This window comes from uncultured Algibacter sp. (assembly GCF_963976535.1).
Taxonomy (GTDB): domain Bacteria; phylum Bacteroidota; class Bacteroidia; order Flavobacteriales; family Flavobacteriaceae; genus Algibacter_B.
The window spans coordinates 1-57446 of sequence record NZ_CAXBLF010000016.1; the positions used below are offsets into that span (position 1 = coordinate 1).

Consider the following 57446-nt stretch of genomic DNA (forward strand, 5'->3'; position numbering starts at 1 on the left):
AACCTCTGTGTAAAACTTAGTGTCCTTTGTGGTTAAGGACACTGAAATAATGAAGTATTAATAGATGTAACCACAGAGAGCACAAAGTAGCCACAAATACACTATGGAAAACAGAATGACAGAAAATGAGATAGCAACGAAAATTATTGGATGTGCCATTGATGTTCACAAAGTTTTGGGTCCAGGGTTGTTAGAAAGGGCCTATCAAGAATGTCTATATTATAAACTCAAAAAAGTTGGATTAAAAGTTGAAAAAGAAAAACCCATGCCATTAGTGTTTGAAGAAGTAAAATTGGAATGCGGATATAGAATAGACTTACTTGTAGAGAATAAAGTAGTCATTGAATTAAAAAGTGTTGAAGCATTAAATGATGTTCATTTGGCTCAAACCCTTACTTATATGAAATTAGGTAAATACAAATTAGGCTTGTTGATTAATTTCAATGTAACCCTATTAAAACAAGGGATAAAGCGAGTAATCAATGGAACTCTGTGAAAAAATTGATAAACTCTGAGGTGAAAAAATAACCACGGAGTTCACAAAGAATACACAGAGTACACAAGCCTAAATTGGTGTAACATTATTAAAAATAAAATATATAAACCCTGCGGCCTCTGTGTAAAACTTTGTGCCCTCTGTGGTTAAAGAAAATAAATTATGAATCTAAGTTATATCATATTAATCCCGTTAATTCCTTTCGCAGTATTCTTACTGTTAGGAATTTTTAATAAGAAAATTAAACCTAGTATTTCTGGATATATTGGTGTTTTAGGATTAACTACTTCGGCAATACTATCATTCTATACAGCATATAAATACTTTTTTGAAGTTGGAAAAGTAGATGGCGTTTATCAAATATTAGTTGAAAAAACAACTTGGATGAATTTTACAGATACCCTAAGTATTGATATGGGAATTCTAATTGATCCAATTTCTGTGATGATGCTTGTTGTGGTATCTATTGTGTCGCTCATGGTTCATATTTACAGCAGAGGTTATATGAAAGGGGATGATGGTTACACCAAATTTTTCGCTTTCTTGTCACTGTTCTCCTTCTCCATGTTTGGATTGGTGTTGGCAACAAACCTATTTCAGATTTATATTTTTTGGGAATTGGTTGGGGTGTCATCTTATTTATTAATAGGCTATTATTATAAAAAGCCATCAGCTGTATCAGCTGCAAAAAAAGCTTTTATTGTCACTCGTTTTGCCGATTTGGGTTTTTTAATTGGCATTCTCATTATTGGTTATTACACAGGGACTTATGATTTTGAAACCCTAAATAATCCTGAAGGGAGTGCAATCTTAAATTGGGCATCGACGTCCTTTATGGGTTTATCGGTTTTAACTTGGGCACTCATATTAATTTTTATTGGTGGTGCTGGTAAATCTGCTATGTTTCCATTACATATATGGTTACCAGACGCTATGGAGGGACCAACACCTGTTTCAGCTTTGATTCATGCTGCAACAATGGTAGTTGCTGGAGTGTATTTGGTGGCAAGGTTATTCCCCATGTTCTATTTTGTCGAACACGGATTTGTGCTCAATATTGTAGCCTACGTAGGTGCATTTTCAGCATTGTTTGCCGCCATTATTGCCATCACTCAAACTGATATAAAACGTGTATTGGCATTTTCTACCATGTCACAAATTGGCTATATGATGTTGGCACTGGGTGTTTCAGGTTATGATGGGCATCATGGCGTTGGTTATATGGCATCTATGTTTCATTTATTTACGCACGCTATGTTTAAAGCCTTATTATTTCTTGGAGCTGGTTCTGTAATACATGCGGTTCATAGCAATTATTTGAAAGATATGGGCGGTTTACGTAAGTATATGCCTATTACTAATATTACCTTTTTAGTTGCAGCACTGGCGATTTCAGGAGTCCCGCCATTTTCAGGATTTTTTAGTAAAGATGAAATTTTGGTTGCCGCTTTTGAGCATAATAGATTAATTTATTACGTAGGTGTTTTGGTTGCCGGACTTACTGCCTTCTATATTTTCAGAATTTATTTTGGCATATTTTGGGGCAAGGACAAAACCTACCAGCATAAACCTAAAGAGTCGCCTTTATCGATGACCGTTCCACTGTTGTTTTTGGCATTGATGAGCATTTTTGGTGGATTTATTCCATTTAGTGAGTTTATCACTCCCGATAAAATCGGTTTTGAATCGCAGATAGATTATCCTTTGGCAGCTATTGCAGTTACCGTTGGATTAATTGGGGTATTTCTGGCCTGGATATTCTATAAAAAAGAAAATAGTCTATCTGATACTTATGCAAAGGCCTTTGGTCCTTTTTATAAGTGGGCAAGTGATAAGTTTTACCTTGATGAAATTTACCTTTTTGTCACTAAAAAAATATTAATTAAACGAATATCTGCACCAATAGCAAAATTTGATAAGAAGTATGTTGATGGCACCATGGAAGGTATTGGAAACAAAACAGTATCAGCATCAGAAAAAATTAAAGGCATGCAATCGGGTAAAGTACAAGATTACGCATTTGCATTTATTGCAGGCGTAGTTGTAATAGCCTTGGTGTTTATTTATTTATGGAAGTAAAAATGAAATATATTAAAACAATACACTTTGTGCCTTCTCTGTGAACTCTGTGGTTTTTTAACCACAAAGAACACAAAATTTTTCACAGAGAACATAACGAAATCTAAGCACTTTGGTTTTTGTTATTTAAAAATTGGAATTTAAAAAGATATGGATATTTTAACACTTTTTATAACGGTACCAATACTGACCATTTTGGTTTTAGTTTTCACTAAAGGCTTAAAACAGGCACGTATTGTTTCAATGGTTGGGAGTATCATTCAATTTGGAATGGCCATAAACCTGGTTTTCGCTTATTTTGAAGAAAGGGCTATCAATAGTGATGTGATGGTATTTACCAAAGATGTAGTTTGGTACAAGGAGTTCAATATTCATTACAATATAGGTGTTGATGGCATTTCGGTGGCATTATTACTACTTACGTCAATAGTTGTATTGGCGGGCGTTTTTATATCCTGGAAAATGAAAGAGTTGCCTAAAGAATTTTTTATCGCCCTTATAGTACTTTCCATAGGTGTTTACGGGTTCTTTATTTCTTTGGATTTGTTTACCTTATTTGTGTTTTTTGAAATTGCCGTAATACCAATGTATCTGTTGATTGGCATTTGGGGTTCCGGCCCAAAAGAATATTCGGCCATGAAATTAACCTTGATGTTAATGGGAGCATCCGCTGTTTTATTGGTTGGGATTTTAGGAATTTACTTCCACTCAAATGCAGATGGTGGTGCCTTGACGTTTAATATATTGGAAATCGCCAAAGTGAATATCCCTCTCGAAGCACAAAAACTGTTTTTCCCGTTAACCTTTATTGGTTTTGCGGTTATAGGCGCATTGTTCCCTTTTCATACCTGGTCGCCTGATGGTCATGCATCAGCACCAACGGCAGTATCTATGTTACATGCTGGTGTATTAATGAAATTAGGAATTTACGGCATATTTAGGGTCGCCATGTTTTTATTGCCCGAAGGCGCTCTACATTGGTCTTGGTTCTTTATTATACTTGCTGCTGTGGGTGTTATTTATGGTGCTTTTGCCGCCATAAAGCAAACCGATTTAAAATATATCAACGCATACTCGTCTGTTAGCCACATGGGTATGGCGTTATTTGCCCTTTTAATGTTAAATAAAACCGCATGGAACGGTGCCATTTTACAATCGCTTTCCCACGGATTTATGACAGCCCTATTCTTTGCGTTGATAGGTATGATTTACGGCAGGACGCATACTAGGGATATTTACAAATTGGGTGGTCTGTTAAAAGTGATTCCGTTTATTTCGGCCATTTATGTTATTGCCGGTTTATCGTCATTGGGCTTACCCGGATTTAGTGGTTTTATTGCCGAAATGAACATTTTTGTAGGGGCTTTTCAGCATGAAGACCTATTCTATAGAATTGCAACAATTATTGTTGTTTCTGCCATTGTAGTTACTGCGGTTTATATTTTAAGAGCTGCTGGAATAATGCTAATGGGACCTGTGAAAAACAATGATTATTTAAGCTTGGAAAAGGCAACTTGGTACGAGAAAACAGGTGTTTTATTATTGTTGGTTCCTATTGTGGGAATGGGTGTTGCACCGCTTTGGTTGAGCGATATGATTTGGGAAAGTTTACAACCTTTTATGCAAGGTGTTTTATAAGCCCCTTAATTCACAAATAGGAAATAAAAGCAAAGAAGAAACGGAAATAATGAAAAAAATAACCACAGAGTTCACAAAGGTTTTACACAAAGTTTCACAGAGGCAATGCTTTGTGCGCTTTGTGCCTTCTCCGTGAACTCCGTGGTTAAAAAATAAATAGAAAATAATGAATTTTAGTAATTTTTTATTGATGAAACAAGAAATTTTGCTTTTAGCAATTATACTGATATTGCTAATAAGTGAAATTTTTATTCATAAAGACAAGAAAAGTAGTATTATACATTTGGCAATATTTCTTTTTGGAATTCATACAGCAATTGGCTTTTTTGCAATAGAAGAAAGCAGTTTGTTTGGAGGCATGTTCAGAACAAATAATATGATTCATTTCTTTAAAAATATTTTGAATGTTGGGGTCTTAATTTTATTATTACAATCGGCTGATTGGCTCAAAGAAAAAATATTCAATGAAAACAGAGGTAGTGAATTCTTTATACTATTATTCTCTTCATTATTAGGAATGTATTTTATGATTTCATCAGGTGATTTTTTAATGTTTTATTTAGGATTAGAATTATCTACACTTCCTGTTGCGGCTTTAGCAGCGTTTGAAACCACAAAAAGAATCTCAAGCGAAGCAGGTATTAAACTCATATTGTCTGCTGCATTAGCGTCTGGAGTATCATTATTTGGTATTTCTATGTTGTATGCAACCTCTAGCTCTATTTATTTTTCTAACATAGCCGAAGTTATCACATCAAATAATTTAACCATATTTGGAATGCTACTATTCTTTGCTGGATTAGCGTTTAAAATATCATTAGTCCCTTTCCATTTCTGGACTGCTGATGTGTATGAAGGCGCTCCAATAAGTGTGGCTTCTTATTTGTCAGTCATTTCTAAAGGAGCAGCTGTTTTTATATTAATGATTTTATTATTTACAATTTTCAAACCCTTAATGCACATTTGGGAAAATGTTGTGTATATCATTGCTATTGCAACCATGTTTATGGGTAATTTATTTGCTTTAAGACAGCAGAACATGAAACGCTTTTTAGCGTTTTCATCCATCGCGCAAGCAGGATTTATTCTGTTAGGTTTAATGACGGGGAATCAATTGGGTGTAGCTACAATTGTATATTTTGTATTAGTGTATGTGTTTTCAAATTTAGCAGCTTTTGGAGTAGTACAGGCTATTTCATTACAAACAGGAAAAGAAAATATGGATGATTATGAGGGTTTATACCGAACCAATCCAAAGTTAAGCATGGTTATGATGTTGGCCTTATTTTCTTTAGCAGGAATTCCACCAGTTGCAGGGTTTTTTGGTAAGTTTTTCTTATTTACTGCAGCAGCAAGTAAAGGCTATTATCTATTGGTGTTTTTAGCTGTTGTAAACGTTACTATTTCATTATACTACTATCTCTTAGTAATTAGAGCTATGTTCTTGCGTAAAAGCGATACCGCTATTCCTTATTTTAAAAATAAACTGTATATGCGTTTAGGATTAATAATAACGGTAGTTGGTATTTTAGTGATAGGATTATACAGTCCGTTGTATGATTATATTTATGAACTAAGTAGTGTATTTGAATAAACACCAAAAATCAAATAACCTAGAAGTTTCGGGGCCAAATAACAAGTGCATAAGTAGGTAATCCACCGAATTGGAATTTAGGATTTGTAAATTGGAATTTATTTTTTAAGAAAAAATTATGGCTTTATCAGGAAAACATACATTTGGAAGTATAGGAGAAACAAGAGTCACTTTTGTAGAAAAAGGTGTAGATGAGAATAGGTGCGATTTTCTTAAAAGATTATTAGAGCATAATGGTCTTGAGGTTATTATTGATGAAGATAAAAGGAAAACCGAAGAAGAACCACAATTATACACAGTAGCAGTTACTAGTATGGTTTTTAATCCAACCATTTGGGTGTTTGAACGTAAGTTAAAAACTTTTGATGGGCATAAGGTTACCCAAGATTATTGGAATCAAAAAACCGAGAAAACACATCCTCAATATTGGAATAACGGAAAAAAATAACACTGTTATTGTAAGTCGATAGTTCAAGAATCAAGACCATTTTCAAAACAAAGAATATCTCAATCCTCTAAATCTTAGATATTATGAACGGCTTTTTTGTTGATTTCAAGGAGCTTACCTTATAACCCCACTAAGTCTATAAAATTTATAGGAATTAAAATATGCCATTCTAAAATTTAATTATATTTTTGCCATTCTTTTTTTAGAATTAAAAAAGTATAAAAAATTTAGATTAAAAATGGTTGATATTAATATTAAGATAACGGACAGAGAGGGTACACAGCATAACATACTCGCGCCAACAGATATGGCAATGAATCTAATGGAAGTTGTTAGATCTTATGAATTAGCACCAGAAGGCACCATTGGTGTTTGTGGAGGTATGGTTATGTGTGCGTCTTGCCAGTGTTATGTATTAAGTAATATCGATTTGCCAGAAATGAGTGACGATGAAGAGGCGATGCTATCTGAAGCCTTTGATGTAAAAGGTAATAGTCGTTTAGGTTGCCAAATACAAATGACGCCTCAAATGGAAGGACTTGCGGTAGAATTGGCTCCAGAAAGTTAAAATATACCTAAAATGCATTTACTTGTCACACTGAGCGCAGTCGAAGTGTCCTTTTAAAATTTATGTTTGGGCGTTACCTCGCTCATACCTACAAGGTTTCCAAAACCTTGCAGGATCGCTTAGGTCGGGCTTTCACTACTCGCTTCCTCCTACGTCGGCGAGCTCAAACATCCCGATAGCTATCGGGACGTTCAATCCCTAACGCGGGCATATTTGCTAGCTTTTGTAGTTACCACCAAACCAAAAACACTTTTTTCAATTCACCGTTTTTTAATTTTACCCAGCACAACGTCGAAAATTGCTGCTCAAAATAGTCTTGTACAATCGCTTTAAAATCAGTAAAATTTAGCCAATTTATATTGGTGTGCGGAAATACCAACCAATCTTTCTTCTGTGGGATGAAAAACTTACAGTCACTAAAATTATTTAACTCGTTTTCATTAACGTAAAAGCCAACAATACAAGCTGTATTTAGTGTTTTAAGTTGCATATTTTGTTTTAAAAAAGGCATAAACAATTGTGCTTTAAAATACACTTGCTGAGAAATGTCTTCCGATAGTAAGTTAAGTTCGTTTAAAAAGTTTTTGCATTCCGTGGAATGCAAAAGTGGTAGTTGCTTATCTTTAAGTTTAGTGAGTTTTTCTTTTAAAGAATCTTTTCTATTGGGACCAATAAAATGCTCAATTTCGGTTTCGCCAACCGAAGCATCGTATAAGTAGAATTTATAAATAATCTCTAAATGAATGGGTTTATTGCTTTTGAGAAGTAAACAATCTAGTTCGCCTAAAGTAATTTTGCCATCTTGAATTTGAATGTTTTCAGCTAAAATGGAAATGTTTTCTTGTTGTTCTAACTCAAACGAAACAAAACGTTCAACATATTTACCTAAACGTAATTTTTTATCAATAATAACATCAATTTTATCAGATTTTGAAATGATTTCAAATTGAGATAAATTAGAAACCGTATCACCTTTCCATAAACAAGGTGTGTTTAAAAAACCTTCATATCTTTTTTGGAGCATTTAATTTTTAAGAGTATTGCATTTTTATTCAGTCTTATAATCTACCAACTTAACAGGGCCTTCAAGTAAAGCCTTTACAATTTGTAGCGTGCCATCATCTTTAGTAGCAATTTGCCATTTTATCAATGAAATTTCTCCATTTTCAATTTCAATACCTGTAATACTTCGCGGGTGTACACAGCTTCCATCATTAAAAAAAGCAATATCGCCAGGTTCTGGAAAACGCGGTCGGTGGGTGTGCCCTACAATAGTTAGTAAGTTATTGTTTTCGGTAATCCACTTTTTGGTTCTTCGTTCAATTTTAATAAGTTCTTTGTAGTTTTTTGCAGGACTAGTAGGATCCGCAATTCCCATAACATTTAGCGGTTTCCATAAAACTCGAACCATAAATCGACTCCATTTCCAAAATAAATAATTCCACCAATCGGCTTGATGACCATGAGTTAAAAATAGTTCTTGACCAGTTTTAGAATGTTTCAAAACTACAGCTTCATGATATTTAAGATTACAAAACAACTCAACATTTTCGCCAATTTTTGGATCAAAATAAGTTGATAAATACTTTTCTACATATTTTGGATCGCGATACACCATATCATGATTTCCCCAAATCATATGTAAACGTTCCTGTTTATGAAATAGTTTCATAAGCATATACACATTTTTATGTGCATTTAAAATGGAATCAAACGAAAGGTTTTCCCATAATTCATCACCATCACCAAGTTCACAATAACTAAAGCCTCCATCATAATAATGCTTTAAGGCATGAAAATAAATATTTCGGTTATTGGCAAAGTCATCAGCGAAACTATTATCACCTCTATGACAATCACTAAATAGAACAAGCTTACTAGAGTCGTCAAAATTGACAATCTTAGCATTCTTGTAAGCGCGATCTAATCTGGTTTTTGAAGACATGAATAAACTTTCAACTAAAATAAGCAGAAATTAATCAATGTGATAATTGTCATTCAATTTTTTCAATAGCTATTCAAAGACCACATAGAATCATAAAAAAAATGCATGTCAAAGGAGAAACATTTTCTTAAATTTGTATAAATTATTTTATCCAGAACAATTCCGTCCGAATGCAATAACAAAATGAGGCTTAGCCACTTTAGAGACTATTTGAATGCGTTAAGACCAGTGACATCTAAGCCTGTTATTAGTAAATGGATATCATGAGTGCCTTCATAAGTAACAACACTTTCTAGGTTCATCATATGTCTCATGATAGAATATTCACCGCTAATTCCCATTCCGCCCAACATTTGTCTTGCGTCACGAGCAATTTTTAAAGCCATATCAACATTGTTACGCTTTGCCATAGAAATTTGTGCAGAAGTAGCTGTTCCATTTTCACGCATAACTCCTAAACGCCATGCTAGTAATTGTGCTTTTGTGATTTCAGTAATCATTTCAGCTAATTTCTTTTGCTGTAATTGAAACTGACCAATGGGTTTGCCGAATTGCATACGTTCTTTACTATATCTTAGAGCGGTATCATAACAATCCATAGCAGCTCCTATAGCGCCCCAAGCAATACCATAGCGTGCAGAATCTAAACACCCAAGTGGTGCACCTAAACCTGATTTATTAGGTAATAAGTTTTCTTTAGGGATTTTTACATTATCAAAAATAAGTTCGCCAGTAGCGGAAGCACGAAGAGACCATTTATTATGTGTTTCAGGGGTGGTAAAGCCTTCCATTCCACGTTCTGCAATAAGTCCATGAATACGTCCGCTTTCATCTTTAGCCCAAACTACAGCCACTTGAGCAAAAGGGGCATTGCTTATCCACATTTTAGCGCCGTTTAGTAAATAGTGGTCGCCTTTATCCTTAAAATTAGTAACCATGCCACTTGGGTTGCTACCGTGGTCTGGTTCTGTTAAACCAAAACAACCAATCCACTCACCACTTGCTAATTTTGGTAAATATTTTTGGCGTTGCTCCTCGTTTCCATATTTCCAAATGGGATACATAACCAAAGATGATTGAACCGAAGCTGTTGAGCGCACTCCAGAATCACCACGTTCAATCTCTTGCATAATTAAACCATAAGAAATTTGATCTAAGCCAGCACCGCCATATTCCATTGGTATATAAGGACCAAAAGCACCTATTTCTGCCAAACCACCAATAATTTGTTTTGGAAATTCTGCCTTTTGAGCATACTCTTCAATAATTGGAGAAATATCGCGTTTTACCCATTCGCGGGCAGCATCTCTAACTAATTTATGTTCTTCGGTGAGCAGTTCATCTAAGTTGTAATAATCTGGAGATTCGAATAAGTCAGGTTTCATAAAGATTAGGTTTTGATATGTTTTAAAACAAAATTATTAATAAAAACATTGTTTTTTTAATAATTCAATATTTTAATTGCTCAAATTTAATTAAAGCAACTGAATCATTCAGCATTTTAAAGGAGAAATTTATAGATTTAGAAATCTTGCAAGCAAACTATGAAAATGATGGACACCTTGTTCTCTAGTTGGAGAATATCGACCGGATTTATAGAATGACGAATTAACTCCCTTTTGAACATTTTCAACAATATCTTCGTCTTCTTTTTCTACCTTCTCCAAACCACTGCCTGCACCTTGTTCTAGTTTAGAAGCATCAAGAACATATGTTATAAATGAGACTTTAGTTTTGTTGAGCGCTATTGGTTGAACAATATTTAAAGATAAGCCCCAAGGATAAAAATTAAACATCATATTAGGAAATACCCAATAATAATAAGCTGCAACATTTTTGTCATAGTCTATATGGTTTTTTGGTAAATTAAAAGTATTAGTTGATTCGTCAGAGTATCCAATTTGAAGATTACAATATTGGTATGTTTCTGTTTTGTAACTACCATAATCTAATACAGCATCTAAATCGTTATGTACAAATGGCACATGAAATCCTTCTAAGTAATTATCACAATATAGAGCCCAATGCGCATTCACAATAAAGTCTTTATTTAAGCTTTCTGATAGCACAAAATTATCAAATGGAAGAAACCCTATGCGTTCATTCATTTTATCAATTACTTGTTGAAAATTGAACAATGGATTTAGCCCAACAAATAATAAGCTTCCCCATTTTAATAAAGGAAACTCATATAAATTATCACACGGTTTTGGGAAATCAAGTACCTCTTTAAACTCTGGCATAAATTCAAATTCGCCTTTTAGGTTGAATCTTCTGCCATGATAACCACAAGTTAGTTTTTTTTGCTTTCCAGATTTTAAGATTACTAAGTTACCACGATGTGTACAAACATTGGATAGGCAATTAATATTTTCACTTTCATCTTTGGTTAGTAATAATGGTTCAGAAAGATAGTTTTCTAATAAAGTAAAAGGGTATACAGATTGAGTTTCATTTAATAAACTTTCATCACCAATAAACTGCCATGATTTAAGAAATACATCGTCTTTTAAAGCTTCAAAAGTGCTTTCGTCTTTATAAAAAATAGCAGGAAGTGTTTCTGCTTTTCTAATATCTGAATCAATACTGTAAATCTTTGGCATAATTAATATAATTGTACATTCGCTTTTCGTCCCTAATTTACTCAATTAAAATTTACTACTTTTAAAACAACCTAATGAATCAAAAGCCACAGAAAATTGGATTAATAACAACAACGTCACTTGTTGTTGGAAATATGATAGGCGTAGGTATTTTTGTGCTTCCAGCTGCTTTAGCTAAGTATGGAAGTATTAGCCTTTTAGGGTGGGTGTTTACTGCTATTGGAGCAATAATACTTGCTAAAATATTTAGTAATTTTAGTAAAATAATTGTTAGTAAAAGTGGTGGTCCATATGCCTATTCTAGAGCTGGCTTTGGAGATTTCATAGGGTTTTTAATGGCTTGGGGATATTGGGTTGCGTGTTGGGTTGGTAATGGAGGAATTGCAATAGCAATAGTTGGCGCCTTAAGCTTCTTTTTTCCAGTTTTAGAAACACATTCTCTGTATCAAGTAAGTATTGGGTTAGCATTAATATGGCTTTTTACGTGGATAAATTCAAGAGGGATTAAAGAATCTGGTAAAGTACAAGTTGTTACAACAGTTTTAAAATTATTGCCTTTAGCATTTGTAATTATAGTAGGCTTGTTCTTTTTTAATATTGATAATTTTCCAGCTTTTAACTTAACAGGAGCAAGTGATTTAGCTACATTCCCTATCGTTGCTGCGTTAACGTTATATGCTTTTTTAGGTATTGAGTGCGCTACTATTCCTGCTGCCAACGTTGAAAATCCAGAGATAACAGTACCTAAAGCGACAATGATCGGTACAATTTTAACAGCCACAGTTTATATATTAGGGACTATTGTTTTATTTGGAATATTGCCAATGGATACATTACAAAATTCTGCAGCTCCTTTTGCTGAAGCTGCTCAACTAATAGCTGGAGATTTTGGAGGATATTTTGTTGCTGTTGGTGTTATAATATCTGGCCTTGGAGTTTTAAATGGGTGGGTTTTAGTTACTGGGCAATTGCCTATGGCTACGGCCAAGGATAATTTATTCCCTAAGTTTTTTAAAAAGGAAAATAAAAATGGAGCACCTATAATAAGTTTAGTTATAGGCAGTGTATTATCTTCTCTAGTAATGCTTATGAATTTTACTGAAGGGTTGGTAGATCAGTTTCAAATAATCGTGGAGATTGTTGTATTTGTTGCTTTAATACCCTATTTGTTTACAGCTGCCGCTTATATTTTGGTAATTATTGATAAAAACCTTCATGCAAATAGCTGGGTGAAGACATTAGTTTTAGGAAGTTTAGGTATGGCATTTTCTATTTGGGCTATTTATGGTACAGGTTCAGAAACCGTGTTTTATGGATTTTTATTATTAATGTCTGGGCTTCCGTTTTATATTTTAATGCAATGGAACAAAAGAGAAAAATAAATGAAAACGACACATCACTCTGAATTTTTAAAACTACAAACTGTTTTTATAAAACCAGCAAAAAATGCTTTCGTTTCCGATAATGAGTTGATAGCGCAATGGCAGGAACTTAATTACTTATCTCGTCCAGATTTTAATAGTTCGTTGGCAGAATATAAAATATTTCAAGAGTATTTTGCAAATAAAAACATAGAAATACATTCTTTTCCATTTGATGAGCATGTAAAAATAGATTCCATCTATTGTAGAGATGCTTCAATTGCTACCGATTTTGGAATGATAATTTGTAACATGGGAAAGGGAGGGCGAATTAATGAACCTCAATCGCATTTGGAAGTATATAAACTAAATAATATTCCTGTTTTAGGAACTATAGAAGCTCCTGGGACTCTTGAAGGTGGCGATGTTGCTTGGTTAGATGAAACAACTTTAGCAGTTGGATATACTTATCGAACCAATCCGGAAGGTATTGCTCAACTTAAGACATTATTAGAACCTAAAGGTATAGAGGTTATTGTAGTTGAGTTACCACATTATAAGGGAAAAAGTGATGTGTTTCATTTAATGAGTATTTTAAGTCCTGTAGATAAAGATTTGGCTGTAGCTTACTCGCCTTTAATGCCAATTAAATTCAGAAACGAATTACTAGATAGAGGGTTTGAGTTAATTGAAGTTCCTGAAGAGGAATTCGAATCTATGGGCTGTAATGTTTTAGCTGTTGCGCCAAGACAATGTGTTATGGTAGCTGGTAACCCAATAACGAAAAAATTATTAGAAATTGCCGGATGTGAAGTTACTTCCTATAAAGGAGATGAAATTAGTGTAAAAGGAGGTGGTGGACCAACGTGTTTAACACGACCGATGCAACGGTTACTTTAATTACAATTTTAAGTAAAAATCTTTAGTTAAACTTTTATATGCTTCTGTGTATTGGTGTCTTGCAATTTCAATAATTAATTCATCAATTTTAATAGCGCTTTCCTGCCTGCCGGCAGGCACGGCGCGGAAAGAGAATTCAACTAAACTTCGTTTGATATTAGAAGTAGGATTGCCTTTTACATGCAATATATTATTCGGGTAAATATTGAAATTTGATGCCAAACTAATAAGTCCAGTTTCTTCTTTATAAGGAATGACTACAGAAAAAATTCCATTTTCAGAAAGTAACTTTGAAACGCTTTTAAGTAAATGCTCAAAGGGCATTGCATCTTGAAAGCGTGCTAAATCTCGTTGATCACTTTTAGTTTTATAATCTTCAGAATAGAAAGGTGGGTTGCAGATTATTAAATCATATTTATCTTCTATTTCTTCTATAAATTCTTCCAATGATGCATGGTAGCAAAATAGTCTATCACCCCAGGGGGATTGTTCAAAATTATCAACGCATTGTTCGAATGCATTGTCATCAATTTCAATAGCATCAATAAGTTCTGCACAACAGCGTTGTGCTAACATTAATGATAAAACACCTGTGCCAGCTCCAATATCTAAAACAGAAAGAGGTATTTTTTCAATAGACGCCCATGCTCCTAACAAAACACTATCAGTGCCAATTTTCATAGCACACTGGTCTTGATTAATTGTGAATTCTTTAAACTTAAAGGGTTTTGTCAAAATAAATTCCAAATTTTAAATTCTAAAATCCAAAAGGTTTTAGGACTTGTTGATTATTGCAGATAAAACTTTACGTAATTATTCAGCTTCATTTATAAGTTCAGTTAATTCAGAGTCAGATTTTGAGTTTAAATCTAATAAAAGCTTTAACCATAAAACAGATTCTTTAGCCTCTTTTCTAGCAATTTTTAATCTGAAATCTTTATCCCCTAATTTTTCATTTGCTTCAATATAATTAGCAGCAACAGAACCAGAAGAGCGTACTACTTGTTTCCCATCTTCAATGTTAGAAATTGTTTTTGGAAGTTTTTGAATTAATAATCTAACATTCTTTGCAAATACATAAGTCCTTTCTTCTAAATCATATATTTTCTTATTTGCCATTGATGATTGGAATTTGGATTTTAGTTTTTGGAATTTCCTTAAAGATATAAATCAATCAATCCTTCAGGAGTTTCAACAAGAATGGATTTATTAGCTCTATCGACCTTGACTATAAATTCATCATTCATCGGAATTAGAATTTCAATACCATCTCTATCAATTTCAAAAAGCGATTGAGCGGTTGAGTCATTTATAGTTTTTAAAATCCCAACTTTCCCAAAATTAACATCTTCAATAGTAAATCCCATAACTTCGTGAAAGTAGAATTTATTACCTTCAAGTTTAGGCAGTAGGTCTAGTGGCAGATATAATCCACTTTTCATAATGGCATCAGCATCAGCTTCTACATCAACATCTTCAAATTTTATTCGAAGCAATTCAGACTTATGTAATTGTGAACTTTCAACAAAAAAGGGCACAAGATTGTTTCTTAATTCTAAAAATATAGCGTCTAAGTTTTCGTAAATTTCAGGTTGATCGGTGTCCAATTTAGCTAGAACTTCCCCTTTAAAACTGTACTTTTTTACAATTTTACCTAAGTAAAAACAATCTTCTTTTTTCATAGAAAGCTAATTTTTTTAATTCTCGCGAATCCCGATAACTATCGGGAGGGAATCTATTTTAAATTTATCTAAAAGTTAATGAGATTCCCATCTTCATGGGAATTATTTAATCAAACTTTTTAGAAGTTTGATTAAATAAAAAACTCCGATAAGTTATATCGGAGTTTAAAAGTATAAAAAATTAATTTTTCTATTCTTCTTCTTTTGAAGCTTTTGCTTCTTTAGCAGCTGGAGCCGTTTCTTTTGCAGCAGGAGTTTCCTCAGCTACAACTTCAGTTGTTTTTCCAACAACGTCCTCTACAGTTTCAGTTACTTCTTCTGAAGTGGTTTCAGCCTCTTCAACTACAATTGCTGTTTCTTCAACAACCTCTTCTTCAGCAACAGGAGCAGCAGCAGCAATTCTTGCTTCGTTAACAGCTTTTTCAGCAGCTAGAGCATCAGCTTTAGCTTTTGCTTCAACATCAGATAAACCATCAGCTTTAGCTTGAACTTTACCTTCTTTTTCTTCTAACCAAGCAGTAAATTTAGCTTCAGCTTGCTCTTCAGTTAAAGCCCCTTTTCTAACACCACCTGCAAGATGATTTTTTAATAAAGCACCTTTGTAAGACAATAAAGTCTTAGCCGTATCAGTTGGTTGTGCACCATTCTGTAACCATGTTACAGCACTATCAACGTTTAATTCAACAGTTGCTGGATTTGTGTTTGGATTGTAAGCACCTAATTTTTCTAAGTATTTACCATCTCTTTTTGAACGTGCATCAGCTGCAACGATCCAATAGTAAGGTTTCCCTTTTTTACCGTGTCTTTGTAATCTAATTTTTACTGGCATAATTATTAATTATTTGAGGTTCTCGACCTCGGTTATTAATGAGGGCGCAAATATACTATAAATATTTAATTTTCAGTGGTTTATTTTTGATGAATTTTAGAATAATAGGCAAACAGGTTCAGGTGCTTTAACCTCGTGTAAAAAGGAGAGTTTACCAGAAGTATTGTCGATACTAAAAACAGCAATATTATTACTCTTTTTATTAGCTACTAATAGAAATTTACCCGCAGGGTCTAGGGCGAAGTTTCGTGGCCAATCACCATGAACAGACATGTTTTGTATTTTTTCAATTTTACCAGTATTAATAACTCTTTTAAATACAGCAATTGAATTTTCACCTCGATTAGAGCCGTATAAAAAGCGCTCATCTTTTGATAAATGAATATCGGCGCACGAATTGTTTCCTTTGTAGCTATCATTTAAAGTTGAATCATGGTCTATTTTCTCAAATCCATCGGCTGTTTTTTTTACTGAAGTTATTGAGCTTCCATATTCATTGATAATATAAATAAACTCACCGTTATTGGTTATTGAAAAATGTCTCGGTCCCGGATTGCCTTCCGTTTTAACTATAGCCGGAGACTTAAGTTTGTAATTGTTATTTTTTAATTTATATTGATATACGGCATTTCTTCCTAAGTCTGAAACAAACAAATCATCTTTAAAAAATTGAGCAGAATGTACATGCGATTTTTCATTTTCAGTATTATGATTAAAAACTTGGGACACCTCGCTTAAGCTACCATTTGTGTTCACTGGATAAATAGAAACCGTGCCTCCGCCATAATTAGAAACAGCAACTTTAGTTCCGTCTTCATTAATTGATATATGACAGGGGCCTTTTCCCTGGCTGCTAACACGGGTTAAAAGTGCCAAACTACCGTCGTCATTTATTTTATATGAAGATAAAAAACCGTTATCCGTTTCGTTTGTTGAATATAGATATTTTCTATCTGCTGAATATGTTAAAAATGAAGGGTTGTCTATGTTTATAGCAAGTTTTTGGTTGCTTAATTCCCCAGTTTCTGTATTGAATTGGAGTTGGTAAATACCTTCGCTGTCTCCATTAGTGTATGTGCCAACATAAAGTGGGACGATTTGTGCTATGCAACTATAATTGATAAGAATCGTAAAAACCCCTACATACAGTAATTTAAATTTCATATTAAATTTTTTTAGTAGGCTCTAAAGTAGTATAATTTAGAGAATTTAGGAAAAGAATTGTGGTAAAAGCAACAAAAAATTATAGCGCTTTGTAGTGTTTGTTTATTACAAGTTGTTAATAAAAAATGAAGCTTCTTTAGATATTATTTTATTTAATTCATTTTCAGGAATTAATGCTAATGTTTCTGTTTGATGGATTAATTTTTTCATGACTTGATTAGTAACCAATTTAATTTGAGAGCCTTCAACATTAGATTGATAATGTTTGGTAACCACGTTATTTATAGAGATTTTTAACTTTGCCAAAAGCGCTCTTAATGGCGCTTCATTAAGCCACTCGTTGTAAGATGCAAGTTCTTCTATAATAATATTAATAACGTCGCTTTTGGAAGCTATACGTAACTCTTTATTTTCTTCAAGTTCTTTTGAAATAGAATCTAAATCATGAAATATGACATTATTCTGATACATCAGATTTTTGTCAATATTACACGGTACAGCTAAATCAAGAAGTCGTACTTTAAGATTTGAAAATGGGATATTATGTATTAGATTTGAGCAATTACTTACGGCGCTTATAACAACTTCAAAATCATCAAAATTATTTGCTAGAACGTTCGCCCAAGGATATGTTTTACACCTATTGTTTTGGGCCAATATAACGGCTTTTTCTTCACTGCGGTTACTAATGTAAATATTGCTGTAATTAAATTTTGAATTATATTTAAACAATTGTTTAACAATATCGCCAGCTCCAATGAAAAGTATTTTTTTTGATGTTGAGCTGGCCTTTTTAAAATTAGTTTGAATGACTTTTAAAGCTTTATAAGCAACAGACGTTGTTCCATCTCTAAAATTAGTTTCATTACTAATTCGCTTATGACTTTTAAAGACGCTTTGGAGTGCGCGTTCCAATAAAGACCCTTGTAATTTGTGGGTCATTGAAAATTGATACGATTTTTTAATTTGATGTATAATCTCTGAATCGCCCAGAACTGAAGATTCTAATCCTGATGCTACTTCCAAAAGGTGTCTTACAGTGGCTTCAGTAGTATCGCTAAGCTCAAATAATTTTTTGTCTATTAAACTGCTTTTAGGCGATTTTAAATCTATTAAAAAATTGCGAATACTTGTTGCCGAATGCGTTGTGGTTTCAAAATATATTTCAGTCCTGTTGCAAGTTGTTAAAAATAGTAAACCGTCAATATCTGGAAAAGTATTACATATAAGTTGCACATAATCACTTTTCTTTTCCAAAGGAATATGGAATACTTCCCTTTGTTTAGTCGAAGCTGTTTTATGTGAAATACTAATATAGCGTAATGACGGGTTCATTTTATGGTTGTTTAAATTGCTTAATAAATTAATAATGCAATTTTATTCCTTAGGTTATTCCGCTAAGGTTCTCATATAATTTACAATAAGCCATCTGTCTTCGTCATCAGGCATTTTTTTTGTGTATTCTGGCATATCGTCTCTTCCAAAAGTAGATTTGTAAAATATGGCACCATCGGTTTGGGTTTGAAATTCTTCAGAAGAGAAATCTCCCAAATCGCCTTCTTGCTCATCTGCCTTTGGGCCGTCACCATAACCTTCTTTGCCATGGCAGGATTTGCAGTGTTTACTGTAGAGTGATTTTCCTATATCTAAATCTTCACTAGGATTTGTTGGGTTTTTCATATTGATGTATTTTTCAGGCACTATCCATTCTTCCTGAATGAAAGTTGTGAATGAATAAAAAACAAATAGGACAATTCCGATGCCAACTAAATTTTTTAGTGTTTTCATAGTGTTACGTTTTTGCATTATTAATTTTAAATAAATTAGTTATTAAATATATGACTGGTATCCAAATACCCAGTATCAATAAATTGGCGAACACAAGGATGAACAATGGTGTTTTGTTCCTTGGTGACCATAATGTTCTATCATCAAATGTTGATTCGTGCACAACAGGTATTCCTAAAGGCGCATTGATCAAGGCTTTAACGGTCCCGTAATCGTCATGGTCATTTAAAACGATTTCAAAGGTTAAATTGCCATCAACACCAGGTAATTCTTCTTCAAATGGGACAACTATAGTGCCATTTTCATCGGTATTATTGAATTCTTCTCCAATTCTTAAAGATTTAAATAGGCGTTGTACCAGTACACCAAGAGATTCATCTGCAATTGGGTTTTTTGTGTTTGGATCTGATAGCGTTGCCGTTATATAATTAATGCCATGTATTGTAATTACTTTTGCGTCAACAATATCAACATCTTTAAAACTAAAGCTTTTTGAGGCTTTTTTAAACTGGTCATTCCCTTTAAAAGAAAACAATAAATTATAAGTATTTGTAGAATCGGGTTTTATGTCATTTATACTTTTTAATGTATATCTGCTTTGGCCTTTTACATCGGTAGTAATTGTTCCTAGTTTAATTTTTTCATCTTCAATTTCATTATAAACAAGGATATCGACATGTGAGACATCGACATTTTCCTTTTCCACTTTTGATGTTGCCCTAATATCGAAATAACTTTCGCCATCCATTATTTTTACATAGTTGGTTTTTATTCTAACCCTGTTCTTTTTAGTGTTTTGGGCATATAGATTTTGAAAACCAGATGTTAGTAAAACCACATTTAGTAATGCAAGCAAAATAAAACGAAAGTGTAATTGATTTATTCTTGAAAGTTTCATGTCTCAATGGTTTTATCCGTTTTTAATAATTCCTGTTCTTCATAAGTTCTTTGAATAGGGATGACAGGTAAATAGCGTACTAAAATGGTAATAATTAATAATGCCATGGCCAAAGTTGCAATTGTTATTAACCATTCGTGCAAGCTCGGGAAATAGTGCCTCCAAGATTCGGGAACACCTTGTATAGGTAAAAAAGGGTGTAATAGTGTAGGGGTAACGATAACAAAACGTTTCCACCAAGAGCCAATTACCACAATAAGCCCAATGAAAAACATGGGATATGGTTTTCTTCCCTTTTTAAACAATAACACTATAATAGGGATTATAAGTCCAACAATGGTAACAAACCAGAATAATGTCGCATAAGACCCTGTAAAAAGTGTATTTAAATGAACCGATTCATCTTTTTTAGCTGTAAATGAAGGGATTAAATATTCATTGATATTAAAATAAAAATATAATAATAAAGCTAACACCAGTAATTTACCCAACTTATCAAAATGATAATCTGTAATATAATGTTCAAGTTTTTTAACACGTCTTACTACATAAATAACAGTAACAAGCGCTCCAATTCCGGCAACAAAAGCTCCAGATATAAAGTAAGGGGCAAAATTTGTACTGTCCCAACCAGTTCTGTAGGTTGTTGAGAATAGCCACGCATCAATAGTCTGTAATAAAATACCAACTGGAATAATCATTATTGCAATGATTTTAATGGATTTTGTCTGAATGGTTTTTTGCGCCACGCTTCCCTTCCAGTTTAAAGACAGTTTACCGTACCACTTGCTTAATTTTGGCTTTGTTTTTTTAAAGTGTTTCTTGAGAATGGCAAAATCAGGCAGTAGAGGGAAATATAATAATAACAAGCTAATAACAATATAGGTGGGTATTATTACCACATCCCAGGTAATGGGTGATTGTAATCTGGCGTGGATGAAAAGATTTAATAATCTATCGGGCCTTGCCATATCAATCATAATGGTGATGCCTGCCATAATAATGGCCGCTACAGAAATAATTTCGGCAATTCTAACCAATGGTGTTCGCCACGAATTATTGGTTAATCGTAATATGGCAACAGTAACAGTTCCTACAAAACTTGTGGCCACGAAAAACACAAAATTGGAAATGTAGATTCCCCAAAGCGCATAATCGCGCATATTGGTTACTTCTTGGCCTTTTATTAATTGATCTATATAAGCCACGATTCCGGCAATTATAATTACAACGAGGAACAGTGTCCAGATAACGCCACGTTTTCCAAATTTCCTTGGAGCTAAATCATAGATAAGTGTTTTATGGTTTTCCATGGCTACTCAGGCTTTTCAACAGATTCAAATTCTTTATAATTCTTTAAAGCTTCTTCAAAATCTACCATCCTGTCTTTAGGCGGCAAATAATATACACTGGGCTCTGTACCTAAACCTTCCATTAAACGATAACCTGCCCTTTCTTCCAATAATTCGCTCAAGCGTACTATTTCATCACTATTAGACACGGTGTCTTCATATTTATCACCAAAATAAAATACATTATTAGGGCAAACTTCTACACATTTTGGCAATTCATTATTCTTTACAAAATGCGGACAGAAATCACATTTATCAACCGTACCTTTTAGGCTTGGCATGCCGGCGTACTCCGGTGATAAATATTCGTGTTGATACATATCCATGTTTAATGTAATTTCGCCTTGGTCCGGTTCACTCCAGTTAAATACCCTTGTTGAATAAGGACAAGCTGCCATACAGAACCGGCAACCAATGCAACGTTCATTATCAATTAGCACTAAGCCATCCCTTCTCTTAAAAGTGGCATCAACAGGGCAAACAGTAACACATGGCGGATGATCACAATGTTGACAAGTCGTTGGCATAAAGTAAGGTGCGGTATCTTTTGATTCCTGCATTTTGTATATTTTTATCCATGCATTATCACCTGTAATATAATGGTGTTTGTTGCATGCGCTCTGACATTTTAAGGCGTTTTTACAGCGTGCCAAATCGACAACCATTACAAATTTGCGGTTGGGCATCCCTTCCCTTACATTGTATTTTTTATCATTATCGGCTGGGTGTTCAATTTCTAAAACCTCAGAAGAATCAACTTGGATTAATGTCCCGTCGGTAGTCATTAATTCCATTTTCTCTCCAGAACTATCATCGTTAGTTGCATTTAATTTGGAGGTGATTTTAGACAAGCCAAGTCCGCCAATTGCGCTAACAATTCCCAGTTTTAAACCTTTGTCAAGAAATTTACGTCTTGAGCTTTTGTTCTTATCTTCCATGATTATATTGAGTTAAAGGAAATTATAGTTAATTATAGTTTTTTACTAAGCCAGTTTCTGAATGATTTATTTGATATGTTTTTCTTTACAATTTTCGATTTATTTAGGGTGCTAGTTCTAACTTTTACCGTAGTACCGTCTGCTTTTAAGAGTGTTTTGTACTCTTCTTCATCTTCGGGAATAATATTATTATTGATAGCTGGGTTACTAAAACCTAGAAAAGGAATTAGTAAACTACCTCCTAAAAGTGGCAACATGCCACGACGAGAGATTTTTGCTCCTTTTCTAGATTTATTTTTCATAATGTTTAAAAATTATAGTTTCTAGTGATATTAAATCCAATAAGGTATTGTCCTTTATTACCTTCAAGTCCTGTGGTTTTATTATTAAACATGTAGTTTTCCTGAGGAACAATACCCCAATAATTTGTTACAAATAATTGGAAGGTATGTGCTGATGTTCCAAATTCAACTCCTAAACTAATTCCTGGAGGTGGATTATCTAACCTCATTTTGGTAAGTGGTTGACTATAATCTGCTATTACAGATGTTTGGTCACTAATTTTATAGCGGCCTCCAAATGCAATGGCAACCATGTCATTTCTCATTGTAGTAGCAACTGTATTATAATGAGAAACACTTGGAGCAACTTGTAAAGAAAGTTTTGGGTTAAATCGGCGAGCTATAATTAATTGATTAAAAAACGAGTATCTATCTGAGGTCTCTCGAAAAAGACCTTGGTCTTTGCTTCTTGCATCTATGGCAAAATTCCCATAATAGCTCACGCTTATTGGCATTTTATCTGAACGTGTTTGTCTTAATATTGCGGCTTTCCAGTTAAAGTCCTGATAGTTCTTGTTTTTAGTAGTACCGAACCCTATGGTTAATCTTTCGTGAATTCCATATGTTAATCCAATTCTAATATTGGCTGAACCATAAAAACCGGCTAAATCGTTTTTGTCGTCATTAAGTTCTCCAAATCTATGAGACATTTGTACCTCTAAAGTGTTTTTACTAAATAAAACATTTGTTGGGTTGTCTATTAAAAAAGAACTTTCAAAGGCTGGGCGTTCTAGTTTATCTTTTACAATTGTATCATTAACCTGTTCTTGAGAAAAGACTGATAGAGGTAAGACCAAAACGGCTAAAAGTAATATTTTATATATTTTCATGTCTGTTTTCTTAAAGGTTGATTATTCTATAGCGCCTTGGTCTATCCAGGTTCTAACTAATTCTAGTCTACTCGCTGGTAAATTTTGGTGACCATCTTTTAATTTAATATATAGTGGGCTTCCTTCTGCATCATTAGCCGTAACGTAAGTTGGAACTAGTGAATTATATGCATTTCCATCTCGTAAATCAGGGTTTAGACTTCCATCATGACAATTACTACAGAATCCAAAAATTGGTGCTATATCATTACTAAAAGTAACATCTTCTATGGTACTTCCATCATCATCATCAGCTATAGGCTCATAAATAGAATCATAATAACATGAGTCTAGAGATAAACTAATACCTATGATTACTAATATTTGAAATAGTTTTTTCATATCATACATTTTTATCAAGTATACTTATTATCAAATAGTGCAGACACAATATAGCCTGCACTATTTGATGGTAAGATTAATTTTCAATTTTCATTGATAGGAAGTTAGTTTGACCATGCGCAATTGCAGCATTATTAAATATTGCTAAACCAAAAGGTAAGGTTTCCCCAATCTTAAACTCAGCATCTGTAGGGTCGCCAGTATATAGTAACCTTCTAATTTCTAATTGCCATCCAGAACCAGTATGTATAGCTTTCACTTGTACTTCAGATCTACCATCATTTCCTTGTCCACCTGGGTTAATTATTACGCTTGGCATTCTTTTGTTACCAAACCCTTGAGAATAAGCAGGGTCTCCATTAGGGTCAATAGTTCCTCCATCATAAGTTAAAACACCGTTGGCAGCCACATCTGTAACAGCTTTTGCGGTTCCGTTATCTATTTCTGTTTGTGTAATCCAATAGTAATTTTCTCTAGTTGGAATTACGTATTTAGGACCGCTTAAATCGTTGTCAGGATCTGTAAATTTCATACCCGTACTATATGGAGAAATTCCATCATCATTTTTTCTTCCATTTGCAGATGCTTTATCAAAATCATCTTCCCATTGTACGAAACCATCATCAGCAGCTTCAGCTAAAGCATGTCTGTCGCGTTTCCAATGCCAAAAATCAGCCAATTCACCTTCATTTTTCATGTAGTGTCTTGTAACTTTATGTCCGTCTGCCAAAGAATTAGGTAATAATTCTAAATTACTATGACAAGTAACTGTACATGTACCTTCGTTAAATCCAGCAGGATTGGCTATTGGGAACATAAAACCAAATTTATCTTCATAAAATTTATCATTTTTATGATTTGCGTATTTGTTCTCTTGTTTCCATTCACCTGAAACACCTGAATTAGGGTCAAAATACCAAGACTGTCTGTCTCGGCTATCAGTATCGTCTTCCCATTCAAACAATAGGTATAAGTATTCACCGTCATGACCACCTCTTAAAGAGTAGCTGTAGCTTTCACCAGTGTAGGGATCCATTAAATCTGTAGGTTCTAATGATAAATCCCCACCACTTGATCCATTTAATGTGATTTGTCTATCACCTGCACCAGAAACAGTAGCCTTATTTATTAAAGGTCTGGCTTCACTCCAAACATCATCAATATTTCCATCAAAAAGAGGAGCTGTAGAGAATTTTTTTACTAGTAATTCATCAGAGCTTTCACCAATACCAACGTCACCTGTTCCAGTAATTGGAACATAATCGTCGTGGGTGCAACCTAAAACAAATGTTACTGTAATAATTAACGCGGTAATTAATTTGAAAATTTTCATAATAATATATTTAGTTTTATATTGATTTTAAAATTCTATATAAAAGTATGTAACAATTGCTACAATAATTATGACTTATATCATAAAAAGCAGAGGATTTTACGAGACTAAGTCATTGGTGATTAGACTTTTATAATGAATTAACACTAGTGGTGCGATTGATTTAATGAAAACTAATAGTTTGTAATTTATTACGAGTTATTTAACATGTTTACTACCAATTATTTTTTTTAAAAACTATGGCTTTTTTAAGTGATTCTTTTCTGTTTTTAACTTCTACAGCTGAGTACATGACAAAAATTGATAATATATCGGATGTCAATCTGAGCGCAGTCGAAGACATTGGAAATATCGTATTCAAAAGCATTTCGACTGCGCTCAATCTGACACTTTTATATTTTTGTCATGTACTAAACTTCTACAGAGATATGTCAAATGGAGATGTGTTTTTAAACACCTCGTTTCCTTTTGTAAATGAGATTAACTAAAGCTATAAAAAGGTTTAGCAATTCTAAACGCTTATATTTAGGAACGGTTAAACCTTTTTATAGGTGAGTTAAAATCTTTATTCTAATGCTTTAATTGAGTTGTTAAGTAATGCTCTGGCATAAGCTGGGTTGTGCACGCCCTGACTATGGTCGTAATATACAAATCTGTAGTTCCAGTATGCATCTGCAACATCTTTGGGATATTCAACATCATATACTAAATTACCCTCTGCATCAAGAATTCCTTTGTCGGCGAACAGTACTTCAAGCTCACCCATTAGCCCAGTAATTTCCGTTTGTAAATTGTTCATTAAAGACTCGGCGTCTGTGTGGCAAGTAGCGCAAGCTGTAAATGTACGTGACATAGTATGCAATCCGTCTTCACCAGTATTATTAGGTTCTCCCATGTGGCAGCTTACACAGGATGCGCCATTTCTATGTGTAGAAGAAATGGCTGCGGGATATTCAATATCTCCAGCAATTTCGGCACCATAAACGCCTTCAAGCATTATGGATTGTGCGCCATAGTGTGGGCCATAACGGTTAGGAACTTCAATCATACCGTCTTCATCAGCATCAAGTCTAGGTATTGTTCTGGGTTGGTGACATGTAATGCAGTTATTGCTTTTATCACCATAATCAATTACATAATCAAGATTGACTTTTCTTAAAGGAACAGGGTCAAAATTTCTCAAGGCATAATCGTAGCCATCATTTTCAAAGTCAAATGTGCCATGTTTATCATGACAGGTTGTACATGATATAGCCGTTGGATTTGCAAATTCAGCAGCAACAAAACCAGTTTCTTGATACTCTACATACCCTTCATTTGTATGGCATTCGGCACAAAAAGTCCTATTTGTATATTCTGCCAAAGTTTGACCTGTGTACATCATAGTTTGATTTGCATGACCAGACAGAGCATAAGACCCTTCAATAGGCGCTCTATGTTCGTTGGAGTGACATGAAATACAAGATTCTGCACCAACACCATTAGCCCCATCAACCCCATCAATGCCATCAATTCCATCTATACCATCAGTTCCTGCTGGTCCAGTAATATATTCTGTGTCATTGGTACATCCAAGTATCAATAAACTTGACATTAGAATGATTAAGTAACTTGTTTTGTTCAAGAGTTTCATAATATTATAATTTTTTAGTTACAGAAATTTTTAAATACCGAATAAAAGTATGTAACAATTATTACATGAAATATGATTTTTGTCATAAAAACTGGCTTTTAGATAGGTTTTTTTACCTGTTTACAACTGTTTACAACTGTTTATAACTTCACTTTAAAAACCTATCATTTCTATGTATTTTTATAGGCTCGTTACTGTTCTATACAAAACGCATATTTACTAATAAATAGAAATAAATCCCTCCCATTTTAGGAGGTTAGCAGGAGAATGTACTTAATTTTCGATACAGAAACTACCGGATTACCAAAACGCTGGAACGCACCCATTACAGATACCAATAACTGGCCAAGGTGTATTCAAATTGCATGGCAATTGCACGATGGTATGGGTAATTGTATTGAAAGTCAGGATTATTTGGTGAAACCAGAAGGTTTTAATATTCCTTATGATGCTGAGAAAATTCATGGTATTTCTACAGAGTTAGCTCAAGAACAAGGGATTCCATTAGCTGAGGTTTTAGAAAAATTTAATGAAGCTTTAAGTAAGACCAAATTTGTTGTTGGACAAAACGTCAAGTTCGATTTGAATATTATGGGTGCCGAATTTGTGCGTGGTGCTGTTGAAAACCCTTTACAAGAACTCCCCCTTTTAGATACCTGTACAGAACATACAGCAAGCTTATGTCAGCTTCCTGGAGGGCGTTATGGAAAATTCAAACTACCAACACTTACTGAACTACACGAATTTTTATTTAATCAACCATTTGCTGATGCGCATAATGCCACAGCTGATGTTGAAGCTACAACACGTTGTTTTTTAGAGTTAATTCGTTTGGGTGAATACAGCAAAGAACAATTGGATGTTCAGCCTGATTATTTTGAGAATTTCAAAAAAGAAAATCCCGATACTATCCAGCTAATTGGTTTAAAGCATGTCAACCTTAAAAAGGAAAGTGCTAAAATAAACGAGCGCATTAAAAAAGTTCAAGAAAGAGATGTTCCGGCTGAAGATATCAATCAAAATATATCAGAGTTAGCAGATGTAGATTTTGTGCATTTGCATAATCATTCGCAATTTTCGGTATTACAATCTACCATGAGTGTTGCTGATATTGTTTCGGCGGCAGCCAAATATAACATGCCATCAGTGGCGTTGACGGATCATGCAAATATGATGGGCGCGTTTCACTTTGTGAATGCTGTAAACAAACATAATAGTGGTGTTAAAGCTAAAATTGCTGAGGCAGAAGAAAAGGGAGAAACTACAGATGCAAAGCCTATAAAACCCATTATTGGTTGTGAGTTTTTTGTGTGTGAAAATCATCAAGATAAAACCAGAAAAGATAACGGTTACCAAATCGTGTTGTTGGCTAAAAACAAAAATGGCTACCATAATCTAGCAAAACTATCATCGCATGCGTATGTAGATGGGTTTTACTATCTACCAAGAATTGATAAAAAACTGATTCAGCAATATAAAGAAGACATTATAGTACTTACTGGGAATTTATATGGTGAAGTGCCAAGTAAAGTATTAAATGTTGGTGAAAATCAAGCTGAAGAAGCCTTGCTTTGGTGGAAGAACGAATTTGGAGACGATCTGTATGTAGAGCTCATGCGCCATAATCAAGAAGACGAAGATCGTGTTAACCCAACCCTAATTAAACTAGCCAAAAAACATGATGTGAAGTTAATAGCATCAAACAATACCTATTATCAAAATCAAGAAGATGCAAATGCGCACGATATTTTATTGTGTGTAAAAGATGGCGAAAAACAAGCGACTCCAATTGGACGGGGACGTGGTTATCGTTACGGATTACCAAATCAGGAGTATTATTTTAAATCGCCTGAAGCCATGAAGCAACTTTTTAAAGATGTTCCTGAGGCGATTTCTAATGTGCAAGAAGTAGTCGATAAGATTGAAGGATTTCAATTAGCTCGGGATGTTTTATTACCTGCTTTTGATATTCCAGAGGAGTTTAAACATGAAAACGACATAGCAGATGGCGGTAAACGCGGAGAAAATGCTTATTTAAAACATTTGGTATTCGAAGGTGCCAAAAAACGTTATGGCGAAACACTTTCTGAAGAAGTCCAAGAACGACTTGATTTTGAACTTAGTGTTATTGAAAACACTGGTTATCCTGGGTATTTCTTAATTGTTGAAGATTTTATTCGAGAAGCTAGAAATATGGATGTTTCGGTAGGTCCAGGGCGTGGTTCTGCAGCAGGTTCTGTGGCAGCGTATTGTCTTTGGATTACAAATATAGATCCATTAAAATACGATTTACTTTTTGAGCGTTTCTTAAATCCAGATCGTATTAGTATGCCAGATATTGATATCGATTTTGATGATGAAGGCAGAAGTCGTGTGATGGATTATGTGATTGAAAAATATGGATCAAGTCAAGTGGCACAGATTATTACTTATGGTACTATGGCTGCAAAATCATCCATTCGAGATACGGCGCGTGTTTTAGATTTACCATTATTTGATGCCGATAGAATTGCGAAGTTAATTCCGACGATGTCTAAACTCGGAAAGATTTTTGGATTAGATGAAAAGGAATTAGGAAAAAAGTTTAGAGCAGAAGATTTAGAAAAAGTTAATGAACTTTTAAATATAGCTGATGGTAATGATTTGCAAGCAGAAACTGTAAATCTTGCTAGAACGCTTGAAGGTTCTGTCCGTAATACAGGGATTCATGCCTGTGGTGTGATTATTACGCCTGATGATATTACAAAATTCGTTCCCGTAGCGCTTGCTAAAGACTCTGATTTGTATGTCACGCAGTTTGATAACTCGGTGGTGGAAGATGCTGGTTTACTAAAAATGGATTTCTTAGGATTAAAGACGCTGACTTTAATTAAAGACACCGTTAAAATAGTCAAAGCAAAACACGATATTTTACTCGATCCTGATACGTTTCCTTTAGATGATGAAAAGACTTATGAGTTGTTCCAAAGAGGAGAAACTGTTGGTGTATTTCAGTATGAATCACCTGGGATGCAAAAGCATCTTAAAGATTTAAAACCCACTGTTTTTGAAGACTTAATTGCCATGAATGCCTTGTACCGTCCGGGACCCATGGAATATATCCCAAGTTTCGTTAGAAGAAAACATGGTGATGAAGATATTGAGTACGATTTACCAGCGATGGAAGAGTACTTAAAGGAAACTTATGGTATTACGGTATATCAGGAGCAAGTGATGTTGTTATCTCAAAGTCTAGCAGGTTTTACAAAAGGTGAAGCCGATGTTTTACGTAAAGCGATGGGTAAAAAGCAAATTGCGGTTCTCGATAAAATGAAGCCTAAGTTTATTGAGCAAGCCAGTGCTAACGGGCATGATGCTAAAATTTTAGAGAAAGTTTGGAAAGATTGGGAAGCCTTTGCGAGTTATGCCTTTAATAAATCTCACTCCACATGTTACGCGTGGATTGCTTACCAAACGGCTTATTTAAAAGCCCATTATCCTGCGGAATATATGGCAGCTGTTTTGTCTAATAATATGAACGACATTAAGCAGGTGACGTTCTTTATGGATGAATGTAAACGCATGAAACTGGATGTACTTGGTCCGGATATAAACGAATCGTTTTATAAGTTTTCAGTAAATAAAGATTATGCAGTACGCTTTGGAATGGGCGCTATAAAAGGTGTTGGTCATGGTGCAGTAATGACGATTGTTGAGCATAGAAAAAAGGATGGACCTTATAAATCCATTTTCGATTTTGCGAAGCGAATCGATCTACGTGCAGCCAATAAAAAGGCATTTGAAAATTTAGCTTTGGCAGGAGGTTTTGATGGTTTAGATGATACGCACAGAGCACAATATTTTCATGATGATGGCAATGGGATTACCTTTTTAGAAAAGGCCATTAAGTATGCTCATAAACATCAAGAAAACGAAAATTCTGCTCAAGTAAGTTTGTTTGGCGAAGCTAGTGATGTGCAAATAGCAGAACCCGAAGTGCCGCCATGTGAAGAGTGGGGAACCATGGAGAAATTGAGCAAAGAGCGCGAAGTTGTTGGCGTTTATATTTCTGGGCATCCGTTGGATGATTTTAAAACAGAAATGAAAACCTTTTGTAATGCTACTGTTGGCATGTTTAATACTTTAGAACCTTATGTTAATCGTGAATTGGTGTTTGGTGGTGTGGTTACCGATGTACAACATCGCGTTAGCAAACAAGGGAAAGGATGGGCATTATTTACTATTGAAGATTATACCGATAGTTATGAATTTAGAATTTTTGGAGAAGAGTATTTAAAGTTCAGACACTTCTTGCTGAAGAATAGTTTTGTGTTTGTAAAATCATTTATTCGTGAAGGTTGGGTAAATAAGGATACCGGTAAGAAAAGTGATCCGCGATTGCAGTTTAATAATTTCCAGTTGTTGCATGATGTGATGGAACAATATGCAAAAAAACTATCTATTCAAGTTGATATAAAGGATTTGGATGAGCAAAAAATAATGGCTTTAAAAGAGTTGCTACATATGCACCCAGGCAACCAAGCGCTTAACTTTTTAGTTTATGATATTAAGGAAAAAATGAAGTTAAGTATGCCAAGTAGAAGGCAAAAAGTAAAAGTAAGTCAAGAGCTTTTAAGTGAGTTGGAGGCGCAGGATGTCCAGTTTAAGTTGAATTGATATTAATCGAACTGTCATTCTGAGCTTTTTCAATGGAAAAAAAGAGTGGGAATCTGTTTGTTGATTTCTTCGAGCTTATAGTTTCCTTTCAACAGATTGTTACGTTATCCGATAATTATCGGAACTCCTCACAATGACGAATTAATGAATGTTTTAATCTTTTTATGCAATAATCTTATGCCTATATTATAACCAACAAAAATAATACAGTTTTATACCCCGTGCTACCCCCGTGCTACCGCTAAGCTCTGCTTAGTGGTAACAACAATGAATTCTGAAAGCTTTCTGGAAATAAATGGAGGTTCAGTTTTCTTATTCTTACCGCCACTAAGCAGAGCTTAGCGGTAGCGTAGGTATTATGCTTGAATCGCCTAAATTTAAAAGTTTTGAGATTGATCGATTTTAAAAATCACATACAAATACACTAAATAATTAATTTTCTTTGCAATTATCAACATTATTTTAAACTTGAGCCTAAATTTATTGATGCAAAAGTAAAACGATTTTAGGGTTTAAATATTACTATTTTTTATAAAGCGTGAGATAATTGCATGAATGTTATAGCCAAAATCTTTCATTTTACGGGAAACCCACAGTAAGAATATTGAAAATGACTAAAATTTGCAAAAAAACACAACTTTATGTTGTAAGAATAATTTTTTTTTTTTTCATATTTGAGAGGTATTACATGAGGTTTATGTCTTAAAATACAAATATGAAATATTTTATGTTTAAGTTATAAAAACCTCTAATAGTATGTTAATAAAATATAAATATTCCGAGTATTAACTTTAAAACAAATGCCTATGAAATAGAACAAAAGTCACACCATTAGAGGATTTAAATTATTTTTGGCAAGAAACGCCTCTCCCGCTTTAATAAAAAGATTTTCAAGACTGACAAAAATATAAATTTAAAAAGTAAAAGAATGAAAATAAGTAACATATCTTTATTATTAATCTTTGTTTTGGGGTCATTATCTCAAAGTTGCAGTAATGAAAACTTTAAAAGTGATAATTATGAAACACAAAATGAAATTAATAATGAAGAGTCTAAAACAATTGAAAGTTTAGATTTGAAAGAAGCTGACAAATTTAAATTAAAATTTGGACGAGCTATGGCTCTTGCTATTAAGGAAAGTCCAGAACTTAGAAGGTTTATTAAAACAGAAGCGTTAAAAAAATTTAACAAAGATTATGATGTTTTGTACCATGCCGTAAAAGACAAACCTGTAAATTACAGACTTAAAACAAATGCGAAAAATAGTTCTGTGGCAACATTAAGCGGACTTGTGGAGAGTTATTTTAAAGATAAAAATGAGTTAGCGCAAATTGAACAACAATTGCCATTATTAACAATATTTGTTCCAGAACTGCCAGAAAATTCTTTTTCCGCAGAAACTTGGGATCCTAATGATGATGAACAGATTCCAGTAGTTGCTATAAGATTAGAAACTACTAACGAAGTCCCTATGATTGATGCTGTAAACAGTTATGAATATGTGTTAGAACAAGATTTAGTTCCTGGATATCCAGTAATTGTAATTAAAAATAACGAAAGATTAGCTGTGAATAATGGTAACAATAATTTTGGAAGATCAACAGAGATTTTAAACACGAGTGGCGGGCAAAGCTATCGATTTTTAGATGATAATATGAATGCTGAACTATCAATATTTGAACCAATTGACATAGACGACGGTAACGGCGGCGGTGGTGGCGGTGGTGGCAGCGGGTCGTGTAACCCTCCTGCTACAATCATCTCTGGTCGTCAAAATAATGTGGAACAATTTCTTAAAACGGCTTATAATGTATTTGATGGTAATGTATCACAACCTTGGCATCGGGATAATATTTACTATCAATTAACTCCAACACAAACTACGAATACTTATGTGGGCGGAAAATATTTAGAGGCTATTACATATTTTAAATTACAGGGAGATGCAGAATTAGTATTTAATAGAATGGCAAATCAAACTAATGGTTCTAATCTAGACCCTCAACGTGCAAACCAAAACTGGGAAAGAGAACGTCGTGTGCCATGGACAGACGGTAATTTTGAGATTGGAATATCTATTACCGATAATGCTAAAAATAGACCAAATATAAATTTCACGTTAGCTTTTAATGCTAGGCCTGATGATTTATTTACATATACGCATGAATCTGTTGTACGCCGCAGAGGCGCATGGCCAGTTAGATGGAAAAGAACTTATTGGAGACCAGTAATAAGTGATTTTAAAGGTCTTGATTTTACATCCGCAGATATAAACGCTACAGTATTGCATATACATGCTTGGGATTTAACAGAATATTCTAATATTTGGAACTTAGAAATTAAAGAAATAGATTTTACAACAGAGATAAGTACAAAAACATCTAACGTTAAAAAGTATAATACAAATGTAAATGTAGATACAAGTATTCCTTTAGGTGATAAAATTAAAGTAGGACTTAAATTTGGTGCTTCAACGGAAGAAACAAATAGTAGTGAAAGAACTCAAAAATGGGTTGAAGGAAGCGATATTTTAGGTAGAATGGAAATTCCATTTTCAGATCAAGTATTAATTAAAAATCCTTGTGATAATCAATTATATCCAAGGATATATAGAAATTCAAGTTCAATGCTAGAAATGCGACCAGTTCAGGTGCAATTTTAATAATTAATAAGAGTAGGCAGCAATTTTATTGCTGCCTACTTTAAAAATTAGGCCATGAAAATAATAGTAACAATATTAAGTATCTCTCTACTAGTTTCTTGTAATAAAGAAGATACACCAGTACCCCACCCCAATCTAGGTAATTATGAATTAATAAGTTTAACCTCTGATACTGCTTTAGATTTAAATTATGATAACATAAAATCTGAAAATTTTAAAGAAGAGCTAAGTGTTTATTATACTGGATTTAGAAAGCCTATGGACGATTTAATCTTTACTGAATCAACTTACGGTGCAAACAAATGGTATTTTAGGTTGTCCCTACCAAGAGATTTCTACTATCCTGAACTAGGAATTATAGACCTGAGATATAGCGACGGAGATTATTCTAAGATAGTTTTTTTAAAAGATGGTAAAATTGATAGAATAGCACATTATTATTATGATGGCTTAGAAGTAGACGCAGATTTTTTTATTAATGAACACTACCCATATCCTTACGATTTAACTTTAAATAGTGTTACTATGGTTACTGTAAAGGTAAAACAAATGTTTTTCGATTTAGAGCAAGACTTATGGGTTTTAGTAAATTTAGAGGCTGTGTTTGAGAAGGTGGTAGAGTAAGGTTTTAGTATTTTATTTCTCCCCGTGCTACCGCTAAGCTCTGCTTAGTGGCAACAACAATGAATTCTGAAAGCTTTCTGGAAATAAATGGAGGTTTAGTTTTCTTATTCTTACCGCCACTAAGCAGAGCTTAGCGGTAGCGTAGGGAAGTTAATTCTCAAGAAAGAAACGAGAAATGGGTTGAAGGAAGCGATATTTTAGGTAGAATGGAAATTCCATTTTCAGATCAAGTATTAATTAAAAATCCTTGTGATAATCAATTATATCCAAGGATATATAGAAATTCAAGTTCAATGCTAGAAATGCGACCAGTTCAGGTGCAATTTTAATAATTAATAAGAGTAGGCAGCAATTTTATTGCTGCCTACTTTAAAAATTAGGCCATGAAAATAATAGTAACAATATTAAGTATCTCTCTACTAGTTTCTTGTAATAAAGAAGATACACCAGTACCCCACCCCAATCTAGGTAATTATGAATTAATAAGTTTAACCTCTGATACTGCTTTAGATTTAAATTATGATAACATAAAATCTGAAAATTTTAAAGAAGAGCTAAGTGTTTATTATACTGGATTTAGAAAGCCTATGGACGATTTAATCTTTACTGAATCAACTTACGGTGCAAACAAATGGTATTTTAGGTTGTCCCTACCAAGAGATTTCTACTATCCTGAACTAGGAATTATAGACCTGAGATATAGCGACGGAGATTATTCTAAGATAGTTTTTTTAAAAGATGGTAAAATTGATAGAATAGCACATTATTATTATGATGGCTTAGAAGTAGACGCAGATTTTTTTATTAATGAACACTACCCATATCCTTACGATTTAACTTTAAATAGTGTTACTATGGTTACTGTAAAGGTAAAACAAATGTTTTTCGATTTAGAGCAAGACTTATGGGTTTTAGTAAATTTAGAGGCTGTGTTTGAGAAGGTGGTAGAGTAAGGTTTTAGTATTTTATTTCTCCCCGTGCTACCGCTAAGCTCTGCTTAGTGGCAACAACAATGAATTCTGAAAGCTTTCTGGAAATAAATGGAGGTTCAGTTTTCTTATTCTTACCGCCACTAAGCAGAGCTTAGCGGTAGCGTAGGAATCAAGCGCTTTACTTTTTAGTTTATGATATTAAGGAAAAAATGAAGTTAAGTATGCCAAGTAGAAGGCAAAAAGTAAAAGTAAGTCAAGAGCTTTTAAGTGAGTTGGAGGCGCAGGATGTCCAGTTTAAGTTGAATTGATATTAATCGAACTGTCATTCTGAGCTTTTTCAATGGAAAAAAAGCGTGGGAATCTGTTTGTCGGTAACTTCGATTTTTCAGCTTTCTATCAACAGATTGTTACGTCACACACTCCTCACAATGACGATATTGATTAAGCTTTTCCATCCAAATAATCCCCTAAATTACTCAATTTATCATCCCAGAATTGCTCATAGAATTTCATCCACTTATTCACTTCTTGAAGTTCTTTTGGGTTGGCGTTACAAAAGCGTTCGCGTCCTTGAGCATCAATAAATACCAAACCTGCTTCTTCAAGTGTTTTAATATGTTTGGTAACACCTTGTCTTGTCATTTCAAACTGATTTGAAATTTGAGTGATAGACAATGCTGAGGTTGCAATAACCAAGGCGTGAAAAATATCACGCCTAGTTGGATCTGCAATGGCCTTAAATAGTTTGGTGATTTTATCCTGCATTAACCGTTTCTTTTAAATAGCTAGTTAAACCAGAAATACAATTATCCCAGCCACCATTAAAACTTTCGAACATGGCTACGGCTGTTTCGCCAGCATAATTTGAAATTCCTGAGTGTTCTAAAAAGAGCTTTGTGCCGTTTGGTGTAGAAGTTAGTTCCCATTTTACGGTAGTTTCTGTTTTTGTATCGCCAACTATCCATGTATATATTAATAGGTACGGACTTGCGTTTTTTACTTCGCCACTAATAACAGTGCAACCTTTCTCGTTTGGAGGTGAAGTAAATGTGTACTTATATCCTTTTTCTGCTTTAAAATCAGCAGGGATAAACCAGGTAGATATTTCTTCGGCTTTTGAAATGGCGTTCCATACTTGGTCTATGGCGTGATTAAATACGATTTCTTTTTTGATTGAATCTTTCATTTTATTCGTTTTTTGATTAATATGCAACTTTGTGGTTGCTAAATTAAAGCAAGAATTCGATATACGCAACTTTTTAGTTGCTTAATTGTGATTTTGTTTTGGGAACGCCTATGCGCAAGGGATAGTAGAGGAAAGCCCACAGCGACCTTTTGGGAGCGAGGACTTGTAACGGATAGCCCGACCCTTGTGGTTGCGCCCAAAAAATTGAAATAAACCTAGCTAATGCTATCATAGGCAAAACAAATTGTTGGTTTGTAAGCTTTCGAGTTTTTTTTGACTAATTTTGTATGATTAAAACGAATTAAGAAATATTAAAATATAAATATTATGGCATTAGAGATAACAGATGCAACGTTTGAAGAAACGGTATTAAAAAGTGACAAACCAGTATTGGTTGATTTTTGGGCTGCTTGGTGTGGACCATGTAGAATGGTTGGACCAATTATAGAGCAAATTAGCGAAGAGTATGATGGTAAAGCTGTTGTAGGAAAGGTTGATGTTGATGCTAACCAAGAGTTTGCTGCTAAATATGGTGTGCGTAACATACCTACTGTTTTGGTGTTTCAGAATGGAGAAGTTGTTGGTAGGCAAGTTGGTGTTGCACCTAAAAATGCGTACACAGATGCTATTGACGGGCTTTTGTAATAGATAAGAAAAAGAAAGTTGAAAAGGTTTGCCGTATTGGTGAGCCTTTTTTTATTTTAGATGCAAATTAATAACGAAAGTGCTGAAAATGGTTGCCAAAGTTCTCAGCTTATAAAATAATTAAACGATTGAAAATTTAAAAGATATGAGTGAGCATAAAAAAATTCAAGATGCTATTGATAGTAAATTAATAGAACAACGTAAAGTGTTTTTATGGGGACAGGTTGATGATGAATCGGCTAAACATGTTATTGATAGGTTGATGTATTTGGATGCATTAGAGACTAAGGATATCCATTTATATATTAACAGCCCTGGAGGTTATGTAACTTCTGGTTTTGCTGTTTATGATGTTATGAAATCTTTAAAAAGCGATGTGTCTACCATTTGTACGGGTTTTGCAGCCTCTATGGGTTCACTAATATTATCTGCTGGTACAAAAGGGAAACGTTTTATTCAACCACATGCGCGTGTGATGATTCATCAACCAAGCGGTGGCGCTAGAGGACAAGCCAGTGATATTGAAATTACGGCTAAAGAGATTGTAATTACTAAAGAGTTAAGTGCGCAAATATTAGCTGATAATTGTGGGCAAACCTTTGATAAAGTCATGAAAGATTTTAACCGTGACCATTGGATGGGAGCAAAAGAATCTGTGGCCTACGGCATTGTAGATAAAGCGATATAAGCCCCTAAACAGCCCCTAACCCCCGAAGGGGGAATGCCACTGTTGTGGAAAGTGGGTTGCCGGTTATTAAAATGAATCTTTAAATATTAACAATACACTTTTACCTCATGAGTGTTCCTCCCCTTTGGGGAGGTTAGGTGGGGGCTTCTTATGAATTTACAAAACGAACTTAATAAAGCAGAAGGATTTAAAAACCTAGAGCTACTTGCAAAACAAGTGGTTGAGGGTTTTATTGCCGGTATGCATAAGAGTCCGTTTCATGGGTTTTCGGCAGAATTTGCTGAGCATAAAATCTATAATCAAGGTGAGAGTACGCGCCATATAGATTGGAAACTGTTTGCTAAAACAGATAAGCTTTATACAAAGCGTTATGATGATGAAACGAATTTGCGTTGTCATATTATTATAGATAATAGTAGTTCAATGAACTACCCGAAGTTGGATTCGTTTTCTATTAACAGCCTAAATAAGATTGCGTTTTCCGCATTGGCAGCAGCCTCTTTAATGCATATTTTAAAAAAGCAACGTGATGCTGTAGGCTTAAGTATTTATAGTGATAACTATGATTATTATGCGCCTGAGAAGGGGAGCGAACGTCATCGTCAAATGTTATTGAATCATTTAAGTGAAGCTGTTATTTCGAAACCTTTAAATAAGCAAACAGAAACCTATAAGTATCTACATGAAATTGCAGAAAAGATTCATAGGCGCTCTATGATTTTCTTGTTTACAGATATGTTTCAAACAAGTGAAGATGAAGTTAAGTTATTTGAAGCCTTAAGACATTTAAAATATAATAAGCATGAGGTGGTTTTGTTTCATGTGTTTGATAAAAAGAAAGAATTAAATTTCGATTTTGATAATAAGCCCAAACGTTTTATTGATGTTGAAACGGGCGATTACATCAACTTATACGCCGATTCCATTAAAGAAAGTTATAGCAAAGCAGTTGATGTGTATTTTGAAGCTTTACGATTAAAATGTGCCCAATACAAAATTAAATATGTTGAGGCAGATATTAATAGAGATTTCAATAACATCCTCACTACCTATATGATAGAACGCCAAAAGTTTGCTTGATGAAAGTTTTCTATAAAAAAGAGAAAAAAAGATTTGAGATATAAAAAAAGGCGTGTATATTTGCAACCGCAATAATGCAACGGTCTGGTAGTTCAGTTGGTTAGAATGTCGCCCTGTCACGGCGAAGGTCGCGGGTTCGAGTCCCGTCCAGACCGCTAAAAATTGCAAAAAAGAAAGCTCTGAGAAATTAGGGCTTTTTTTGGTAATTATAATGATGTTGTGTTGTTCCCGAAGGTAATTCGGGAAGTAGTTTACCAAAGTAACTTTGGTAATCCAATGGAAAGCTTTCCTTTTTTCTGAATAAGAAGATTGGGATGCTTTTTTGTTTTGGAGCCGTTTTGAATTTAAAATATAAATGTGAACTTTCATAAACAACGGTGTCTAATAAATGCTATTAATCAATATAGAGGGGCTGCAAGAAATTGTAGCTCTTTTTTTTGTTTTTAGGTAAACTTCTCAATAATTGGATAATTGAAGGTATTCGTTTAAATGAAAATGATATATTATTAAAGAATTTAAAAACAGTATCTTAATAATAGTAAGTAAAAAAAGACTTACCAATTTTTTTATTATATTTATTATTTTAATGGGTTTCTTAAAATTTACAATATTGCTAAAATAAATCTAACCATATTTTGGTACATTCTCTCTACGTATAAATTTTTAAAAACTATCACAGTTGATTATTTAATAGATTTTATTTAATTATGATTTCGAATAATAGTAAGAACTCAACAAGGGAAGTAAATACAGAAATAAATATTGTATGAACATTTACACCATTATAATTACGGAGTTTTTACTTATATCTTCGTGTATACTTCTATTATTTAAATTAAGAGCTAGACTTGGTTTAGCACCACTTTATATTCTATTGGGAGCAGTTCAATATCTGCAAGCTAATTTAGGTAGTTCACTAAGTTTTAATTTTTTTGATGAATATGTGATTTATCCTGGATCCATTATTTTATTTAGTGGAATACTATTTGCTGTGTTATTAATTTATATAAAAGAAGGTGTAGCTAGTGCTAGGACTCTTATTATTGGTATAGTTTTTTCAAATATTATCATGTCCTTGATGTTTGAAATTACTTATTTACAGCAAATTATTGATAGCCAAATTAATAATACATCGTTAAATTCTGAATCTATTTTTAATATAAATTTTAATTATTTATTTAGTGGAACGGTTATATTATTTATTGATTTTTTGTTACTAGTTATTCTATATCAATATTTAATTTTAAAATTTAAAAAACTTCCTTTTTTTTTAATTCTATTAATATCTCTATGGTCAATTTTAATTTTTGATGCAGTAGCTTTTAATATTGCAATATTTTATGGAACTCCATTATTTAAAACCTCATTATTAAGTCATCTTTTAGGTAAATCTATTGCGGCTATCATATATTCAATAATACTCTATTTGTATGTAAAATATTTGGATAACGATAATGAAACAACAACTTTTATTGCCAACCAAGAACGAGATATTTTTTCAATAATAAAGTATAGAAAAAAATATGAAGATCTTAAGATCCAAAAAAAGATAGATGAGAAAAAATTAACATCTCAAATAGAAATAACCTTAAACAATATTTCGGATGGTTTTGTTTCTTTAGATACCAATTGGTGCTATACTTATGTAAACAAAAAAGCGGGTGAGTTTTTAGGAAGAACACCAAGCAGTTTAATAGGAAAACATATTTGGACTGAATTTCCTGAAGGCGTTGGGTTGCCATTTTATATGGCTTATTATAAAGCCGTTGAAACACAACAAACGCAATATTTTCAAGAGTATTTTGAGCCCTTTGGTAAATGGTTTGATAATAGAGTTTATCCTTCCTCCAAAGGGTTAACTATTTATTTCACAGATATAACCGAACAGAAAAAGGCAGAAAAACTCTTAATTGAAAGTAAAGATTATCTTGATAACATTATTAATAATATTGGTGACCCCGTATTTGTAAAAGATGATCAAAGTCGTTTGCTCGTTGTAAATGATGCTTTTTGTAAAATGTTCGGTCTTTCAAGAGCAGATATAATAGGTAAAACATTAGCTGAAGATGTGACTCCTGAAGAAAGGGAGAGTTTTTTAAGTATTGATAAGCAGGTTATATCTAATGGAATTGAGAGTGTTAGTAAAGAAAGTCTTACAGTCAGAGATAATGAAATACGAATAATTTCTACTAAAAAAACTAGGTATGTTGATGAAAAAGGTGTGAAGTTTTTAATTGGAGTAATTAGAGATATTACAGATCAGAAAAAATCAGAAAAGGAAATTCTTGCCCTTGGAAATCGAAATACACTCATAATTGAAACGTTACTTGATGGATTTATATTAGCTGATGCTACTGGAAAAATTTTGGATGCAAATCCTTCTTATGTTAATATGATAGGTTATACACTAGAGGAGTTGCTAACAATGAATATAAATCAGTTAGAATCAGCCTTGAATCAAAAACAGATAGATGAAAGGATAAATGAAATGGTGAGTAAGGGGTTTGCAAGATTTGAGTCGAATCACAAGAAAAAGAATGGAGAAATAATTAATTTAGATGTTAACACTTTTACAATGCAGGTAAATGAACAATTCGTTGTTGCGGCATTTGTGAAAGATATTACAGAAGGTAAAAAAGCAGAAAAAGCATTAAAAGAAAGTGAAGAAAAATTTTCTAAAGCTTTTGAATCTAATCTTATTGGAAAAGCCATACTTGATAAAGAAAAAAAGATTATTGAAGTAAACGAAGCGTTGGCTAACATGGTTGGATTTAAAAGAGAAAACATGTTAGGGAACACAGCGGAAGAAATAGGATTATTCAATTTTGATAGTCAAAAAAACCTGGAAAATGAAGAAAAGTTATGGAGTCAATTTAGAAAAAATGGTTATGCTTCAAATATTGAATTAGAATACCTTATGCAATCTGGAAGACAACTTTTTATATTAATCTCTTTAGAAGCACTTCAGCTAAATAATGAAGGTCATGTTTTGATTACTATTCAAGATATAACTGAAAAGAAAGATGTTGAAGAAGAATTAGAACAGCACAGAAACAATCTTGAAGAATTAGTTGAAATAAGAACTGAAGAGGTTAATTCGAAAAATATGGAATTAGAACGAATGAATAAAATATTTATTGGAAGAGAATTAAAAATGAAAGAACTTAAGAGTATTATTAAGGAATTGCAAAAAAAAAATGATAAATAAATTAACTATTAAAATATTGAGCCCATTTAATTTTGCTTTACTATGAAAAGTAATACTTTATATCTGTATTTAAAAAAACCTTTTGTAGCTGGTTTCATAACTTTTATAATACTCCTTTTTATTGCTCAATATATTGCTTATCAGCAGTATTTAATAAATAAAAATGAGCAAAAGAAAGAAATAACTAATGAGGTAAATTTAGTTAAAGAAAAACTGCAAGCTTTAGTGATGTATAACTATTCTGCAACAAAATCACTGGCATACATAATAGAGCGAAATGGAATACCTCCTGATTTTGAAAGCATAGCAATTGATTTATTAGAGCGCCATGACTATTTTGATGCGGTGGAGTTAGTTGATAGCAATGGTGTAATTACACACGTTTACCCACAAAAGGATAACGAAGTAATTGGATTTAATATTATGTCAAGTAATGTGGCTAGTAGAGGCGCCCTTACTACTATAAAAAGAAAAGATTTTTTTATCGCGGGGCCAGTTAATCTAAAACAGGGTGGCGTTGGTATGATTAGTAGACAGCCAATCTTTATAGATGACAAATTCGCAGGATTTTCTGCCGTTGTTATTAAACTATCCACTTTCTTTAATGACTTAAATATAAACTATGAAAATGATAGCCGTTTTGATTATCAGATATCGAGGGTTAATAAAAAAACGGGTAAGGAAGATTTTTTTTTAGAAAACGATATGTCGTCTTTTGAAGAATTTGCTGTTCCTATAGAAATGTCTTTTGGTGAATGGAGACTGTATGTAGTGCCTAAACATAATACAATAAAGTCAGTAATATGGTTTGTAGTAATTGGATTTATGATAGCAATAGTTGGTGGTTGGATTGTTTGGTTATTAAACGGACAATCGGAGCGATACAGTAATTTAATTAGTGTTAAATTAACAAAACAAGAATCAGAATTAAAATCAATACATGAAATCACAAGAGATCGTATTAAAAAAAGTGAATCAAATTTAAAAAGAGCACAACATATAGCAAGCCTTGGGAGTTGGGAGCTGGATATCGAGATGAATAAATTAACTTGGTCAGCAGAAATGTTTAGAATATTCGAAAAAGACTCGAAAAAATTTGAGGTCACTCAGCAGAGGTTCTATGATGCCATACATCCAGACGATAGGAGTTTAGTAATCAAATTAATTACGGATTCAATAATGAACAAAAAGCCTTATCAAATAACATATCGCTTATTGTTTGATAAAAACCGCATAAAATATGTGGATGAACATTGTGAAATATTTTATGATGAAAATCAAATTCCTAAAAAGTTTTTTGGCACATTACAAGATGTTACAGTTAGAATTGTTAACGAAAAAGAATTGTTAAATTATAAAAACAACTTGGAGAATTTGGTGAGTTTGAGAACCGAAGAACTTAACGATAGTAAAGAAGCTTTATTAAATCTTTTAGAAGATATAAATTACCAATCTATTGAATTAGAAAAAGAAAAGATAAAAGCGCAATCGGCCGATTTAATGAAGTCTGCATTTTTGGCTACCATGTCACATGAGTTAAGAACACCCATGAACTCTATAATTGGTTTTACAGGTATATTATCAAAAGAATTGGCAGGACCATTAAACGAGGAACAAAAAAAACAACTAGCCATGGTTAAAAATAGTGGTGAGCATTTATTAGGTTTAATTAATGATATTCTGGATATTTCTAAAATAGAAGCTGGTAAATTAAAAGTGTCTTTTTACCCTTTTGATTATTTAACATCTTTAGAAAAAACAATTGCCTTTTTATTACCACAAGCTTCAGCTAAAGGACTGAAAATGATTACTGAAATTACCGAAATGCATATAACGCTTATAAGTGATGAAAGACGGGTAGAGCAAATTCTATTAAATTTACTTTCAAATGCTATTAAATTTTCGACAAAGGGGACTATACTCATAAAAGTTGGCGTTAAAGATAATTTGCTTATAACTCAGATAATAGACCAAGGAATTGGAATAAGTAATGATGATATTATTAAATTATTTATGCCTTTTATTCAAATTGAAGGAGGGCTTAGTAGAAATCATGAAGGCACTGGTTTAGGACTAGCAATTTGTAAAAATTTAATTGAAAAATTAGGAGGAACCATTCAGGTAGAAAGTCAATTAGGAATTGGGAGCAATTTCACTTTCAAGTTACCTTTAGAAAACGCCAAGAATAAATAATGTGATTTTCAAATAAAGAATTTATAAAAGTAATATTTTTGAGAACATCACCTATTAATTAATATATGACAAATAACATGAAGCCATCTATTTTGATAATTGAAGATAACGAGCAAAATATGTATATGTTAACGTATTTACTTGAAAAAAGTAATTATAAGGTAATTATAGCTTATAATGGCATTGATGGATTAAAGTTAGCACACGAAAACCATCCTGAAATTATTTTGATAGATATTCAATTACCCGATATGGATGGCTATGAAATATGTGCCAAATTAAGACATAATGGTTTGCCAAAAAATACCACTATTATTGCGGTTACATCATATGCCATGGGAGGAGATAAGGAAAAAGCCATTGAAGCTGGAGCGGATGGGTATATAGAAAAACCTATTAATCCCGACACTTTTGTAAATCAAATGGAAAGCATTCATGTTGCTAAAAATTAGAATTAATTAGGATGAAAACTATATTAATAGTAGATGACATATTTGAAAACCTTTACATACTTAGGGTAATACTTGAGAGAGCTAATTTTATAGTTGTTGAAGCGAAGGATGGTAAGGATGCGCTTGAAAAATTACATAAAAACAGTGTAGATCTTATTATTTCGGATATTTTAATGCCTGTAATGGATGGCTATATGTTTTGTCAAGCATGTAAAAAAGATGAATTATTTAAAAACATTCCATTTGTTTTTTACACCTCTACATACACTGAAAAATCTGATGAAGATTTTGCTTTAAAACTTGGTGCGGCTCATTTTTTAATAAAACCTACGGATTCAGACAAAATATTACAACTAATTCAAAATTTATTAACATTAGTTAAATCACCCGTAAAGCCCAAAGAAAACGCACAATTTACTGAAAAAGAAGTTTTAAAACTTTATAGTAAGCGCCTTATAAGTAAGTTGGAACAAAAAAATTTAGATTTAGAAAAAGAAATATTTGAGCGCGAGAAAATTGAGCAAAAACTAATTAATGAAAATGCCGTATTAGATTTAATAGCTAATAATACACCAATAAAAAAGGTGTTTGATCATATAATAATTAATTGCGAATCACTACACCCAGAATTTTTTGGATCCATTAGTTTGTTACAAGAAGATGGTATTCATTTAGATCTTATTTCAGCGCCAAATATACCCAAACCATACAATTTAGCAGTTAATCGAGTCAAGATAGGTGAAAATGTAGGTTCTTGTGGTACAGCAGCGTTTATTAAAAAACCAGTAATTGTTTCAGATATAAGTACAGATTTGCTATGGGTAGAATATAAAGATATTGCATTAAAACACAATTTAAAATCGTGTTGGTCTGTTCCAATACTTTCAGAAGAAAACAATGTTTTAGGTACCTTCGCAATTTATAGTAAAGCTATTAAAACACCATCTTTAGAAGATATTCGAGAATTAAATTCTGCTGTGAGTTTAGCAAAAATAGCCATTGTGAAATTCAATATAATGGCTGAAGTTAAAAAAAGAGATGAATCCTATAAATCTTTAGTTAATCAAGCTAGTGATGCTATTCTTACTTATTCATTTGATGGCACCATACATGCTCTAAATAAAGCGACCTACGATATATTAGGATATACTAAAAATGAATTTTTAAAATTAAAATTTCAAGATGTAATTGTAGGTGATATTATTGAAAGCCCAGAGATACATAAAAAAATACTTAATAGAAAATCTGTAATTTTTGAAAGACAGTTAATTTGTAAAAATGAAACTTTAATAGAAGCAGAAATCTCGGCAAGATTACAAAAGGATGGTAAAATACTTGCGATAGTGCGTGATATTACGGAGCGCCGAAAAGCTGAATTAGAATTAAAAAGAGCTAAAGAGTTTTCAGAAAGTTTAATTAATTCTATGCAGAGTGGACTTTCGGTAATTGATTCAGATAGTAAGCATATTCATGTAAACCCAGCATTATGTGAAATGACGGGATATTCTAAAAAAGAATTATTAGGAATTTCACCACCTTTCCCTTATTGGCCGGAAGAATATTATGATGAAATAAATGAGATTGTTGAAAAAACATTATTAGGGATATACAAGGGCGGAGAAACGGTTTTTAAACGTAAAAATGGCGAGCGTTTTCCAGTAGAAGTAACTATTTCAAGAGTTAAAAATGAAGAGGGCGCTGATGTTGCATTTTTCGCATCCATAGATGATATTTCTGTAAAAGTTAAGGCAAGAGAAGAATTAAATAAAACCCTGAGAGAAGTAAGTGATTTAAAAAGTCAATTAGAGCAAGAAAATATATATCTACGGAATGAATTGGATTTAGTTTTTAACTATGAGGAGATGGTTTATGGGAGTGAAGCATTCAGTAATGTTTTAACAGAAGTAGAAAAAGTAGCGCCAACAAACGCTACAGTATTATTGTTAGGAGAATCTGGTACAGGGAAAGAATTATTAGCTAGAGCAATTCATAATATTGGATTACGAAATAATAAACCATTAATTAAAGTTAATTGTTCGGCCATACCAAGAGAGCTTTTAGAGAGTGAATTATTTGGGCATAAAAAAGGGTCATTTACAGGTGCTGTAAATGATAAAATTGGAAAGTTTGAATTAGCAGATGGAGGCACCCTGTTTTTAGATGAAATTGGCGAACTGCCTTTAGATATGCAGCCAAAAATATTAAGGTTTTTACAGGAAGGTGAAATTGAAGTTGTTGGTGGTACTGATTTAAAAAAATTAGATGTTAGAGTCATCGCAGCAACAAATAGAAATCTTAAAGAGGAGATAGAGAAAAAACAATTTAGAGAAGATTTATATTTTAGACTAAATGTGTTTCCAATAGAAATCCCTCCCTTAAGAAAACGTAAAGATGATATTCCTTTATTAATAGAGCATTTTTTAAATAAGTTTAATAAAGCGTATGGGAAGAATATTAAATATATATCTGATGATTCAATGAATCAACTAAAGGCTTATCATTGGCCAGGAAACATTCGAGAGTTAGAAAATTTAATTGAAAGGTCTTCAATATTATCTACTAGTGAGACGCTGTTAATCCCTGGTTTTGAATCTAAAAATCAAAAATCAATATTGCCAATTAATAGTAAGAACTTATCGTTTGACCTGGCACAACGAAACCACATTATTCAGGTGTTGGAGCAATGTAATTGGAGAATTAGTGGCCCTAACGGTGCAGCAATACTGCTAGATTTAAAACTAAGTACATTACGGGATAAAATGGCTAAACTTAACATAGCCAAACCACAATAAAATAACGGTATTCCGTTAATTGCATATTATTTGTTGTTTTAATAACGATATGCCGTTATTTTTTGTGACGTACGTTTAATACAAATATTAACGTAATATATTGAAAATCATTTAATTAAAACATTTCAATTAGTCCTTTATACATTTTGGCACATCAATTGTCATTCAGTTTTTAAATTGAATAACAATTATGGGCAATAAAATAAAATGTAGAAAAGCTAAATTTTGGCTTGAAGATGAAATTCTTTTTTGCGAATTTAATTCTAAAAAATGCAAAAATGAATTTAATGAGGATTTTATAGAAGATTATTTAGAAGCTATTGCCACATTATCTGATGGTAAATATTTCCCTTTACTTATAGATCTCAGACAGTTAAATAGCAAATACACATTTTCAGTAGTAAAAACTCTGGCTAAAAATTCAGATCTTAAATCAGCAATACTATCAAAGTCCTTTGTGATAAAGTCTTTTTTTATACAATTTAAACTCATTGTAATGAAAATAATTCAAGACCCCATAATTCCTAATAAAGTATTTAGGAGTTATCAAAAGGCAGTTAAATATTCCCTTGAAACCAACTATATTTTTAACACATACTACTAATATGACTAGAAAGAATGAGACAATACAATTGGAACGAACCAAGTTTTGGGTTGATAACGGGATTTTGTTTTGTGAAATTTTGAACCTCGACCCCGCTCGCAATTTAAACGAAGATACAGTCGAGAGTTATATACAGACCGTCTCTAAATTGTGTAACGGCAAAAAAATGCCTTTTCTTATAGATTTAAGAAATACGCATGGCGCTTTTTTAAGTACAGCTGCCAAAAAATTAGCAAATAGCTCCGAGCTTTCTAAATTGGGTTTAGCAGAGGTTTTTGTAGTCAATTCTTTGAAAATAGAGTTATTAATTATTTCATATAAAAGAATTTACGAACCAATTATCCCTTTTAAAATATTCAAGAATTATAATGAAGCATTAACATTTTCTATTAATACCAAAAACTCAGCTAATGGAAGTATTTAAATATTTTAAGTGGCGTATAAACCCCGATTTGTCCATTTTACAATTTATAGAAAGTAATGTGGCCATTTCGGTATCAGATAATCTAGGTCGCATAATATATACTAATAATCGATTTTGTAGTAAAATGGAGAGTAAGGAAAATGAACTTTTGGGTGTTGTAAATAGTATATTCTTATCTAAAATTCATAAAGCCCCTTTTTATAAAAATTTATGGAAAACTTTAGAAACTGGTTGCTTATGGAAAGGTGTTTTAAATTACAAAACAAAATCAGAAAAAATAATTTGTTTTGAAACTACCATTGTGCCATTAAAGGATAATAAAGGTATAGTAGAAAGTTATGTGTTTATGTATCTAGATGCTTGTGAGTCCAAGTTAGATTGTCATCAAACAAGCTATACACAATATTCATAAAATAGTTGTTTCAGAAGATAAATTATTGAGAAAGTAAATTATAAGCTTGATGGACAATTGATGACATGCCCCAAATTCGATTTTAAACAATATTAATACATATGGTGATTATTGTTTTGAATCAAAACCAAAAATGTTATGAAATTAATTAAACAACAAACCTGGAGAGAAAATCCAGAAAATATACTAGAAGAATTTTTAGAAAATCATACAAGTATTTCTATAGTAGATAAGTTAGGGAGAATTATTTATGCAAATAATAAGTTTTCTGAGTTAATTGAAATCCCCCATAAAAGAATTTCGGGAGAATTAAATTCAATTTTAAAATCAGAGCGACATGCTAATCCTATTTATAAGGACTTGTGGACTGTTATTAAAAGCGGGCAAATTTGGAAAGGAATACTCTCAGATTATACAAGTTCGGGTAAATTATATAAGTTAGACACAACAATAATTCCAGGAAGAAATGGTAAAGGAGAAATAGATAAGTTTGTTGCTTTTTATGTTAATGTGAAGCCAAAATATGATGCTCACTTAACGAATGTGGATAGTGAAATTCCGGCTAAAACTTATTATAATGGTATTTCAAATTCAGTGATTACAATTAATGTTTTTTCTGAGATTACAAATTCAAATAGAGGATTTGGAAAATTGAATGAGATAGAAGTTTTAGGATGTAGTTTGTATAGTTTTATTAGCCCTATTTTTCATAACATGGTTAAGAAAATCATTAAGAATGTTTTTAATGACGCCAAACCAAACCAATTTGAAACTATTGGTCCTAATTCAGAAGGCGTAAATGCCATTTTCGTATCGCAAATTGGTCCTGTACTTAATGCTAAAGGTATTGTTGTTTCTGCTACAATTTCTACTCAAGAAATGAAAGATGTTAGTGAGGTTAAACAAGAATTAATTGAGAATGAAGCAAAGTATCATACTATTTTTCAATCGATGAAAGTTGGTATTATTGTAGTTGTAGACGACGAAGGGAAAATTACAGAATGGAATAAAGGTGCGGAACTTGCTTTTGGTTATACTGAACGAGAAATAAAGGGAGAGTATTTGACAAAGTTAATTACAAGTAAGGATAGAAAAACGGGCATAATTGGATTGTTGAATGCAGTAAGAAACCTTCAAGACTTTAAAACAAATGATACTGTTGAAATGAAAGGTTTAAAAAAAAACGGTATAGAATTCCCCTTAGAGTTCGCCATAAGTAAGTGGAAAAATGGAGGCTCAAATTTTTATTGCGCCATGATGCTAGATATTACTAAACGAAAAAAATTAGAAGATAATTTAAAACGTAAAACAAAAGAATTAGAATTGTTTATGTATAGAACTGCACATGATCTTAATTCTTAATATGCCATTAAAAGTCAAGCTCCTAAATAAAACCACAATTAATTATAAACCATATCTAAGGCAGTATGATCATGAGGAAAACGATATTAACTTAGATAATATTAAGAAATGCCCCTAACAAAATTTACTATTAATTAGCTTAGTACATGACAAAAATTGATAATATATCGGATGTCAATCTGAGCGCAGTCGAAGACATTGGAAATATCGTATTCAAAAGCATTTCGACTGCGCTCAATGTGACACTTTTATATTTTTGTCATGTACTAAAATTAATTAGCTAAATTTTTAAGTATGATGAAAAAGTATATTATATGGAATGCTCTAATTTTCTTTAACTTTATTTGTTGTTATTCACAAATTGTTAATGATGGAATTTTACATATTTCAGATTCAACAATTGTATATTTTGAAAATGAGTACACTAATAAAAGCAAAGGAGTACTGAGCAACCACGGAAACCTGTATTTAAATAATAATTTTGCTAATTATGGCACAATAGCACCGTCCTCAGGCACAACTTATTTTAAATGCATTATAAATCCAGAAATTAATGCCGCAGCTGTAAATTTATTTAAAATTTCCTCTCCTCAAAATAATAGATTAACATATTTAGGCAAAAAAACAAGAGTGTTTCAAATTAATGCTGCATTATCTCAAAATGATAGTTTGGAATATTATACTTTTTTTATAAGTAAAAATGGTGTAACAACTATAACAGAAACAAACACTTTAATGCCGGTAAAAAACACGTTAGACAAATCAAATAATTATATCTCATGTTCTGTTGAGTTAGCTCTAAATGAGTATATAGAGATCTGGGCATACGGGCAAATTGATTCCGGTATTAAATCAATAACCGTAAGTACATTAAAAATTAGTTTGAATTAATTAATAGCAATTTTTTTAAGTAAAACTAATTTAAAGCATCCCTTGTTCAATAAGTAAGAAGGGGTGTTTTTTTACATGATGTGGTTTTTGCAATGATGCATATCCCTTTTTGTTTTAATAGTTTATTATTACAAGAGAAGAAAAAAAATAATTCGCAGTTACAAAGAGTTATTTTGTAAATTGCCTAGATTTAAAATTATTAATTTCTAGAATGGTTACTTTAAAACAATTAGCAAAAGAATTAAACGTTTCAATATCAACAGTTTCTAAAGCATTAAACAATAGCGAAGAAATTGGAGAAGATACGGTACGACGAGTTAAAGAACTTGCGAAATTATATAATTACAGACCCAATAAAGTAGCCTTAAGTTTAAAAAATAATAAAACACGAACCATTGGTGTTATTATACCTAATATTCTAAATCGGTTTTTGGCAAAAGTTCTTTTTGGTATTGAAAGTGAAGCTACAAAACAAGGCTATAATATAATAACTTGTATCTCAAACGAATCTTTAGAAAAGGAAAAGGAAAGTTTGCAATTATTGGCAAATGGAAGTGTTGATGGTTTCATATTATCAGTTGCTGAAGAATCTCAAATTAATAATGAAGTTGAACACTTTAAAGAAACAATTAAACAAGGGCTACCCATTGTTATGTTCGATAGAGTTGCACATGATGTTTTATGCGATAAGGTAATTGTTGATGATTTTGATGCGACCTACAATGCAACTAAAAACTTAATTGATGAAGGAAGAAAGCATATCGCTTTTATTAGTAATATAAACGATATGAGTGTTGGTAAGCTAAGAGAACGTGGTTATAATAAAGCCATTATAGAAAATGGGAATCTTGAACCTTTAGTTTTAAAAATAAAGAAGAAAGATGACCATCAAAAAAAAATAAAATCGCTGTTTAAAAAGCACAAAACTATTGATGCGATTGTTGCTGCTGATAGTTCTTCGGGTATTATAGCCTTAAATACTGCGGTGAGTATTGGTTTAAAAGTGCCAAAAGATATATCGGTAATAGCATTTGCTAGCAAATCGGATTCAAACCATACCCTTCCTAAACTAACAACTATTAGGCAACACGCTAAAGCTATAGGTGCACATGCCGCTGAGTTACTTATTAAAAGAATACAGAATACTGGCCAAGAAGAAGATGTTAAAACCAAAATAGTAAAAACGAGCTTAGTTAAAAACAAATCCACATTGTAATCCAACACATACAGAATTAACTTGTTTTGCATTTCGTCGATAAAAAAAAGTGCATTTCGTCGAATATTTTACATTTCGTCGAAAAAAGTGATGCTACATATTACTTCTTAACATACTTTAGCACTCCTTAGTTGAGCGACCCATTATATTCCCTAAGTTCAGTTAAGAAGAATTAATCCACTCTGACTTTTTTAAGTCATTTCCCTCATTAAAAATTTTATAGAGTCGTTCTGCATTTATTTTGTATTCGATTTTAAGTTAATTATCCATTTTTCCCTTGAGCCAAGATTTTGTTTTTCAAAGTCTTAGTGACCATTTTTATTTATAAAAATCAAGAAAACTGTATAACCTTAAATCCGAATTAATATGAAAACCTTAAAAATTACTTTATTAGTAGCATTATTTTTTGCATCCATTACATCTTGTACAAAACAAGATTTAAATGAAGGTGATATTCAGACAGCTTCAGACACCGAGAAAACTTTGTTTACTGGTGGTGGAGTTAACGAATAAATAATATCTAATTTTTTTATAAAAGGCTCTTTGTATAATATGCAAAGAGCCTTTTTATTTGTATAAATTAAAAAATTATAAATACATTTGAGGAAATAGTTAATACTTTCCTTTAATTGAAACTTATATTTCTTTACATATTCTTGTTATTATTTAATACTATATCTGAATCACAACAGAAAAGTAGTTTGAAAAAAGTTGATTCTATTCAAAAGTATGAATTGAATACTAATATTACTGATTCATCAACAATTGCTAATGCACATTACAAGATTGGAGAATTATATAGGTATAGTGTTTTAGGTAATTTAGGTGATAGTGCTTATTACCATTATCATAAAGCTGAAAAAATATATAAAAAATTACATAATGACTATAAATTAGCATTGACTCTTTATGGAATAGCTGTTATTCAGAAAGATGAAAAAGATTTCACGGGAAGTGAAGTCAACTCAGTTGAAGCTATTGCGTTATTAGATAAACTAAATCAATCAAACAATGTAATACGGTATAAATCTTTTTTGTACAATAATTTAGGGCTATTATTTGACCAATTAGAATTATATAATGAATCTATTTCATATCATAAGAAATCTCTAGATTTAAAAGGAGAACTCAAAGGCGATACTAAATCGACCATTGATAATTCTAAAAATAATTTAGCATTATCTTATAAAAACTCAGGACAGTATAAATTAGCATTAGATTATTATAGCCAAGTTTTAAGAAATAAAAACTTAATTAATGAACGACCTTCTTTTTATGCATTAGTGTTGGATAATTATGCGCATACTTTGTATTTGTCAAAAAGCGAAGATGAGTTACCTGAATTATATATAAAAGCATTAAAAATATGTGACAGCCTTGGCGATAGTGCAGCAAGTTATAATTCAATTATTATTAATCAGCATTTAGCTGAATATTATAATGGGCACAATAAAAAAGATTCAGCATTGTTTTATGCGTATAGGGCTAAAAATATTTCTGAACAATATCATAATGATGATTTATTAGAATCACTTTTATTACTTTCTAAAGTTGAAGAAGGTAACGTAGCTGTAAAATATTTAAAAGATTACATAAAACTTAATGACAGTTTACAAAAAGCAGAAAGAACTATAAGAAATAAATTTGCAAGAATTAAATATGAAACAAATCAATTAGAGCAAGAAAATATTAAAATTTCAAAAGAACGTTTGTGGCTTTTAATAATATCTATGGTTGTTATTTTGGCTTCATTTCTATTGTATCTGGTAATTTCTCAGAGGAATAAGAATAAAGAACTACAATTTATTCAAAAACAACAAGAGACTAACGAGGAGATTTATAACCTCATGTTATCGCAAAATGAAGGTATTGAAGAGGCAAGAGCGCAAGAAAAGAAACGAATTTCTGAAGAACTACATGATGGTGTTTTAGGACGGTTATTTGGAACTCGGTTAAGTTTAGACAGCTTAAATATGAATAATAGCGCAGAGGCTATAAAAACAAGAAGCCAATACATTGACAGACTTAAAACTATAGAAGAAGATATTAGAAAAGTATCACATAAATTGAATACTGATTTTGTTTCAGGTTCTGGATTTATAGATATCATAAAAACGTTAGTCCAAACACAAGCTTGGGCATATCATTTAAAATATAAACTTGATCATGATGATGCAATACATTGGTATGAAGTTTCAAACAAAAAGAAGATACATATCTATAGAATCATTCAAGAAGCACTTCATAATATATATAAACATGCTAATGCAAGTAAAGTGACTATTAGTTTTAAACTAAAAAATAATGTAATTTGCTTAATCATCTCAGATGATGGTTCTGGTTTCGATGTCAATAAAGCTAAATCAGGCATTGGTTTAAAAAACATGAATTCTAGAATAAAAGAAATAAACGGAACTATAAACATAACTTCAGAAAAAGATGTTGGAACTAAAGTAACCATAGAAGCACCAATACCCTAACGACAAATTATGATTGAAAATATAAAAATACTTATGATTGATGACCACCCAATGATTATTGAGGGGTATCAAAATACATTGCTATTCACAAAGAAAGATAACCAAGAATTAGAAATTGATATTGCTAATAATTGTGATGAAGCTGTAGCATTAATGGATAAGTCTGTCCAAGAAGAAATGCCTTATGATGTGCTGTTTGTCGATATTAGCTTACCGCCTTCATCGGATGGTTCAATGAGTTCTGGAGAAGATTTAGCAGAATATGCTCGAAAGATTTTACCAAGTGCTAAAATTATTATTTTAACCATGTTTAATGAATCTTTTAGAATTCATAATATTATCAAAACCATAGACCCTGAAGGTTTTATGATTAAAAGTGACTTAACATCTAGTGAATTAGCAAGTGCTTTTCAGGCAGTACTTAATAATCCGCCTTTTTATAGTGGCACTGTAAATAGCCATATTAGAAAAGCCATAACAAGTGATATTGTTATAGATGATAAGAATAGAAAAATTCTTCACTTATTATCTCAAGGTGTTAAAACAAAAAATTTAGCGACTCACTTAGATATTTCTTTAAGTGCTGTTGAAAAAAGAAAAAAGCATCTCAGAGATATTTTTGAAGTACACGACGGACAAGACGAAACTTTACTTAACGAGGCTAGAATAAAAGGATTTGTATAGCTAAAATATTACATAAATAAAAAAAAGGTGATTTTATTAATAAAATTACCTTTTTTTTATGCGCTTGAAACCTATGCTACTGTTGAATACTACTATTACCCCGTAAAGGTGTTACGGGTTTCCCGCAGTTTGAAAACAATGGTTCTAAGTATATTTGTTTATCAACACTTCAAAAATTAATTAATCCCTCAATTTTTTTGTTGATAATAGCAATTTACATAAACCCTATGGATGTGAGAGACCCATAGGGTTTCTTCTTTTTAAATTGAAAAATAATTCCTCGATATTTTAAGAGAGGTATCTGTTGAAATTGTCATTCCCATGAAATCGTAGATTCACGAATACAGATTTATTCAAATATTGAGCTATAAGTAAGATGGGAATTAAAATAGAGCAACTCTATAATCCCATAAAATACCAATGTAAAGACCAAGGTAGATTATAGCAACTACAAACTTTATAAAGGTTGATGTTAAAAAACCAATAAAAGATCCAAAAGCGGCTTTTGTAGCTGTTTTTGTGTCACTTTTGTTTATAAGCTCTCCTATTAAAGCACCTAAAAAAGGGCCAATAATAATACCACCAGGAATAGGAGCAATCAACCCAACAATAAGTCCAATAGTTGTACCAATCATTCCGTATTTAGTACCTCCAAAACGTTTTGTGCCTATGGCTGGAATAATATAATCAAGTAGCCAAATAAATATAGCGATGGCAAAAGTTATAATTAAAAACGATTTGTCCATGGGTATCGCATCGGTAAAATGAACAACTAAAAGCCCAATCCAACTAGTAAGCGGTCCTGGTAAAATAGGTATGAAACTGCCAATAATGCCTAAAAACAGGATTAGTGCAGCAATGATAATTAAAATGATATCCATAAAAATGTTTAAGTTTTACCAATTTAACTATAAAATGCCGTACAGAAAACGAAGTTGCTTTTTTGTTCTATGACGCTGTGATCGATTTGCATAACCAAGTTACGGAAATTGTGAACAAGAAAATAGAACAAAAAATGAACAAGTTTGAATGCGATATTTTATAGTTAAATTGGTAATGTATACTAACTTAGACTAAAAATCATGCCAAATGTTACATTTTTAAACTAAGTAATTAGTTTAAACTAAATATTTAGTTATATTAGCAAAGTGAAATATTTCACTTTGCTATGCTGAACTTGTTTCAGTATCTCAATAAAAAACAGAAATAGTATCAAAAGATACTGAAATAAATTCAGCAAAAATGAAGCAACTTACCAAAGCAGAAGAAGACATAATGCAGATACTTTGGCAATTAAAAAAAGCCAATGTAAAAGCCATAATAGAAGAGTTTCCCGAGCCAAAACCTGCTTACAATACCGTATCTACAATTGTTAGAATTTTAGAAAATAAAGGCTTTGTTGATTATAAAAAAGAAGGGAAAGGACATGTTTATTTTCCGTTAATGGAAAAGCA

General features: G+C 32.4%; 51 protein-coding genes and 1 tRNA gene. 30 read left to right on the forward strand and 22 right to left on the reverse strand.

The features are described 5' to 3' along the window. Positions 1–115 precede the first annotated feature (115 nt). From AAC024_RS06520 to AAC024_RS06545, 6 genes are all read left to right on the forward strand, one after another. Positions 116–496 (forward strand): GxxExxY protein, encoded by a 381-nt coding sequence (locus AAC024_RS06520; RefSeq protein WP_339894529.1) that lies wholly within the window; start codon positions 116–118, stop codon positions 494–496. A gap of 162 nt (positions 497–658) precedes the next feature. Next, complete coding sequence (gene nuoL, locus AAC024_RS06525) at positions 659–2575, forward strand: NADH-quinone oxidoreductase subunit L (RefSeq protein ID WP_339894452.1); 1917 nt, start codon at positions 659–661, stop codon at positions 2573–2575. 150 nt (positions 2576–2725) lie between these two features. After that, positions 2726–4213 carry an NADH-quinone oxidoreductase subunit M gene (locus AAC024_RS06530; protein WP_339894453.1) on the forward strand — a complete coding sequence of 496 codons (1488 nt, stop codon included), beginning with the start codon at positions 2726–2728 and terminating at the stop codon, positions 4211–4213. Between the two features lie 190 nt (positions 4214–4403). Further along, positions 4404–5807 carry an NADH-quinone oxidoreductase subunit N gene (locus tag AAC024_RS06535; RefSeq protein ID WP_339894455.1) on the forward strand — a complete coding sequence of 468 codons (1404 nt, stop codon included), beginning with the start codon at positions 4404–4406 and terminating at the stop codon, positions 5805–5807. A 118-nt stretch (positions 5808–5925) separates the two neighbouring features. Next, positions 5926–6255: a hypothetical protein gene (locus AAC024_RS06540; RefSeq protein WP_339894457.1), complete on the forward strand. Its 330-nt coding sequence runs from the start codon at positions 5926–5928 to the stop codon at positions 6253–6255. Between the two features lie 238 nt (positions 6256–6493). Next, positions 6494–6823 carry a ferredoxin gene (locus AAC024_RS06545; protein ID WP_339894459.1) on the forward strand — a complete coding sequence of 110 codons (330 nt, stop codon included), beginning with the start codon at positions 6494–6496 and terminating at the stop codon, positions 6821–6823. A gap of 229 nt (positions 6824–7052) precedes the next feature. On the opposite strand, the gene AAC024_RS06550 is transcribed toward AAC024_RS06545, so the two are convergent. The 4 genes from AAC024_RS06550 to AAC024_RS06565 form a co-directional block, all read right to left on the reverse strand. Then, positions 7053–7847, reverse strand: a complete 795-nt coding sequence (locus tag AAC024_RS06550; RefSeq protein ID WP_339894460.1) for a DUF1853 family protein — start codon at positions 7845–7847, stop codon at positions 7053–7055. A 24-nt stretch (positions 7848–7871) separates the two neighbouring features. After that, positions 7872–8768, reverse strand: coding sequence for a serine/threonine protein phosphatase (locus AAC024_RS06555; RefSeq protein WP_339894461.1), 897 nt, complete (start codon positions 8766–8768; stop codon positions 7872–7874). Positions 8769–8974: 206 nt separating this feature from the next. After that, positions 8975–10153: an acyl-CoA dehydrogenase family protein gene (locus tag AAC024_RS06560; RefSeq protein WP_339894463.1), complete on the reverse strand. Its 1179-nt coding sequence runs from the start codon at positions 10151–10153 to the stop codon at positions 8975–8977. A gap of 129 nt (positions 10154–10282) precedes the next feature. Further along, positions 10283–11371, reverse strand: coding sequence for an aromatic ring-hydroxylating dioxygenase subunit alpha (locus AAC024_RS06565; RefSeq protein WP_339894465.1), 1089 nt, complete (start codon positions 11369–11371; stop codon positions 10283–10285). A gap of 74 nt (positions 11372–11445) precedes the next feature. Here AAC024_RS06565 and AAC024_RS06570 point away from each other — a divergent pair, with 74 nt between their 5' ends. Both AAC024_RS06570 and AAC024_RS06575 read left to right on the forward strand, forming a co-directional pair. Then, complete coding sequence (locus tag AAC024_RS06570; RefSeq protein ID WP_339894467.1) at positions 11446–12753, forward strand: amino acid permease; 1308 nt, start codon at positions 11446–11448, stop codon at positions 12751–12753. Next, the gene (locus AAC024_RS06575) at positions 12754–13632 is read left to right on the forward strand and encodes an arginine deiminase family protein (RefSeq protein ID WP_339894468.1); all 879 of its coding nucleotides are present in this window, start codon (positions 12754–12756) and stop codon (positions 13630–13632) included. Here the strand turns inward: AAC024_RS06575 and AAC024_RS06580 are convergent, their stop codons facing one another. From AAC024_RS06580 to AAC024_RS06650, 15 genes are all read right to left on the reverse strand, one after another. After that, positions 13633–14313 carry a methyltransferase gene (locus AAC024_RS06580; protein WP_339894470.1) on the reverse strand — a complete coding sequence of 227 codons (681 nt, stop codon included), beginning with the start codon at positions 14311–14313 and terminating at the stop codon, positions 13633–13635. Positions 14314–14445: 132 nt separating this feature from the next. After that, positions 14446–14751 carry a four helix bundle protein gene (locus AAC024_RS06585; protein WP_339894472.1) on the reverse strand — a complete coding sequence of 102 codons (306 nt, stop codon included), beginning with the start codon at positions 14749–14751 and terminating at the stop codon, positions 14446–14448. Positions 14752–14789: 38 nt separating this feature from the next. Beyond that, positions 14790–15314 carry a ribosome maturation factor RimM gene (gene rimM / locus AAC024_RS06590; RefSeq protein WP_339894474.1) on the reverse strand — a complete coding sequence of 175 codons (525 nt, stop codon included), beginning with the start codon at positions 15312–15314 and terminating at the stop codon, positions 14790–14792. 190 nt (positions 15315–15504) lie between these two features. After that, positions 15505–16143, reverse strand: coding sequence for a 30S ribosomal protein S16 (locus tag AAC024_RS06595; RefSeq protein ID WP_339894476.1), 639 nt, complete (start codon positions 16141–16143; stop codon positions 15505–15507). Between the two features lie 96 nt (positions 16144–16239). Further along, positions 16240–17307 carry a lactonase family protein gene (locus tag AAC024_RS06600; RefSeq protein WP_339894478.1) on the reverse strand — a complete coding sequence of 356 codons (1068 nt, stop codon included), beginning with the start codon at positions 17305–17307 and terminating at the stop codon, positions 16240–16242. 105 nt (positions 17308–17412) lie between these two features. Next, positions 17413–18642, reverse strand: coding sequence for a hypothetical protein (locus tag AAC024_RS06605; RefSeq protein WP_339894480.1), 1230 nt, complete (start codon positions 18640–18642; stop codon positions 17413–17415). 54 nt (positions 18643–18696) lie between these two features. Then, positions 18697–19095: a cytochrome c gene (locus AAC024_RS06610; protein ID WP_339894481.1), complete on the reverse strand. Its 399-nt coding sequence runs from the start codon at positions 19093–19095 to the stop codon at positions 18697–18699. A 4-nt stretch (positions 19096–19099) separates the two neighbouring features. Further along, a complete protein-coding gene (locus AAC024_RS06615; RefSeq protein ID WP_339894483.1) occupies positions 19100–19993 on the reverse strand; it encodes a hypothetical protein in 894 nt (297 codons plus the stop codon). Further along, positions 19990–21306 (reverse strand): NrfD/PsrC family molybdoenzyme membrane anchor subunit, encoded by a 1317-nt coding sequence (gene nrfD / locus AAC024_RS06620; protein ID WP_339894485.1) that lies wholly within the window; start codon positions 21304–21306, stop codon positions 19990–19992. Before nrfD ends, AAC024_RS06615 begins: the two co-directional genes overlap by 4 nt. A 2-nt stretch (positions 21307–21308) precedes the next feature. Continuing rightward, positions 21309–22283 (reverse strand): 4Fe-4S dicluster domain-containing protein, encoded by a 975-nt coding sequence (locus AAC024_RS06625; RefSeq protein ID WP_339894486.1) that lies wholly within the window; start codon positions 22281–22283, stop codon positions 21309–21311. Between the two features lie 32 nt (positions 22284–22315). Beyond that, positions 22316–22585: a hypothetical protein gene (locus AAC024_RS06630; protein WP_339894488.1), complete on the reverse strand. Its 270-nt coding sequence runs from the start codon at positions 22583–22585 to the stop codon at positions 22316–22318. A 5-nt stretch (positions 22586–22590) separates the two neighbouring features. After that, entirely contained in the window at positions 22591–23454 is an 864-nt protein-coding gene (locus AAC024_RS06635) for a DUF5777 family beta-barrel protein (RefSeq protein ID WP_339894490.1), read from the reverse strand. Positions 23455–23475: 21 nt separating this feature from the next. Beyond that, positions 23476–23835, reverse strand: coding sequence for a hypothetical protein (locus AAC024_RS06640; protein WP_339894491.1), 360 nt, complete (start codon positions 23833–23835; stop codon positions 23476–23478). Between the two features lie 76 nt (positions 23836–23911). After that, positions 23912–25168 (reverse strand): ethylbenzene dehydrogenase-related protein, encoded by a 1257-nt coding sequence (locus tag AAC024_RS06645; RefSeq protein WP_339894493.1) that lies wholly within the window; start codon positions 25166–25168, stop codon positions 23912–23914. Positions 25169–25733: 565 nt separating this feature from the next. Then, complete coding sequence (locus AAC024_RS06650) at positions 25734–26801, reverse strand: hypothetical protein (RefSeq protein ID WP_339894495.1); 1068 nt, start codon at positions 26799–26801, stop codon at positions 25734–25736. Positions 26802–27068: 267 nt separating this feature from the next. On the opposite strand from AAC024_RS06650, the gene dnaE reads away from it, so the two are divergent. From dnaE to AAC024_RS06670, 4 genes are all read left to right on the forward strand, one after another. Next, on the forward strand, positions 27069–31457 hold the full coding sequence (dnaE, locus tag AAC024_RS06655) for a DNA polymerase III subunit alpha (protein ID WP_339894497.1): 4389 nt from the start codon (positions 27069–27071) through the stop codon (positions 31455–31457). 928 nt (positions 31458–32385) lie between these two features. Further along, positions 32386–34119: a hypothetical protein gene (locus tag AAC024_RS06660; RefSeq protein WP_339894499.1), complete on the forward strand. Its 1734-nt coding sequence runs from the start codon at positions 32386–32388 to the stop codon at positions 34117–34119. Positions 34120–34173: 54 nt separating this feature from the next. Further along, on the forward strand, positions 34174–34743 hold the full coding sequence (locus AAC024_RS06665; protein WP_339894501.1) for a hypothetical protein: 570 nt from the start codon (positions 34174–34176) through the stop codon (positions 34741–34743). 383 nt (positions 34744–35126) lie between these two features. Beyond that, positions 35127–35696 carry a hypothetical protein gene (locus AAC024_RS06670; protein ID WP_339894501.1) on the forward strand — a complete coding sequence of 190 codons (570 nt, stop codon included), beginning with the start codon at positions 35127–35129 and terminating at the stop codon, positions 35694–35696. A 420-nt stretch (positions 35697–36116) separates the two neighbouring features. Here the strand turns inward: AAC024_RS06670 and AAC024_RS06675 are convergent, their stop codons facing one another. Both AAC024_RS06675 and AAC024_RS06680 read right to left on the reverse strand, forming a co-directional pair. Continuing rightward, on the reverse strand, positions 36117–36440 hold the full coding sequence (locus tag AAC024_RS06675; protein ID WP_339894503.1) for a metalloregulator ArsR/SmtB family transcription factor: 324 nt from the start codon (positions 36438–36440) through the stop codon (positions 36117–36119). Continuing rightward, entirely contained in the window at positions 36430–36861 is a 432-nt protein-coding gene (locus AAC024_RS06680; RefSeq protein ID WP_339894505.1) for an SRPBCC domain-containing protein, read from the reverse strand. The genes AAC024_RS06675 and AAC024_RS06680 overlap by 11 nt, the downstream gene beginning before the upstream one ends. A 327-nt stretch (positions 36862–37188) precedes the next feature. Between AAC024_RS06680 and trxA the strand changes: the two genes are divergently transcribed. The 17 genes from trxA (at position 37189) to AAC024_RS06765 (ending at position 55992) form a co-directional block, all read left to right on the forward strand. Continuing rightward, positions 37189–37506 (forward strand): thioredoxin, encoded by a 318-nt coding sequence (gene trxA, locus AAC024_RS06685; protein WP_139695772.1) that lies wholly within the window; start codon positions 37189–37191, stop codon positions 37504–37506. Positions 37507–37651: 145 nt separating this feature from the next. Continuing rightward, positions 37652–38194, forward strand: coding sequence for an ATP-dependent Clp protease proteolytic subunit (locus AAC024_RS06690; protein ID WP_339894508.1), 543 nt, complete (start codon positions 37652–37654; stop codon positions 38192–38194). A 150-nt stretch (positions 38195–38344) separates the two neighbouring features. Further along, the gene (locus tag AAC024_RS06695; protein ID WP_339894510.1) at positions 38345–39274 is read left to right on the forward strand and encodes a DUF58 domain-containing protein; all 930 of its coding nucleotides are present in this window, start codon (positions 38345–38347) and stop codon (positions 39272–39274) included. A gap of 81 nt (positions 39275–39355) precedes the next feature. Continuing rightward, positions 39356–39429 (forward strand) — tRNA-Asp (locus AAC024_RS06700). 611 nt (positions 39430–40040) lie between these two features. Further along, positions 40041–42482: a PAS domain S-box protein gene (locus AAC024_RS06705; protein ID WP_339894511.1), complete on the forward strand. Its 2442-nt coding sequence runs from the start codon at positions 40041–40043 to the stop codon at positions 42480–42482. Between the two features lie 42 nt (positions 42483–42524). Then, on the forward strand, positions 42525–44675 hold the full coding sequence (locus tag AAC024_RS06710) for an ATP-binding protein (RefSeq protein WP_339894513.1): 2151 nt from the start codon (positions 42525–42527) through the stop codon (positions 44673–44675). A 77-nt stretch (positions 44676–44752) separates the two neighbouring features. Continuing rightward, positions 44753–45127 carry a response regulator gene (locus tag AAC024_RS06715; RefSeq protein ID WP_339894515.1) on the forward strand — a complete coding sequence of 125 codons (375 nt, stop codon included), beginning with the start codon at positions 44753–44755 and terminating at the stop codon, positions 45125–45127. 11 nt (positions 45128–45138) lie between these two features. Further along, positions 45139–47919: a sigma 54-interacting transcriptional regulator gene (locus AAC024_RS06720; protein ID WP_339894516.1), complete on the forward strand. Its 2781-nt coding sequence runs from the start codon at positions 45139–45141 to the stop codon at positions 47917–47919. Between the two features lie 190 nt (positions 47920–48109). After that, the gene (locus tag AAC024_RS06725; RefSeq protein ID WP_339894518.1) at positions 48110–48523 is read left to right on the forward strand and encodes a hypothetical protein; all 414 of its coding nucleotides are present in this window, start codon (positions 48110–48112) and stop codon (positions 48521–48523) included. A gap of 166 nt (positions 48524–48689) precedes the next feature. Further along, a complete protein-coding gene (locus AAC024_RS06730; protein ID WP_339894519.1) occupies positions 48690–48947 on the forward strand; it encodes a hypothetical protein in 258 nt (85 codons plus the stop codon). Next, positions 48934–49359 (forward strand): PAS domain-containing protein, encoded by a 426-nt coding sequence (locus AAC024_RS06735; protein ID WP_339894520.1) that lies wholly within the window; start codon positions 48934–48936, stop codon positions 49357–49359. The genes AAC024_RS06730 and AAC024_RS06735 overlap by 14 nt, the downstream gene beginning before the upstream one ends. A gap of 138 nt (positions 49360–49497) precedes the next feature. Then, complete coding sequence (locus AAC024_RS06740) at positions 49498–50721, forward strand: PAS domain S-box protein (RefSeq protein WP_339894521.1); 1224 nt, start codon at positions 49498–49500, stop codon at positions 50719–50721. 294 nt (positions 50722–51015) lie between these two features. Continuing rightward, positions 51016–51612: a hypothetical protein gene (locus tag AAC024_RS06745; protein WP_339894522.1), complete on the forward strand. Its 597-nt coding sequence runs from the start codon at positions 51016–51018 to the stop codon at positions 51610–51612. A gap of 211 nt (positions 51613–51823) precedes the next feature. Further along, positions 51824–52828, forward strand: coding sequence for a LacI family DNA-binding transcriptional regulator (locus AAC024_RS06750; protein ID WP_339894523.1), 1005 nt, complete (start codon positions 51824–51826; stop codon positions 52826–52828). Between the two features lie 366 nt (positions 52829–53194). Then, on the forward strand, positions 53195–53341 hold the full coding sequence (locus AAC024_RS06755) for a hypothetical protein (protein WP_339894524.1): 147 nt from the start codon (positions 53195–53197) through the stop codon (positions 53339–53341). Between the two features lie 188 nt (positions 53342–53529). Further along, positions 53530–55308: a sensor histidine kinase gene (locus tag AAC024_RS06760; RefSeq protein ID WP_339894525.1), complete on the forward strand. Its 1779-nt coding sequence runs from the start codon at positions 53530–53532 to the stop codon at positions 55306–55308. 9 nt (positions 55309–55317) lie between these two features. Then, complete coding sequence (locus AAC024_RS06765; protein ID WP_339894526.1) at positions 55318–55992, forward strand: response regulator; 675 nt, start codon at positions 55318–55320, stop codon at positions 55990–55992. 383 nt (positions 55993–56375) lie between these two features. Here AAC024_RS06765 and AAC024_RS06770 read toward each other — a convergent pair whose 3' ends face one another. Continuing rightward, a complete protein-coding gene (locus AAC024_RS06770) occupies positions 56376–56873 on the reverse strand; it encodes a DUF456 domain-containing protein (protein ID WP_339894527.1) in 498 nt (165 codons plus the stop codon). Between the two features lie 361 nt (positions 56874–57234). Between AAC024_RS06770 and AAC024_RS06775 the strand changes: the two genes are divergently transcribed. Next, positions 57235–57446, forward strand: a 212-nt coding sequence (locus tag AAC024_RS06775; RefSeq protein ID WP_339894528.1) for a BlaI/MecI/CopY family transcriptional regulator, incomplete at its 3' end; no start/stop codon positions are given.

Excerpts from the sequence above, each read along its gene's own strand:
- AAC024_RS06520 (WP_339894529.1), top strand. The coding sequence starts at position 116 with ATGACAGAAAATGAGATAGCAACGAAAATTATTGGATGTGCCATTGAT.
- nuoL (WP_339894452.1), top strand. The coding sequence starts at position 659 with ATGAATCTAAGTTATATCATATTAATCCCGTTAATTCCTTTCGCAGTA.
- AAC024_RS06530 (WP_339894453.1), top strand. The coding sequence starts at position 2,726 with ATGGATATTTTAACACTTTTTATAACGGTACCAATACTGACCATTTTG.
- AAC024_RS06535 (WP_339894455.1), top strand. The coding sequence starts at position 4,404 with ATGAAACAAGAAATTTTGCTTTTAGCAATTATACTGATATTGCTAATA.
- AAC024_RS06540 (WP_339894457.1), top strand. The coding sequence starts at position 5,926 with ATGGCTTTATCAGGAAAACATACATTTGGAAGTATAGGAGAAACAAGA.
- AAC024_RS06545 (WP_339894459.1), top strand. The coding sequence starts at position 6,494 with ATGGTTGATATTAATATTAAGATAACGGACAGAGAGGGTACACAGCAT.
- AAC024_RS06550 (WP_339894460.1), bottom strand. The coding sequence starts at position 7,847 with ATGCTCCAAAAAAGATATGAAGGTTTTTTAAACACACCTTGTTTATGG.
- AAC024_RS06555 (WP_339894461.1), bottom strand. The coding sequence starts at position 8,768 with ATGTCTTCAAAAACCAGATTAGATCGCGCTTACAAGAATGCTAAGATT.
- AAC024_RS06560 (WP_339894463.1), bottom strand. The coding sequence starts at position 10,153 with ATGAAACCTGACTTATTCGAATCTCCAGATTATTACAACTTAGATGAA.
- AAC024_RS06565 (WP_339894465.1), bottom strand. The coding sequence starts at position 11,371 with ATGCCAAAGATTTACAGTATTGATTCAGATATTAGAAAAGCAGAAACA.
- AAC024_RS06570 (WP_339894467.1), top strand. The coding sequence starts at position 11,446 with ATGAATCAAAAGCCACAGAAAATTGGATTAATAACAACAACGTCACTT.
- AAC024_RS06575 (WP_339894468.1), top strand. The coding sequence starts at position 12,754 with ATGAAAACGACACATCACTCTGAATTTTTAAAACTACAAACTGTTTTT.
- AAC024_RS06580 (WP_339894470.1), bottom strand. The coding sequence starts at position 14,313 with ATGAAAATTGGCACTGATAGTGTTTTGTTAGGAGCATGGGCGTCTATT.
- AAC024_RS06585 (WP_339894472.1), bottom strand. The coding sequence starts at position 14,751 with ATGGCAAATAAGAAAATATATGATTTAGAAGAAAGGACTTATGTATTT.
- rimM (WP_339894474.1), bottom strand. The coding sequence starts at position 15,314 with ATGAAAAAAGAAGATTGTTTTTACTTAGGTAAAATTGTAAAAAAGTAC.
- AAC024_RS06595 (WP_339894476.1), bottom strand. The coding sequence starts at position 16,143 with ATGCCAGTAAAAATTAGATTACAAAGACACGGTAAAAAAGGGAAACCT.
- AAC024_RS06600 (WP_339894478.1), bottom strand. The coding sequence starts at position 17,307 with ATGAAATTTAAATTACTGTATGTAGGGGTTTTTACGATTCTTATCAAT.
- AAC024_RS06605 (WP_339894480.1), bottom strand. The coding sequence starts at position 18,642 with ATGAACCCGTCATTACGCTATATTAGTATTTCACATAAAACAGCTTCG.
- AAC024_RS06610 (WP_339894481.1), bottom strand. The coding sequence starts at position 19,095 with ATGAAAACACTAAAAAATTTAGTTGGCATCGGAATTGTCCTATTTGTT.
- AAC024_RS06615 (WP_339894483.1), bottom strand. The coding sequence starts at position 19,993 with ATGAAACTTTCAAGAATAAATCAATTACACTTTCGTTTTATTTTGCTT.
- nrfD (WP_339894485.1), bottom strand. The coding sequence starts at position 21,306 with ATGGAAAACCATAAAACACTTATCTATGATTTAGCTCCAAGGAAATTT.
- AAC024_RS06625 (WP_339894486.1), bottom strand. The coding sequence starts at position 22,283 with ATGGAAGATAAGAACAAAAGCTCAAGACGTAAATTTCTTGACAAAGGT.
- AAC024_RS06630 (WP_339894488.1), bottom strand. The coding sequence starts at position 22,585 with ATGAAAAATAAATCTAGAAAAGGAGCAAAAATCTCTCGTCGTGGCATG.
- AAC024_RS06635 (WP_339894490.1), bottom strand. The coding sequence starts at position 23,454 with ATGAAAATATATAAAATATTACTTTTAGCCGTTTTGGTCTTACCTCTA.
- AAC024_RS06640 (WP_339894491.1), bottom strand. The coding sequence starts at position 23,835 with ATGAAAAAACTATTTCAAATATTAGTAATCATAGGTATTAGTTTATCT.
- AAC024_RS06645 (WP_339894493.1), bottom strand. The coding sequence starts at position 25,168 with ATGAAAATTTTCAAATTAATTACCGCGTTAATTATTACAGTAACATTT.
- AAC024_RS06650 (WP_339894495.1), bottom strand. The coding sequence starts at position 26,801 with ATGAAACTCTTGAACAAAACAAGTTACTTAATCATTCTAATGTCAAGT.
- dnaE (WP_339894497.1), top strand. The coding sequence starts at position 27,069 with ATGTACTTAATTTTCGATACAGAAACTACCGGATTACCAAAACGCTGG.
- AAC024_RS06660 (WP_339894499.1), top strand. The coding sequence starts at position 32,386 with ATGAAAATAAGTAACATATCTTTATTATTAATCTTTGTTTTGGGGTCA.
- AAC024_RS06665 (WP_339894501.1), top strand. The coding sequence starts at position 34,174 with ATGAAAATAATAGTAACAATATTAAGTATCTCTCTACTAGTTTCTTGT.
- AAC024_RS06670 (WP_339894501.1), top strand. The coding sequence starts at position 35,127 with ATGAAAATAATAGTAACAATATTAAGTATCTCTCTACTAGTTTCTTGT.
- AAC024_RS06675 (WP_339894503.1), bottom strand. The coding sequence starts at position 36,440 with ATGCAGGATAAAATCACCAAACTATTTAAGGCCATTGCAGATCCAACT.
- AAC024_RS06680 (WP_339894505.1), bottom strand. The coding sequence starts at position 36,861 with ATGAAAGATTCAATCAAAAAAGAAATCGTATTTAATCACGCCATAGAC.
- trxA (WP_139695772.1), top strand. The coding sequence starts at position 37,189 with ATGGCATTAGAGATAACAGATGCAACGTTTGAAGAAACGGTATTAAAA.
- AAC024_RS06690 (WP_339894508.1), top strand. The coding sequence starts at position 37,652 with ATGAGTGAGCATAAAAAAATTCAAGATGCTATTGATAGTAAATTAATA.
- AAC024_RS06695 (WP_339894510.1), top strand. The coding sequence starts at position 38,345 with ATGAATTTACAAAACGAACTTAATAAAGCAGAAGGATTTAAAAACCTA.
- AAC024_RS06705 (WP_339894511.1), top strand. The coding sequence starts at position 40,041 with ATGAACATTTACACCATTATAATTACGGAGTTTTTACTTATATCTTCG.
- AAC024_RS06710 (WP_339894513.1), top strand. The coding sequence starts at position 42,525 with ATGAAAAGTAATACTTTATATCTGTATTTAAAAAAACCTTTTGTAGCT.
- AAC024_RS06715 (WP_339894515.1), top strand. The coding sequence starts at position 44,753 with ATGAAGCCATCTATTTTGATAATTGAAGATAACGAGCAAAATATGTAT.
- AAC024_RS06720 (WP_339894516.1), top strand. The coding sequence starts at position 45,139 with ATGAAAACTATATTAATAGTAGATGACATATTTGAAAACCTTTACATA.
- AAC024_RS06725 (WP_339894518.1), top strand. The coding sequence starts at position 48,110 with ATGGGCAATAAAATAAAATGTAGAAAAGCTAAATTTTGGCTTGAAGAT.
- AAC024_RS06730 (WP_339894519.1), top strand. The coding sequence starts at position 48,690 with ATGCCTTTTCTTATAGATTTAAGAAATACGCATGGCGCTTTTTTAAGT.
- AAC024_RS06735 (WP_339894520.1), top strand. The coding sequence starts at position 48,934 with ATGGAAGTATTTAAATATTTTAAGTGGCGTATAAACCCCGATTTGTCC.
- AAC024_RS06740 (WP_339894521.1), top strand. The coding sequence starts at position 49,498 with ATGAAATTAATTAAACAACAAACCTGGAGAGAAAATCCAGAAAATATA.
- AAC024_RS06745 (WP_339894522.1), top strand. The coding sequence starts at position 51,016 with ATGATGAAAAAGTATATTATATGGAATGCTCTAATTTTCTTTAACTTT.
- AAC024_RS06750 (WP_339894523.1), top strand. The coding sequence starts at position 51,824 with ATGGTTACTTTAAAACAATTAGCAAAAGAATTAAACGTTTCAATATCA.
- AAC024_RS06755 (WP_339894524.1), top strand. The coding sequence starts at position 53,195 with ATGAAAACCTTAAAAATTACTTTATTAGTAGCATTATTTTTTGCATCC.
- AAC024_RS06765 (WP_339894526.1), top strand. The coding sequence starts at position 55,318 with ATGATTGAAAATATAAAAATACTTATGATTGATGACCACCCAATGATT.
- AAC024_RS06770 (WP_339894527.1), bottom strand. The coding sequence starts at position 56,873 with ATGGATATCATTTTAATTATCATTGCTGCACTAATCCTGTTTTTAGGC.